This is a genomic window from Campylobacter concisus (assembly GCF_003048605.1).
Taxonomy (GTDB): Bacteria; Campylobacterota; Campylobacteria; order Campylobacterales; family Campylobacteraceae; genus Campylobacter_A; species Campylobacter_A concisus_BM.
The window spans coordinates 1-55,755 of sequence record NZ_PIRX01000002.1 but is presented as its reverse complement, the minus strand read 5'-3'; the positions used below and the strand labels follow the sequence as shown (position 1 = coordinate 55,755).

The 55,755-nt window shown below is 39.1% G+C and carries 65 protein-coding genes, 1 tRNA gene and 1 pseudogene (1 of these 67 only partly in view); 51 read left to right on the top strand and 16 right to left on the bottom strand.

Annotation, left to right across the window (positions count from 1 at the left end; genetic code table 11):
* From CVS86_RS01500 to CVS86_RS01455, 10 genes are all read left to right on the top strand, one after another.
* A protein-coding gene (locus CVS86_RS01500; RefSeq protein ID WP_107790757.1) for an ABC transporter substrate-binding protein crosses the window boundary here: on the top strand, window positions 1-798 show its 3' portion. It extends 123 nt beyond the left edge of the window; only the last 798 of its 921 coding nucleotides appear in the window; the start codon falls outside the window, past its left edge; its stop codon occupies window positions 796-798.
* A gap of 136 nt (window positions 799-934) precedes the next feature.
* Entirely contained in the window at window positions 935-1,210 is a 276-nt protein-coding gene (locus tag CVS86_RS01495) for a NifU family protein (RefSeq protein WP_002941565.1), read from the top strand.
* A complete protein-coding gene (locus CVS86_RS01490; RefSeq protein WP_103557797.1) occupies window positions 1,197-1,751 on the top strand; it encodes a histidine kinase in 555 nt (184 codons plus the stop codon). Before CVS86_RS01495 ends, CVS86_RS01490 begins: the two co-directional genes overlap by 14 nt.
* A complete protein-coding gene (locus CVS86_RS01485; protein ID WP_107790756.1) occupies window positions 1,729-3,012 on the top strand; it encodes a UDP-N-acetylmuramoyl-L-alanyl-D-glutamate--2,6-diaminopimelate ligase in 1,284 nt (427 codons plus the stop codon). Before CVS86_RS01490 ends, CVS86_RS01485 begins: the two co-directional genes overlap by 23 nt.
* Before the next feature lie 2 nt (window positions 3,013-3,014).
* On the top strand, window positions 3,015-3,362 hold the full coding sequence (panD, locus tag CVS86_RS01480) for an aspartate 1-decarboxylase (protein WP_107790755.1): 348 nt from the start codon (window positions 3,015-3,017) through the stop codon (window positions 3,360-3,362).
* Window positions 3,363-3,365: 3 nt separating this feature from the next.
* Window positions 3,366-3,680 (top strand): YbaB/EbfC family nucleoid-associated protein, encoded by a 315-nt coding sequence (locus tag CVS86_RS01475; protein WP_002941513.1) that lies wholly within the window; start codon window positions 3,366-3,368, stop codon window positions 3,678-3,680.
* Window positions 3,677-4,786: a PDZ domain-containing protein gene (locus CVS86_RS01470; protein ID WP_107790754.1), complete on the top strand. Its 1,110-nt coding sequence runs from the start codon at window positions 3,677-3,679 to the stop codon at window positions 4,784-4,786. The genes CVS86_RS01475 and CVS86_RS01470 overlap by 4 nt, the downstream gene beginning before the upstream one ends.
* A complete protein-coding gene (locus CVS86_RS01465) occupies window positions 4,783-5,682 on the top strand; it encodes a polyprenyl synthetase family protein (RefSeq protein WP_107790753.1) in 900 nt (299 codons plus the stop codon). Before CVS86_RS01470 ends, CVS86_RS01465 begins: the two co-directional genes overlap by 4 nt.
* A gap of 107 nt (window positions 5,683-5,789) precedes the next feature.
* Entirely contained in the window at window positions 5,790-7,700 is a 1,911-nt protein-coding gene (gene tkt / locus CVS86_RS01460) for a transketolase (protein WP_107790752.1), read from the top strand.
* A gap of 58 nt (window positions 7,701-7,758) precedes the next feature.
* A complete protein-coding gene (locus CVS86_RS01455; RefSeq protein WP_002941660.1) occupies window positions 7,759-8,553 on the top strand; it encodes an undecaprenyl-diphosphate phosphatase in 795 nt (264 codons plus the stop codon).
* A gap of 68 nt (window positions 8,554-8,621) precedes the next feature.
* Here the strand turns inward: CVS86_RS01455 and CVS86_RS01450 are convergent, their stop codons facing one another.
* Genes CVS86_RS01450 through moaC form a run of 3 tightly spaced genes read right to left on the bottom strand, consistent with a single transcriptional unit; the run spans window position 8,622 to window position 10,587 of the window.
* Window positions 8,622-9,860, bottom strand: a complete 1,239-nt coding sequence (locus CVS86_RS01450; RefSeq protein ID WP_107790751.1) for a hypothetical protein — start codon at window positions 9,858-9,860, stop codon at window positions 8,622-8,624.
* A 9-nt stretch (window positions 9,861-9,869) separates the two neighbouring features.
* The gene (locus tag CVS86_RS01445) at window positions 9,870-10,136 is read right to left on the bottom strand and encodes a DUF493 domain-containing protein (protein WP_103607085.1); all 267 of its coding nucleotides are present in this window, start codon (window positions 10,134-10,136) and stop codon (window positions 9,870-9,872) included.
* Window positions 10,111-10,587, bottom strand: a complete 477-nt coding sequence (gene moaC / locus CVS86_RS01440; protein WP_199906504.1) for a cyclic pyranopterin monophosphate synthase MoaC — start codon at window positions 10,585-10,587, stop codon at window positions 10,111-10,113. The genes CVS86_RS01445 and moaC overlap by 26 nt, the downstream gene beginning before the upstream one ends.
* Window positions 10,588-11,004: 417 nt before the next feature.
* Here moaC and CVS86_RS01435 point away from each other — a divergent pair, with 417 nt between their 5' ends.
* From CVS86_RS01435 to CVS86_RS01275, 32 genes and pseudogenes are all read left to right on the top strand, one after another.
* Entirely contained in the window at window positions 11,005-11,823 is an 819-nt protein-coding gene (locus CVS86_RS01435; protein WP_107790749.1) for an ATP-dependent protease, read from the top strand.
* Window positions 11,824-11,835: 12 nt separating this feature from the next.
* Complete coding sequence (nosZ, locus tag CVS86_RS01430; protein WP_107790748.1) at window positions 11,836-14,424, top strand: Sec-dependent nitrous-oxide reductase; 2,589 nt, start codon at window positions 11,836-11,838, stop codon at window positions 14,422-14,424.
* 81 nt (window positions 14,425-14,505) lie between these two features.
* On the top strand, window positions 14,506-15,261 hold the full coding sequence (locus tag CVS86_RS01425; RefSeq protein ID WP_021086571.1) for a hypothetical protein: 756 nt from the start codon (window positions 14,506-14,508) through the stop codon (window positions 15,259-15,261).
* Complete coding sequence (locus CVS86_RS01420) at window positions 15,254-16,510, top strand: nitrous oxide reductase family maturation protein NosD (RefSeq protein ID WP_107790747.1); 1,257 nt, start codon at window positions 15,254-15,256, stop codon at window positions 16,508-16,510. Before CVS86_RS01425 ends, CVS86_RS01420 begins: the two co-directional genes overlap by 8 nt.
* Window positions 16,503-17,180, top strand: a complete 678-nt coding sequence (locus tag CVS86_RS01415) for a 4Fe-4S dicluster domain-containing protein (RefSeq protein WP_107790746.1) — start codon at window positions 16,503-16,505, stop codon at window positions 17,178-17,180. The genes CVS86_RS01420 and CVS86_RS01415 overlap by 8 nt, the downstream gene beginning before the upstream one ends.
* Window positions 17,177-17,728 carry a c-type cytochrome gene (locus CVS86_RS01410; RefSeq protein WP_107790745.1) on the top strand — a complete coding sequence of 184 codons (552 nt, stop codon included), beginning with the start codon at window positions 17,177-17,179 and terminating at the stop codon, window positions 17,726-17,728. The genes CVS86_RS01415 and CVS86_RS01410 overlap by 4 nt, the downstream gene beginning before the upstream one ends.
* Window positions 17,725-18,186: a c-type cytochrome gene (locus CVS86_RS01405; RefSeq protein ID WP_107790744.1), complete on the top strand. Its 462-nt coding sequence runs from the start codon at window positions 17,725-17,727 to the stop codon at window positions 18,184-18,186. The genes CVS86_RS01410 and CVS86_RS01405 overlap by 4 nt, the downstream gene beginning before the upstream one ends.
* A 2-nt stretch (window positions 18,187-18,188) precedes the next feature.
* Window positions 18,189-19,088, top strand: a complete 900-nt coding sequence (locus CVS86_RS01400) for a NapH/MauN family ferredoxin-type protein (protein WP_107790743.1) — start codon at window positions 18,189-18,191, stop codon at window positions 19,086-19,088.
* Between the two features lie 9 nt (window positions 19,089-19,097).
* Window positions 19,098-19,751, top strand: coding sequence for an ABC transporter ATP-binding protein (locus CVS86_RS01395; protein ID WP_021083997.1), 654 nt, complete (start codon window positions 19,098-19,100; stop codon window positions 19,749-19,751).
* The gene (locus CVS86_RS01390; RefSeq protein WP_002941509.1) at window positions 19,744-20,571 is read left to right on the top strand and encodes an ABC transporter permease; all 828 of its coding nucleotides are present in this window, start codon (window positions 19,744-19,746) and stop codon (window positions 20,569-20,571) included. The genes CVS86_RS01395 and CVS86_RS01390 overlap by 8 nt, the downstream gene beginning before the upstream one ends.
* A gap of 127 nt (window positions 20,572-20,698) precedes the next feature.
* Window positions 20,699-21,007, top strand: a complete 309-nt coding sequence (locus tag CVS86_RS01385; protein ID WP_234399209.1) for a sel1 repeat family protein — start codon at window positions 20,699-20,701, stop codon at window positions 21,005-21,007.
* The gene (locus CVS86_RS09950; RefSeq protein WP_234399208.1) at window positions 20,965-21,105 is read left to right on the top strand and encodes a hypothetical protein; all 141 of its coding nucleotides are present in this window, start codon (window positions 20,965-20,967) and stop codon (window positions 21,103-21,105) included. Before CVS86_RS01385 ends, CVS86_RS09950 begins: the two co-directional genes overlap by 43 nt.
* Window positions 21,106-21,711: 606 nt before the next feature.
* Window positions 21,712-22,668: a transposase gene (locus CVS86_RS01380; RefSeq protein WP_107790742.1), complete on the top strand. Its 957-nt coding sequence runs from the start codon at window positions 21,712-21,714 to the stop codon at window positions 22,666-22,668.
* A gap of 174 nt (window positions 22,669-22,842) precedes the next feature.
* Entirely contained in the window at window positions 22,843-23,295 is a 453-nt protein-coding gene (locus tag CVS86_RS01370) for a hypothetical protein (protein WP_107790741.1), read from the top strand.
* Between the two features lie 86 nt (window positions 23,296-23,381).
* Complete coding sequence (locus CVS86_RS01365) at window positions 23,382-24,803, top strand: hypothetical protein (RefSeq protein WP_107790740.1); 1,422 nt, start codon at window positions 23,382-23,384, stop codon at window positions 24,801-24,803.
* Window positions 24,800-25,099 carry a hypothetical protein gene (locus CVS86_RS01360; protein ID WP_012140353.1) on the top strand — a complete coding sequence of 100 codons (300 nt, stop codon included), beginning with the start codon at window positions 24,800-24,802 and terminating at the stop codon, window positions 25,097-25,099. The genes CVS86_RS01365 and CVS86_RS01360 overlap by 4 nt, the downstream gene beginning before the upstream one ends.
* Window positions 25,100-25,109: 10 nt before the next feature.
* Complete coding sequence (locus tag CVS86_RS01355; protein ID WP_107790739.1) at window positions 25,110-25,898, top strand: hypothetical protein; 789 nt, start codon at window positions 25,110-25,112, stop codon at window positions 25,896-25,898.
* The gene (locus CVS86_RS01350; protein WP_107790738.1) at window positions 25,898-27,118 is read left to right on the top strand and encodes a hypothetical protein; all 1,221 of its coding nucleotides are present in this window, start codon (window positions 25,898-25,900) and stop codon (window positions 27,116-27,118) included. The genes CVS86_RS01355 and CVS86_RS01350 overlap by 1 nt, the downstream gene beginning before the upstream one ends.
* Window positions 27,118-27,882, top strand: coding sequence for a hypothetical protein (locus CVS86_RS01345; protein ID WP_048809875.1), 765 nt, complete (start codon window positions 27,118-27,120; stop codon window positions 27,880-27,882). Before CVS86_RS01350 ends, CVS86_RS01345 begins: the two co-directional genes overlap by 1 nt.
* A complete protein-coding gene (locus CVS86_RS01340; RefSeq protein ID WP_107790737.1) occupies window positions 27,872-28,069 on the top strand; it encodes a hypothetical protein in 198 nt (65 codons plus the stop codon). The genes CVS86_RS01345 and CVS86_RS01340 overlap by 11 nt, the downstream gene beginning before the upstream one ends.
* Window positions 28,069-28,767 carry a hypothetical protein gene (locus CVS86_RS01335; RefSeq protein WP_107790736.1) on the top strand — a complete coding sequence of 233 codons (699 nt, stop codon included), beginning with the start codon at window positions 28,069-28,071 and terminating at the stop codon, window positions 28,765-28,767. The genes CVS86_RS01340 and CVS86_RS01335 overlap by 1 nt, the downstream gene beginning before the upstream one ends.
* Window positions 28,754-29,113: a hypothetical protein gene (locus tag CVS86_RS01330; RefSeq protein ID WP_048809877.1), complete on the top strand. Its 360-nt coding sequence runs from the start codon at window positions 28,754-28,756 to the stop codon at window positions 29,111-29,113. The genes CVS86_RS01335 and CVS86_RS01330 overlap by 14 nt, the downstream gene beginning before the upstream one ends.
* 60 nt (window positions 29,114-29,173) lie before the next feature.
* Entirely contained in the window at window positions 29,174-29,575 is a 402-nt protein-coding gene (locus CVS86_RS01325) for a hypothetical protein (RefSeq protein ID WP_103607843.1), read from the top strand.
* Window positions 29,576-29,978: 403 nt separating this feature from the next.
* Window positions 29,979-30,326, top strand: a complete 348-nt coding sequence (locus CVS86_RS01320) for a hypothetical protein (protein WP_012140358.1) — start codon at window positions 29,979-29,981, stop codon at window positions 30,324-30,326.
* Window positions 30,327-30,336: 10 nt separating this feature from the next.
* Window positions 30,337-30,675 (top strand): hypothetical protein, encoded by a 339-nt coding sequence (locus tag CVS86_RS01315; RefSeq protein WP_103576213.1) that lies wholly within the window; start codon window positions 30,337-30,339, stop codon window positions 30,673-30,675.
* On the top strand, window positions 30,675-31,061 hold the full coding sequence (locus tag CVS86_RS01310) for a hypothetical protein (RefSeq protein WP_107790735.1): 387 nt from the start codon (window positions 30,675-30,677) through the stop codon (window positions 31,059-31,061). Before CVS86_RS01315 ends, CVS86_RS01310 begins: the two co-directional genes overlap by 1 nt.
* Window positions 31,042-31,281 (top strand): hypothetical protein, encoded by a 240-nt coding sequence (locus CVS86_RS01305; protein WP_107790734.1) that lies wholly within the window; start codon window positions 31,042-31,044, stop codon window positions 31,279-31,281. Before CVS86_RS01310 ends, CVS86_RS01305 begins: the two co-directional genes overlap by 20 nt.
* Entirely contained in the window at window positions 31,274-31,573 is a 300-nt protein-coding gene (locus CVS86_RS01300; RefSeq protein WP_107790733.1) for a hypothetical protein, read from the top strand. The genes CVS86_RS01305 and CVS86_RS01300 overlap by 8 nt, the downstream gene beginning before the upstream one ends.
* A gap of 4 nt (window positions 31,574-31,577) precedes the next feature.
* Complete coding sequence (locus tag CVS86_RS01295; RefSeq protein ID WP_107790732.1) at window positions 31,578-31,916, top strand: M15 family metallopeptidase; 339 nt, start codon at window positions 31,578-31,580, stop codon at window positions 31,914-31,916.
* Window positions 31,917-32,501: 585 nt separating this feature from the next.
* Entirely contained in the window at window positions 32,502-33,584 is a 1,083-nt protein-coding gene (locus CVS86_RS01285) for a PepSY-associated TM helix domain-containing protein (protein ID WP_107790730.1), read from the top strand.
* Window positions 33,581-35,695: pseudogene (locus CVS86_RS01280) on the top strand (TonB-dependent siderophore receptor). The gene CVS86_RS01285 and the pseudogene CVS86_RS01280 overlap by 4 nt, the downstream one beginning before the upstream one ends.
* A 95-nt stretch (window positions 35,696-35,790) precedes the next feature.
* A complete protein-coding gene (locus tag CVS86_RS01275) occupies window positions 35,791-36,303 on the top strand; it encodes a chemotaxis protein (protein WP_107790729.1) in 513 nt (170 codons plus the stop codon).
* Here CVS86_RS01275 and CVS86_RS01270 read toward each other — a convergent pair.
* Window positions 36,300-36,947 carry a cation:proton antiporter gene (locus CVS86_RS01270; protein ID WP_234399207.1) on the bottom strand — a complete coding sequence of 216 codons (648 nt, stop codon included), beginning with the start codon at window positions 36,945-36,947 and terminating at the stop codon, window positions 36,300-36,302. The genes CVS86_RS01275 and CVS86_RS01270 overlap by 4 nt on opposite strands.
* A 121-nt stretch (window positions 36,948-37,068) precedes the next feature.
* On the opposite strand from CVS86_RS01270, the gene CVS86_RS01265 reads away from it, so the two are divergent.
* Window positions 37,069-37,338 carry a hypothetical protein gene (locus tag CVS86_RS01265; RefSeq protein ID WP_103639628.1) on the top strand — a complete coding sequence of 90 codons (270 nt, stop codon included), beginning with the start codon at window positions 37,069-37,071 and terminating at the stop codon, window positions 37,336-37,338.
* Here the strand turns inward: CVS86_RS01265 and CVS86_RS01260 are convergent, their stop codons facing one another.
* The 7 genes from CVS86_RS01260 to CVS86_RS01235 form a co-directional block, all read right to left on the bottom strand.
* Window positions 37,339-37,830 carry a PD-(D/E)XK nuclease superfamily protein gene (locus tag CVS86_RS01260; protein ID WP_103639627.1) on the bottom strand — a complete coding sequence of 164 codons (492 nt, stop codon included), beginning with the start codon at window positions 37,828-37,830 and terminating at the stop codon, window positions 37,339-37,341.
* On the bottom strand, window positions 37,820-38,626 hold the full coding sequence (locus tag CVS86_RS01255) for a DNA adenine methylase (RefSeq protein ID WP_107790728.1): 807 nt from the start codon (window positions 38,624-38,626) through the stop codon (window positions 37,820-37,822). The genes CVS86_RS01260 and CVS86_RS01255 overlap by 11 nt, the downstream gene beginning before the upstream one ends.
* A gap of 248 nt (window positions 38,627-38,874) precedes the next feature.
* Window positions 38,875-38,962 (bottom strand) — tRNA-Ser (locus tag CVS86_RS01250).
* Between the two features lie 43 nt (window positions 38,963-39,005).
* Window positions 39,006-39,488: a GNAT family N-acetyltransferase gene (locus CVS86_RS01245; RefSeq protein ID WP_107790727.1), complete on the bottom strand. Its 483-nt coding sequence runs from the start codon at window positions 39,486-39,488 to the stop codon at window positions 39,006-39,008.
* Between the two features lie 2 nt (window positions 39,489-39,490).
* Entirely contained in the window at window positions 39,491-40,294 is an 804-nt protein-coding gene (locus CVS86_RS01240; RefSeq protein ID WP_107790726.1) for a M48 family metallopeptidase, read from the bottom strand.
* 417 nt (window positions 40,295-40,711) lie between these two features.
* Window positions 40,712-40,834, bottom strand: coding sequence for a hypothetical protein (locus tag CVS86_RS10110; RefSeq protein WP_258030984.1), 123 nt, complete (start codon window positions 40,832-40,834; stop codon window positions 40,712-40,714).
* 71 nt (window positions 40,835-40,905) lie between these two features.
* Window positions 40,906-41,874 (bottom strand): putative transporter, encoded by a 969-nt coding sequence (locus CVS86_RS01235; RefSeq protein ID WP_021087270.1) that lies wholly within the window; start codon window positions 41,872-41,874, stop codon window positions 40,906-40,908.
* 109 nt (window positions 41,875-41,983) lie between these two features.
* On the opposite strand from CVS86_RS01235, the gene CVS86_RS01230 reads away from it, so the two are divergent.
* Window positions 41,984-42,430, top strand: coding sequence for a DUF411 domain-containing protein (locus CVS86_RS01230; protein ID WP_107790725.1), 447 nt, complete (start codon window positions 41,984-41,986; stop codon window positions 42,428-42,430).
* A gap of 39 nt (window positions 42,431-42,469) precedes the next feature.
* Here CVS86_RS01230 and CVS86_RS01225 read toward each other — a convergent pair whose 3' ends face one another.
* Window positions 42,470-43,783, bottom strand: coding sequence for a sodium-dependent transporter (locus CVS86_RS01225; protein WP_107790724.1), 1,314 nt, complete (start codon window positions 43,781-43,783; stop codon window positions 42,470-42,472).
* Between the two features lie 170 nt (window positions 43,784-43,953).
* Here CVS86_RS01225 and CVS86_RS01220 point away from each other — a divergent pair, with 170 nt between their 5' ends.
* Window positions 43,954-45,294: a hemolysin family protein gene (locus tag CVS86_RS01220; protein ID WP_012140520.1), complete on the top strand. Its 1,341-nt coding sequence runs from the start codon at window positions 43,954-43,956 to the stop codon at window positions 45,292-45,294.
* Window positions 45,295-45,717: 423 nt separating this feature from the next.
* On the opposite strand, the gene CVS86_RS01215 is transcribed toward CVS86_RS01220, so the two are convergent.
* Genes CVS86_RS01215 through CVS86_RS01205 form a run of 3 tightly spaced genes read right to left on the bottom strand, consistent with a single transcriptional unit; the run spans window position 45,718 to window position 47,878 of the window.
* The gene (locus CVS86_RS01215; RefSeq protein WP_107790723.1) at window positions 45,718-46,404 is read right to left on the bottom strand and encodes a sugar transporter; all 687 of its coding nucleotides are present in this window, start codon (window positions 46,402-46,404) and stop codon (window positions 45,718-45,720) included.
* 9 nt (window positions 46,405-46,413) lie between these two features.
* On the bottom strand, window positions 46,414-47,304 hold the full coding sequence (locus tag CVS86_RS01210; protein ID WP_107790722.1) for a DUF3137 domain-containing protein: 891 nt from the start codon (window positions 47,302-47,304) through the stop codon (window positions 46,414-46,416).
* A 10-nt stretch (window positions 47,305-47,314) separates the two neighbouring features.
* The gene (locus tag CVS86_RS01205; protein WP_103596690.1) at window positions 47,315-47,878 is read right to left on the bottom strand and encodes a LemA family protein; all 564 of its coding nucleotides are present in this window, start codon (window positions 47,876-47,878) and stop codon (window positions 47,315-47,317) included.
* A 158-nt stretch (window positions 47,879-48,036) separates the two neighbouring features.
* Between CVS86_RS01205 and CVS86_RS01200 the strand changes: the two genes are divergently transcribed.
* The 3 genes from CVS86_RS01200 to CVS86_RS01190 are packed head-to-tail and all read left to right on the top strand — an operon-like array spanning window position 48,037 to window position 50,035.
* Window positions 48,037-48,882, top strand: a complete 846-nt coding sequence (locus CVS86_RS01200) for a fumarate hydratase (protein ID WP_009295312.1) — start codon at window positions 48,037-48,039, stop codon at window positions 48,880-48,882.
* 9 nt (window positions 48,883-48,891) lie between these two features.
* Window positions 48,892-49,452, top strand: a complete 561-nt coding sequence (locus CVS86_RS01195; protein WP_021092611.1) for a Fe-S-containing hydro-lyase — start codon at window positions 48,892-48,894, stop codon at window positions 49,450-49,452.
* A 43-nt stretch (window positions 49,453-49,495) separates the two neighbouring features.
* Window positions 49,496-50,035: an L-cystine-binding protein TcyA gene (locus CVS86_RS01190; RefSeq protein WP_107790721.1), complete on the top strand. Its 540-nt coding sequence runs from the start codon at window positions 49,496-49,498 to the stop codon at window positions 50,033-50,035.
* On the opposite strand, the gene CVS86_RS01185 is transcribed toward CVS86_RS01190, so the two are convergent.
* Window positions 50,013-50,486 (bottom strand): hypothetical protein, encoded by a 474-nt coding sequence (locus tag CVS86_RS01185; protein WP_021090170.1) that lies wholly within the window; start codon window positions 50,484-50,486, stop codon window positions 50,013-50,015. The genes CVS86_RS01190 and CVS86_RS01185 overlap by 23 nt on opposite strands.
* A 94-nt stretch (window positions 50,487-50,580) precedes the next feature.
* Between CVS86_RS01185 and CVS86_RS01180 the strand changes: the two genes are divergently transcribed.
* From CVS86_RS01180 to CVS86_RS01170, 3 genes are all read left to right on the top strand, one after another.
* On the top strand, window positions 50,581-50,955 hold the full coding sequence (locus CVS86_RS01180) for a RidA family protein (protein WP_021090165.1): 375 nt from the start codon (window positions 50,581-50,583) through the stop codon (window positions 50,953-50,955).
* Window positions 50,956-51,082: 127 nt separating this feature from the next.
* Window positions 51,083-51,268: a hypothetical protein gene (locus CVS86_RS01175; RefSeq protein WP_021090166.1), complete on the top strand. Its 186-nt coding sequence runs from the start codon at window positions 51,083-51,085 to the stop codon at window positions 51,266-51,268.
* 30 nt (window positions 51,269-51,298) lie between these two features.
* Window positions 51,299-55,414, top strand: a complete 4,116-nt coding sequence (locus CVS86_RS01170) for an Ig-like domain-containing protein (RefSeq protein WP_107790720.1) — start codon at window positions 51,299-51,301, stop codon at window positions 55,412-55,414.
* Window positions 55,415-55,755: the final 341 nt, after the last annotated feature.

Genomic DNA, 55,755 nt, shown 5'->3' with positions numbered 1-55,755 from the left:
GTCGATAAATTTAAAGGCTTTTACGCGAAGTCTTTTGGCGTGCCAGTCGAGTACTCCGAGATCACCTCAGGTGCTAAGCAAACGCAAGCGCTCGCTTCAAATTCGCTCCAGTTTCTAAACTGCGTGGGCGGCACTTCGGTCATACTTGCAGCTGCAAATAAGGCTGATATAAAGATCATAAGTGCCTACTCAAGGGCACCTGAAGCCTTTGTGATATTTTCTAAGGACCAAAAGATCAAGTCGCCAAAAGATCTAAAAGGCAAAAAAGTAGCAGGCCCCAAAGGCACTATCTTAAATGAGCTTTTGGTGAGATACCTAGCTCTTGGAGGGCTTAGCATAAACGACGTAGAGTTCATCTCTATGGGTATCCCAGCTGCGCAAGCGGCACTTGAAAACGGCAGCGTCGATGCAGCGCTTCTTGCAGGACCAGCAGCCTACAACGCTCAAAAATCAGGCCTAAATGTAGTGACAACCGGCAAAGGCGTCATCACTCCAGTCATCGTCACGGCAACAAGCGGAGAGTTTTATAAAAAGCACAAAGATGTAGTTGAGAAATTTAAAAAGGCTCAGGACGAAATTTTAGACTACATAAAGGCAAACGAGGACGAGGCGCTTAAATTTACAGCTGAAGAGACTGGGCTAAGCATAGAGGCGGTAAAGAGCATGTATCCTCAGTACGACTTTAGCTCAAAGATTACGGCTGATGATATAAAAGCGCTTGAGGCTACGCAAGAATTTATGCTTGAAAGCAAGATGATAGAGCATAAAATCGATATAAAATCACTTCTACTAAATTAAATTTAAAGGGCAAATTTGCCCTTTTTTCTTACAAAAAACCACCAAAATTTAAAGCCAAAACGCCACCAGTAAAAGCCTAGAAAACGTTTGTTTGCACTTTATCTGCTATAATAGCTAAAAAATTTAAGGAAAAAATATGATCCCATTTAGTGATGAAGAGCTTTTAAAGCCAGTGACTGCGAGTTTGCAAAAGGTGCTGCCTATGCTTGAAAATGACGGCGGCGGCATGGAGCTACTTGGCATAAAAAACGGCAAAATTTACGTAAGGCTTACAGGGCATTGTCACGGATGTGCAGCCAGCACGACCACGCTAAAATACGGCATCGAAAGGCAGCTTCGCATAGACATTCATCCAGAGCTTGAGGTCATAAACGTCCCAATAGGCGAGGAATTTAACATTGATGGATTATAAAAAAGTAGGCATAAAGCACTTTAAACGCTCTAAATTTAAAGATGCGATCTTTTACTTTTCGCTAGCCTACGAAAAGACACGCGAGAAGGATCTGCTATTTTTGATACAAATTTGCTCTCTTGGCGAGGAAAATGCCGAGGAGGCAAAGCTCTTGTTTGACTACTACATGGCTAAGGTAAGAGCCGGCGAGGACGACGAGGGCGTGGAGGAAATTTTAAAAATTTTAGAGTCCAGAGACGAGGAGAGCGAGTATTTTGAAGAGCAAGATGCGATCAGCTACGAGGACTTTAAAAGGGCTGTTTATAAGGACGGCAGCTTTAAAAAGGTCTTTGAAAACATCATGTTCTCAACCAAAGTGATGATCTCAAACAAAGACGACTTTTTGGAATTTTTAGGAAATTTGATAAAAAATGACTTCATCGATATGAGTATGAACTACCTTGAGAGTGCGGCGGTGATGTTTGGCGGCGACGAGCGTATAGATCAGCTTTTTAAAGAGATACAAAAAAGACAAAACGATGAAAATATCAGTAGAAAATAGCTTCATAACAGATGACTCAAACGAGTGCGAGCAGGGTGCATACTTTGTGCAAACCACTGCAAATGCGAAATTTGCAGAGGCAGCTGTAAAAAATGGCGCTAAGATAATCACTCTTGAAGAGTGCAAAAAGCTTTTAAAGATCGATGAAAGCTTAAAGATAGTTGGCATCACAGGGACAAATGGCAAGACCACGACAGCTGCGGCTATATACGAGACCCTGCGAAATTTAGGTAAAAAATGCGGCCTAAGTGGCACCAGAGGGGCATTTATAGAGGGCGAGCAGATAGATGACAAGGCACTTACGACAAGTGCCATTTTAAAGACGCTCTCATACCTCAAAGTAGCCAGCGAGCAGGGCTGTGAGTACTTCGTGATGGAGGTTAGCTCGCATGCGATCGCTCAAAAACGCATAGAGAGCTTAAAATTTGCTCTTAAAATTTTTACAAACCTAACGCAAGATCACCTAGACTACCACAAGAGCATGGAGGAGTATGCTAGGGTAAAGTCAAGCTTTTTTGACGATGAGAGCGTAAAGCTCATAAACATTGATGATGGCGGCGTTAAATTTAACCCAAAAAACGCCTATACATACGCGATCAAAAAGCCAGCTAGCTTTGCGCCGATAGTTTATGGGCTAAAGGACGGCATAGACGCAGTTATCAAGACGCCAAATGGCGATGTGGAGATAGACTCAAGCCTTCAAGGCGAGTTTAATCTCTACAACCTAATCGCAGCCCTTGGCGCTGTTTGCCTGCTAGAGCGTCCAGAGGCAGCCGCACTTTCAAAGGCGATAAGTAAATTTAAAGGCGTGAGCGGCAGGATGGAGGTCGTTAGCAGTGATCCGCTAGTCATCGTGGACTTTGCCCATACGCCAGATGGCATCGAAAAGGTGCTAAACTCGCTTAGACATCTAAATTTGATCGCAGTCTTTGGCGCAGGCGGCGACAGAGATAGGACAAAGCGCCCTAAAATGGGAGCGATAGCCCAAAAATACGCAAGAATTTGCATAGTCACAAGCGACAATCCAAGAAGCGAAGAGCCAGAGAGCATAATCGATGAAATTTGCGCTGGCATGAGCCAAAATGAAAATTTGATACGAAACGCCAACCGCAAAGAGGCGATCGCACTAGCCATTAGCAAGCTAGAGCCTGGCTGGGCGCTAGTCATACTTGGCAAAGGCGACGAACCATATCAGGAGATAAAGGGCGTCAAGCACCCATTTAGCGACAAAGAAGTAGTAAAAGAGCTTTTAAAGAGGTAAAAATGAATATAGAAATTTTAGCTAGTAAGATCCATAGGGCCGTCGTAACAGACGCAAATTTAAACTATGTTGGCTCGGTAAGCATCGGCGAGGAGCTTATAAAGGCTGCAAATTTGATAGAAAATCAAAAGGTTGAAATTTTAGATGTAAATAATGGCGAGAGATTTGCCACATACGTGATAAAGGGCAAAAAAGGCGAAATTTGCCTAAACGGCGCAGCTGCTAGAAAGGTCTGCATTGGCGACGTGGTCATCATCGTGGCGTATGCTAGTATGAAATTTAAAAAGGCTAAGAAATTTAAGCCAACCATCGTGCACGTAAATAACAAAAACGAGATCATAAAGGAGTAGGCGATGTTTGAGGGATTTGACTTTTCAAAGATGGGGCAGATGCTTGAAGATGTGCAAAAGCAAGCCAAGCAGATGGAAGAAGAGAGCAAAAATAAAGAATTTGGCGCAAAAAGCGGCGGCGGACTAGTAAGCGTGAGAGCAAACGGCAGCGGCGAGATACTTGATATCAGCATAGATGATAGCTTGCTTGAAGATAAAGAGAGCATGCAAATTTTGCTAATAAGCGCCGTAAATGACGTGCTAAAATCAGTTGAGGCCGATAAGAAAAACACCGCTTCAAGGATGCTTGGCGGCCTTGCTTCGATGGGGATAAAATGAGACTAAATTATAAATTTGCCCTTGCTTTTTTGCTATCAGCACTTTGCTTAAACGCCGATCCTAGGCCTACACAAGAGGACTTTAACGCCTGCTTTGAAAAGAACAAAAACTCAATCGTCTCAGTTAATAAACACTTTGGCGTGGCTATCACTAAAAATTTGATCGCAGTGCCAAAAAGTGATGGTGCTCCACTTGGTGAATATGTCAAATTTGACCCATATTTGCAGCTCTTTTTGGTACGCTCTAGCAAGGAGCTAAGCCCTGTCGTGATGGCTGATGAGACTAATGAAGAGCGTATCAAAAAGAGCACTTGGGTTGGAATTTTAAACGACTCAAACAACACCGTCATGGGTCACATCAAGTCTTTAGGGCAAAATTTAGGCGACTTTGACACGCTAAGCTTCGAGTATAACGCGACTGGCGAGATAAACACGCCTTGTTGCAAGATGATAGGCATAGCTGTTGGAGCTGATAAATTTATACCAAATCGCTATTTAAAGCACTTTGTATCTTACGATGACGTCTATTACGGCGATATCGGCGTGAAATTCTTGCAAAAAGAGGATAAATTCTTTGTGGGTCTTGTTGATCCTTTGGGCCGCGGCAAGATGATGATGGTTGATGATGAGCTTGTTGCGATAAATGGCATCAAGCCAAAGAGCCTAAGAGAGCTAAACGAGATGGTGCTTTTTGCTCCAAAGGGCGCGAAGCTTGACATCATCGTGAAGCGTGATAGGCAGGAGCTACTCTTTCAAGTGCCAGTAAGCGGCGAGGTGAAATTTAACCAAAGCCTTGAGATAAATGCCCCTTCAAGCCTTGATCTGCCAAATTTAAACGTCATGCCAAAGTCGCCTGAGAGCTTGCTTGATGATAAAATTTTGGTTGATTATGGTATCACGGTCGATAAAAATTTAGTAGTTACCAAGGTCGAGCCAAAGTCAAATGCGGAAATTTTTGGCATAAAGATCGGCGATAAAATTTTGGGCTACAACAAAGAGAGCGTGAGCGACCGCGAGGAGCTTTTAGAAAAGATAAGCGACCTGCAAAATTTCGTGCTTTTATTTAGTAGAAATGACTTTCAGTTCTTTGCAAGAGTGCCAAAATGAGCCTACTTGAGGAGTTTGTAAAATTTCTAAACGCAAATTTGCCAAAGGCGTCTGGCTTTCACCCTTACTACGAGGAGGCGCTTGGCGTTATGCTAAAGGCTGGAGGCAAGCATTTTAGGGCGCTTTTGCTTCTTGGCGTGGTCGAAAATGTGGATAAAAGCCTCACGCAAAAGGCGATGAGAGTGGCTTTGGGGCTTGAGATGATGCACACCTACTCGCTCATACACGACGATCTGCCTTCGATGGATAACGCAAGCCTAAGACGTGGCACACCAACGCTTCATGTCACATACGACGAGACTACCGCGATACTTGCAGGAGATGCGCTAAATACGCACGCTTTTTATGAAATTTCACGTGCTGATCTGAGTGCTCAAACACGCATAAAATGCGTGGAAATTTTAAGCGAAAATGCTGGCGTTAGCGGCATGGTGCTAGGTCAGGCGCTTGATTGTTTTTTTGAAAATACAAACAAAGAGGACATCAAAAGAGCAAAGGCTAAATTTGGTCTCTCTGGCAAGATGCTAAGCCTTGATGAGCTAGTCTTTTTACACATCCACAAAACCGCAAAGCTCATCGCTTCTAGCCTAAAAATGGGCGCTGTGATAGTAAATTTAGACGAAACAGAGTGCGAGAAAATTTATGATATCGGTTTAAAGCTTGGGCTTGCTTTTCAGATACAAGACGATATCATCGATCTTACAAGCGACGAAGCGGCCGCTGGAAAGCCCGTGCATAACGACCTAGCGAAAAACTCATTTACAAATTTGCTTGGTCTATCTGGCGCAAAAAAGAAAAAAGATGAGCTTATTTGCGAGATAGAAGAGGCACTAAAACAGATAGATGCAAATATCGCAAAAATGATCTTAGAGCTTACAGACAAGCACCTAAGATAGCGCGTAAATTTCGTAAATTTATATCACTTTTTAGACATTTTGGGTAAAAACGCAAGGCAAGTTTTAATCACTTTTTTGTATAATCTGACGCAATAAAAGGAGATCATATGCTAAAAAAACAAGCCGATACTATAAGATTTTTGTGCGCTGATATGGTGCAAAACGCTAACAGCGGACACCCAGGTGCTCCTATGGGCCTAGCCGATATCATGGTGGTTTTAAGCAACTTTTTAAAACACAACCCTAAAAATCCAAAATGGCTAAACAGAGATAGGCTCGTTTTTAGCGGTGGTCACGCATCAAGCTTGGTCTATAGCTTCTTGCACCTAAGCGGCTACGATCTAAGCCTAGATGAGCTTAAAAATTTCCGCCAACTTGGCTCAAACACTCCAGGACACCCAGAAATTCACACTCCAGGCGTTGAGATGGCTACTGGCCCGCTTGGTCAAGGCGTAGCAAATGCAGTTGGCCTTGCCATGGCAGAAAAATACGCTGCAAACGTGCTAAATGAGCCAGATAATAAAATAATCGATCATAAAATTTACTGTCTTTGCGGCGACGGCGATCTTGAAGAGGGCATAAGCTACGAGGCATGTTCGATAGCCGGAAATTTAAGACTAGATAACCTTGTGCTCATTTATGATTCAAACAACATCACGATCGAGGGCGACACAGCGATCGCATTTAGCGAGGATGTCAAGGCAAGGTTTGAGGCGCAGGGCTGGGAGGTTGCACGCATCGACGGACACGACTACAACCAGATCGAATTTGCACTTGAACAAGCAAGCGAGAAAGAGTCACCATATCTCATTATCGCAAACACACACATAGCGCGCGGCGCAATGGAGCTTGAGGGCAGCCACCACAGCCACGGCGCACCGCTTGGCGAAGAGATCATCAAAAAGGCAAAGGCCGCAGCTGGCTTTGACCCTGAGAAGAAATTTGCTATCGACGAGGACGTGCTTTTAAGATTTAGAGGTGCAGTTGAAAAGGGCGATCTTGAAGAGGCGATGTGGAACAAAAAGGTTGATGCGTTAAGTATTGAGGGCAAAAATTTATTAAACTCACTTCTTAATCCAGACTTTAGCAAGATCGAATTCCCAGACTTTAGCGACAAAAAGCTAGCCACAAGAGATACAAACCACGTCATTTTAAATGAGATAGCTAAAAAACTCCCTGGCTTTATCGGCGGTAGCGCTGATCTTGCTCCGTCAAACAAGACTGAGCTAAAGGGCATGGGCGACTTCCCAAATGGCAAAAATATCCACTACGGCATCAGAGAACACGCCATGGCAGCTATCAACAATGGCATCGCCAGATACGGTCTTTTCTTGTCATTTTCAGCGACATTTTTCATCTTCAGCGACTATCTAAAGCCAAGTGCGAGGATAGCAGCGCTAATGGGCATCAAGCACTTTTTTGTCTTCACACACGATAGCATCGGCGTTGGCGAAGATGGTCCGACACACCAGCCAATAGAACAGCTTAGCACATTTAGAGCTATGCCAAATTTCTACACTTTCCGCCCAGCTGATGGCAACGAAAACGCAGCTAGCTGGCATGCGGCGCTAAATTTAAACGCTCCAAGTGCATTTGTGCTTAGCCGCCAAGGGCTTGAGCCACTTGCAAAAGGCGAATTTGGCGAGGTTAGCAACGGCGCATATCTTTTAAGCTCGGCAAAAGATGCGAAGATAACATTTATAGCAAGTGGCAGCGAGGTCTCACTCTGCGTAAAAGCAGCTGCAATTCTAGCTGAGCAAGGTATCGGCGCAAATATCGTATCAGCGCCTTGTTTTGACCTGCTTTGCGAGCAGCCAGCTGAGTATGTGGCTAGAATTTTAGATAAAAATACAACGATCATCGCAGTTGAGGCCGCAACTGGCTATGAGTGGTATAAATTTGCCGACGCAGTTTATGGCATGAACAGCTTTGGCGCCAGTGGCAAGGCAAATGAGCTATTTGATCACTTCGGATTTACTCCGCAAAAGCTTGCAAATTTTGCTAGCGAACTTATATAAAATTTAACTTTGGGGAGTAAAATCCCCAACTGCAATCTACAATCAAAAAAGGCATTTTATGGAAATTTCTCACGTTATCGTTTTGGCCTTGGTGCAAGGCATAAGCGAATTTCTGCCTATTTCAAGCTCAGCTCATCTCATCTTGGTACCAAAACTACTTGGCTGGCCAGATCAAGGGCTTGCTTTTGACGTGGCAGTGCATGTTGGTACGCTAAGCGCGATACTTTTTTATTTTAAAGATACGATTTTCAAGCTACTTCGCGACTTTTTTGCCTCGATCGCGCAACGAAAGATGGTGGGCGATAGCCTGCTTGTCTGGTGCGTTGGATTTGCCACTATCCCAGTTGGCATCTTTGGGCTTTTGTTTAACAACGTGATCGAAGAGTACGCAAGAAGCGGCGTTGTGATCGCAGTTACAACGATCATCTTTGGTATCGCACTTTACTTTGCTGATCTTCGCTCAACAAACAAAAGCGAATACGAAATGACCATAAAATTTGCTCTCATCATAGGCTTAGCGCAGGCTGTGGCGCTCATCCCTGGCGTCTCAAGATCAGGCATAACGATGACAGCGGCACTTTTTTTAGGATTTAGCCACAAAGGCAGTGCAAATTTCTCATTTTTACTTTCGATACCTGTCATCATCCTAGCTGGCGGACTTGAGAGTATCAAGCTTATAAAAGATCCAAACGCGCTTCCTTGGAGCGACATCGCCCTTGGCGTCATCATAAGTGCAGTTAGTGCTTATATCTGCGTGAAGCTATTTATGGGGATCATCTCAAGGATCAGGATGCTTCCTTTTGTCATCTACCGCTTGATCTTGGGTGCGTTTTTGCTCTATCTGTTTTTATAAATTTAAGTTGTAAAAGGCTAGGCTAAGACCTAGCCAAAATGATAAATTTGCCAAAAAGCTTGGCAAATTTACTCCTCTTTTTTATCTTTTTTTATGACGTTTATGAAGTCTTTTGCGGCTTGATATGCTCTGTCACCAAATTTCTTAGCTTCTGATTTTATATCCATTTGTTTGATGTCTTCAAGCTTATCATTTGCTTTTTTCTCAAACTCTGCGATATCTTGTTTGAGGCCTTCAAGCTTATCGTTTGCGTCAAAATTTAGCTTTAGCTTTTTGCTCTTGTCGTTTAGCTCTTGCTTTAGAGCTTCAAATTTATTGTTTGCCTCGCTCACAAGCTTTGCAACGCCGTTTGATTTTAGCTCTTCAAGCCTTGAGCTGATCTGCTCCATCGCTTGATCGCTTATGCGTTTAAATTTTGCTAGATTTGTGTCAAGCTCGCTATTTATCACGCTTTCGATCTCACTTTTAGCCACGCCGTCAAATTCATTTTCAAGCTCTTTAAGAAGCGCTATAAACTCTTCATCCACGTTTTTTAAATTTAAAAGCTGTGAGTTCAGCCTTAGCTCGTCTGGAGCAAATTTAGCCTCATCTTTTAGCTTTTCAATAGCTCTTAAAATGCCATCTCTTGTGCCATTTATCGCGCCTTTTATGAGCTCTTTTGCAAAGATGTGCCCCTCATTTGCTAAATTCCCCGCTGCACTGATGATATTTTTTGAAATTTCAAACATTCGCTCTTTGCTAAACTCCCCACCTCTTATCGCAGAATAGGTCATATTTTTAGCTATCGCGCCAGCGGTCTCTTCTACGTCCTTTGCGCCCTCAAGCGTCGTTAGAAAGGCGATTTGAGCGCCCTCTTTTAAGATGCCAAGCATTCTCGTTTCTCTAATGATCGCATTGTTTAAGAGCTCTAAAATTTCCTCTTTTTCGCCAAAATTTCTATCTTTTACGACCTCTTCAGCCGCTTCAAATGAAATTTTTAGCCTATTTTTTATCTCTTCACGCTTTGCCTCGATGGCTCTATTTATCTCATCTCTTTTATCAAATAGCTCATAAAGCTCCTTCTCTTCGCCGCTAACTAGAGCTTGATTTATCCCCTCCATCGCGCTTTTTAGATTTTTGGCATTTATGAGGCTCTCTTTGTCCATCTTGTTGTAAAGCTCGTTCATCTTTTGCTTCAAAAGATCAGGCAGTGCGTTTTCATCTTTGTCTGAGACGTCCTTAAAAAAGTCGTTGCAAAGAGCTTTTATGCTAGTTAGTAGCCCCTCGCTATCTTTATAATCACGTAAATTTTGCTCAAGTTTATCCATATTTTTACCTTATAAAACGTATTTTGCTTCGTGTTTTAGGGCTGAAAATATCTCCAGTCTCTCTTCTTCGCTCAAAACTAGCACGGTTAGATCATAGCTCGCGTACTTTTTATCCTTGCTAAATTTAGAAAAAACTAGCTTAAATTCCCTATCTTTTACTATATCTTTCACCTTTGCCTCTGCCTCATCACTCGCATCAAAGATCACTTTGTACTCCCAGTGTGTTGGGTAGTCGATCTTTGGTTTTTTATTATTTAGATCGCATATACTCGCCACTTTTGCCTCCTGTTTTGCTCTCTAGTACGATGTTATCTATCTCCATACCTTTATCTAAGGCTTTTACCATATCATAAATAGTAAGAAGTCCCACGCTTACGCCTGTTAGCGCCTCCATCTCGACGCCTGTTTTGCCCTCTATCTTGACACTCACAAAAAGCTTAAAAGCGCAAATTTCAGGCAGCTCCTCGATGTCACAATCCACGCCCAAAATGGCCAGTGGATGGCACATAGGTATTAGCTCGCTTGTCTTTTTAGCGCCCATTATCGCAGCGACAACGGCTGTTTGTATGACTGGGCCTTTTTTGCCTGTGTTTTCTTTGATCGCCGTAAAGGCTTCTTTGCTCATTTTGATGATCCCACTAGCAGTTGCTACTCTTTTAGTTGGATCTTTTGGGCTTACATCGACCATCTTTGGACGGTCTTTTTCATCTAAATGTGTTAGCATTATCTCTCCTTTTTTTGGTGGATTATAGCCTATTTAAACAAATTTAAGTTATCAGCAAATTTAAGCAAAAAATATCAAAAATCTAAAATTTAGCCCTCGCTCAAAACGCAAGAGAAATTTTTCATTTCTTAATATAATTATATAATTTAAATAATTTTTTTAAAGAAATATTTATAATTTAAATTTTTAATGCAAAGAAAGCCTAAAATACGAATTTTTATAGATAATAAATTTTATCAAAAATATATTTCTATCCATTAAATTCCAAAGTCTATTTATTGTAAATAGCAAAATTTAAAAAAAATTATTGATATTTTTCTTTAAAAGCTTAAGAAAACAAATTAACTTCTAATTTGCTTTTAAGATATGAATATGTATATTTTTGTTAATTTTAAATTTACGATGAAAGCAACCTAGATAATGAAATTTCTGCTATGTCTTAGCTTATCTTTGATGGCGCTTTTTGCTGAGAGTAAGGGCTGCTTCGTCGATGAAAATAGTCAAAATATCATCTATGTAAAAGATGGCGAGACAAAAAGCCTAGTACTAAAGGAGAAAATTTACAAAGATCAAAGATGTGCTTTTGATGAGAGCTCTTTTTACGTTGCAAATTTAAACAACGAGATCGTAAAGGTAGCTAGCGAGAAGGAATTTTTATTTGCTCTGCCAAATGTTGGCTGTAATGTTTCAAATATCTTGCTAGATAAAGAGAAAATTTACGTCGCTTGCGATATGGCAAATGTCGTAACGATCGCTATTTTTGACAAGGGCCCAAAGAAATTTATATCAAAAAATTTTAACAATGTTTATAAAATTTCTAGCTTTTTACCGCTTGGTGAGGGAGTGTTTTTTACAAGCTTTAATGGCAAGGCATTTTTGCTTGATAGCAAGCTTAACGCAAAAGAGCAAAAAAGCGTTGGCTTTGCGCCAGTGAGCGCTTGTAAATTTAGCGATGATGAAATTTTCATAGGCTTTAGAAACGGAGAAATTTTAGATCTTAAAAGTGGAGCTAAAAAGCAAGTTTTAAGATCTAAAATTTCAGCTCTTGCTTGCGCGGGAGATGAGGTTTTGGTAGCTAGTGAGGACGGAGTGATCTATAAATTTGACAAAAGCTTTAAGCTAAAGGGTAAAAAAGAGCTTTTTAGCGGCGAGATAAAAGAAATTTTTATAGATAAAAACGTGCTTATTGGCGTGGATCTAGGTAATAAGACAAAGAGTTTAGAGATAAATTCATTTTAAAAAGGAGAGTAAATGCAAAAGTTATTTTGTGTCGCAAGTGCTGCACTGCTTGGGCTATCTTTAACTGCTGCTTGTGCTGCTAGTAGTGACCTTGAAAAAGTCATGAAAGAGCGCGGGCTAAGCGAAAAAGATGTCCTTGCAGCTGCTAAGACTTACCAGCCAAGCGGTAAAAAAGATGATTTCATCGTCTTTTCATCTGGCGGGCAGAGTGGTCAAGTGCTAGTTTATGGCGTTCCGTCGATGAGAATTTACAAATACATCGGCGTTTTCACCCCAGAGCCTTGGCAAGGATATGGCTATGACGATGAGTCAAAAGCTGTTTTAAAACAAGGCAACATCAGGGGCAAAGAGATAACTTGGGGTGATACGCATCACCCAAATTTCACTGAGAAAAATGGTGAGTATGTTGGTGATTATCTATTTATCAACGACAAGGCAAACCCAAGGATCGCTGTTATAAATTTAAAAGACTTTGAGACAACTCAAATGGTCGTAAACCCTATCATGAAGAGTGAGCACGGCGGTAGCTTCATCACTCCAAACAGCGAGTACGTCATCGAAGCTAGCCAGTACGCAGCTCCACTTGATGATAACTATCACTCAATGGACGACTACGAAGCTGTCTATAGAGGCGCTGTGACATTTTGGAAATTTGACTATCCAAAAGGCAAGATCGACGAGAAAGCATCTTTCTCACTTGAGCTTCCTCCATACTGGCAAGACCTAAGCGACGCTGGTAAGGGCGAGAGCTACGGCTGGGGCTTTACAAACTCAATAAATAGTGAGATGTATACAGGTGGTATCGAAAAAGGTCTTCCCCCATTTGAGGCAGGTGCTAGTAGAAATGATACTGACTTCTTACACGTTTATAACTGGCAAATTTTAGAAAAACTTGCACAGGATAAGAAAAACTACAAAGTTGTAAATGGTCACAGAGTGATCACGATAGAGGCTGCTGTTAAAGCTGGAGCACTATTTTTGATCCCAGAGTCAAAGAGCCCACACGGTTGTGACGTAACACCAGATGGCAGATACATCATCGTTGGTGGCAAGCTTGATACTCACGCATCAGTTTATGACTTTAAAAAGATCAAAGAGCTAATCGACAAAAAAGAGTACGCTGGCACTGACCCATACGGCATACCTATCTTAGATAGAGAAAAGTCAATGCACGGACAAGTCGAACTAGGCCTTGGACCACTACATACATCATTTGACTCACAAGATGGCGTACTTTATACTTCACTTTACGTTGATAGTCAAATCGTAAAATGGGACTATAAAAATTTAAAAGTGCTTGATAAGATAAATGTTCACTACAATATCGGCCACCTTGATACAATGGAGGGCAAATCAGCAAAACCAGTTGGCAAATATGCAATCGCACTTGATAAACTTTCAATCGATCGCTTCAACCCAGTTGGTCCTTTGCACCCACAAAACCACCAGCTAATCGACATCAATGGTCCAAAAATGGAGCTAATCTATGATATGCCTATCCCACTTGGTGAGCCACACGATGTTGTTTCAATAGCTGCTAGCAAACTAACTCCAGCGCTTACTTACAACATGGGTACAAACTCAAGAACAGGCGAGGCTAGCCCATACGCAACTCTAGCTGGTCAAGAAAGAGTTGAGAGAAACGGCAAAAACGTAACTGTCTATGCAACAATGATCAGAAGCCACATCAACCCAGAGCACATCGAGGTAAATAAAGGCGATAATGTAACAATTCACCTAACAAACCTAGAGCGCGCACAAGATGAGACTCACGGCTTTGGCATCGACCTTTACAACATCCACGCTTCACTAGAGCCTGGTAAAACTGCTTCAGTAAATTTCGTAGCTGATATGGAAGGCGTCTTCCCATACTACTGCACCGAGTTTTGCTCAGCACTTCACCTAGAGATGATGGGTTATTTGCTTGTTAAAGATCCAAATAAAAAATATGAATCTGCAAAAAATAGCAAGCTAAAAACTCTAAGCCCAGAAGCTCTAAAAGCCGAGTACGACAAAGTAATCGCAACTAACAAAGCAACTGATGATGTTATCCAAGAGGTTGTTAAATACCTAAAAGAGAAACATTATGAGAAATATCCAAAAGTAAAAGCTTTGGTTGATGACGCACTTGATCAATACGGCCACATCAAAGAGGTAAAAACTAAAGCTGACGAAGCTTACAAAAAAGGCGACGTAAATGGCGCTATCCTTTGGGAGTATCAAGTATGGCAATACATGGTAAAAACTGCCGACGTTGGTCTAAGAGCTAAAAACAACCTAGCTAAAGAGATCGCAACTCCGATGAGCCCAGCTGCTTCAAAAGGCGAAGAGGCTTATCTAAAAGGCGGATGTAATGGTTGCCACGTTATCGGTCAAGTAAGCTCAGGTCCAGATCTAACTGGCGTCTTACTAAGACATGAAAATGGCGAAAAATGGGTAGCAGACTTCATAAAAGATCCTGCTAAATTCTATAACGATGACTACGTTAAAGCGATGATTGACTTCTTTAAACTTAGAATGCCAAATCAGCATATGAATGACGAAGAGATCAAAAATATCATCGAGTATCTAAAATGGATAGATGAAAACGCAGGTATGTAGTTTTAAGGGGCATTTTTGCCCCTTTTAAATTTTAAAATTTAACTTTTGCTAGGCTAAATTTTAAAATTTAAAGGAGAGATTATGAGTAAATATAAAATTTATACCATTGTTGCACTTATCATCATGAGCGTTTGTTTTACTCTGCCAGTTCTTGGTTGGCACGGAGCAAAAGAGCGTATAGCTAATGGCGACGAGCTACCATCTTATGCTTACACTATCTACGATCTTTATAGCTCATTTCAGTATAAAAACCACCTTTTACCAAAAGAGGTGGCAAGTGATCTTCACAAGATGATCGAGCAAAAAGCAGAGATCGGCACACCATCTTTCCCTATCTGGTACGTATCTCTTGAAGCGCCAAACTATCCAAAGGCAGCCTTTCCAGATGGCATCCCAGTATATTTTCACGTAGATGGATATAGTGGCGACGTACACGAGATGAATACGATAAACCACTATATCGGCATGTATCCTATGGAGCATGGCGGAAATTTAGAGCGAGCGATCGCACCTTATTATCTACTTATCGCCACACTTTGCATGCTTGCGTTTTTATACTATGACGGTAAATTTAACTCACTTCTCATGGTGCCAACCATCATCGCACCAGTGCTATTTATGAGTGCATTTGTGGGCTGGCTATACTGGTACGGACACAATATGCAAGAGTGGGGCGCCTTTAAGATCAAGCCATTTATGCCAACCGTTTTAGGAGATGGTAGCGTGGCGCACTTTACTACGCACTCATACCCAACTATCGGCTTTTGGGTGATGATGGTGATGAGCGTGCTTTGCATACTTGCGGTATTTTCAAAGAAAAAAGAGCTAAATGCGTAAATTTTCTAAATTTGCCCTTGCTTTTTTGCCACTTTTTGGCTTTGCAAATGTCCTTCAAGATGCGATAAATAACGCTAGTCCTGGCGATGTGATAAAGCTGGGGGATGCCGTTTATGAAGGGGGCATAACGATAAATAAGCCTCTTACTATCATCGGCGAGGGCAAAAATGCCCACATAAAAGGTGACGGCAAGGGCAGCGTTATAAAGATCATCGCTTCAAACGTGACACTTAAAAATTTAAAGATAAGTGGCAGTGGCAACGACCTTGGCGAGCTTGACGCTGGCATAGGCTGTGACAAGGCAAATAATGTTGAAATTTCTAAAAACGACATAAGCGATGTGCTTTTTGGGATTGACTTTAAAGAGTGCAGCAGCTCAAAGATCACTGAAAACAACATCACCTCAAAAAAGGGCGCTAGTCTTGGCTTTAGAGGTGACGCGGTGAGACTTTGGTATAGCCATGAAAATTTGATCGAGCGCAACAACATCCGTGACAGCCGTGATATGGTCGCATGGTACGCAAGTCACAATAAATTTCTAAGCAACAAAGCAGTTGGCAGCAGATACTCGCTGCATTTTATGTATGCTAATCAAAATTTAGTCGAAAATAACGAATTTATCGGCAATGCTGTTGGTATGTTTTTTATGTATTCGGCTGGCTCAAATATAAAAAATAACCTCGTTATGGATAGTGATGGCGCTTTTGGTATCGGCATCGGACTAAAGGACGTTTCTGACTTTACGATAGAAAATAACACCCTTGTCTATAACGCGCGTGGTATCTTGCTTGATAACTCGCCGTTTCAGCCGGGATCAACTATAAATTTTATAGGCAATAAAATTTTACACAACGTAGTTGGCGTCTATTTTCACGCTACGCAAGGCACAAGCATCTTTGAAAACAACGACTTTATCGGCAATATGGACATCGTCGTAAACGACACCCCAGGCGAAAAGATGCTACTAAATAGATGGAGCAAGAACTATTATGATGAGTATGAGAGCTTTGATAGGGATAAAGATGGTTACGGCGACACGCCATTTTTGCACCTCTCATACATCGATCAGCTCTGGCAGTACTATCCAAATTTGCAGTTTTTCTATGGCTCTAGTGTCTTTAGCGTCTTAAATTTCTTAGCTAAACTAGCTCCATTTTCTGAACCGATAAAGCTACTTGAAGATAGTTCGCCTAGGATAAAACCGCTTGATGTTTCAAATTTCAACGCTTTAAAGGCGAAACGTGGATAGAAGAAATTTTATGATAATAGGCTCAGCCGCAGCGGTGGCTGGATACGCCATAGGCAAGTTTTTGCCAAAAAGTAGTGGCGACAAACTCTATCTTAGACCACCAGGTGCTGTTGATGACTTTGATGATCTTTGCGTCAAATGCGGTCAGTGCGTGCAAGTCTGCCCATATCACAGCATAAATTTACTTGATATAGAAGATGGCTACTCAAGTGGCTCAGCTCACATCGACGCCAAAGAGCGAGGATGCTACTTGTGCGACCTTTTCCCATGTGTGCTAGCCTGTCCTAGCGGTGCGCTCGATCACGCCACAAAGGTCGTGGGCGATGTCAAAATGGGCGTTGCAGTTTTAAGTGACACGGCGGCTTGTTTGAGCTTGAAAAGAGAAAATTTAAGCGAAACTGACGTTAAGCATCTGCTTGATCGCAAAGCCTATAACGACAGAGAAGAGGCGCTAAAAGATAAGATAAAAGGCAAGATCGGTCAAATTTGCGATCTTTGCGTCACGCTTTGCCCAGTTGGCGATAGCGCGATAGCAATGAGCGAGGCAAATTTACCACTTATAAAAAATGGCTGCGTGGGTTGTGGGGTTTGTGCTGAGGTCTGTCCAGCAAAGATCATAAATATCGCCCCAAAGATGAGCTATGATGAAATTTACAAGGAGAAAAAATGAGAGTAATAATACCTTTAGTAGCTGCTGCGTTGCTATTTGTCGGCTGTGAAAAGAGTGAGGACAAAGCGCAAGAGGCTGCTAGCGAGCAAGGTGCAAAAGTAGCGACGAGTGCTAGCATAAAGGTCGAAAAAAATGAAAACAACGAGAGTGCAAATAAGCAAAATGAATTTATAAAATACGATATGCACGGCGAAAAAAGCGTTAAATTTGGACTTGAAGATAACAACGTAAGCCGCCAGATCGGAGCGCTAGCCATGGTAAAAAGCCCGCTTCAAACTATAAATTTAAGGCTTATAAAGGGCAGGCTTAGCAAGGACTTCATCACAAAGTGCTCAGCCTGCCACGACGACTACGCAAATGGCATCATCGGACCATCTCTTCTAACAAAGAGCGAGGATGAAATTTATAAGATGATAAACGCTTACAAAGACAAAGAGAAGGTAAATGTGCTGATGCGTGATCTTGTTAAAAAGATGGATGAGAGTGAGATTAGAAAATTAGCCAAAGAGATAAGCGATTTTAACGCGCAGTTTAGGAGCAAACAATGAAAATCGGAAAAATCATAACGATCATTTTAGCGGTGCTAATATGTGGCATCATGGTGTTTATGCTAAGCCAAACTCCGCCTAAAAAGGAGAAATCAGAAGCTAGCGTTCAGCCAAAAGTGGAGCAAAATATCTCAAAAGAGCAGTCAAAGTCTAGCGAGGAATTTGCCAGCGAAGATGAGCTAAAAAAGGTAAAAGAGCTAAGCCTAAGCGTGGCTAAGACGCAAAATGAAGGCGTTAGCAAGCAATACCTAACCTCTTGCGCTCCGTGCCACGGCGCAAATGGCAAAGGCGTCGTAGCGCCTGATATCACTCATCTAAGCAAAGAGGATCTGCTAAAAAAACTAGCTGATTATAAGGCTGGCAAGGTGCAAAACACGCTTATGAAGGGCTTGCTGACAAATGTTAGCGACAGCGATCTAAACAGCCTTGCTGATGAAATTTCTAAATTTAAAAAGTAAAAATGGATAAATATAACGTTCGTGCGACCATTAGAAACGTAAGCTTTCTAAGCACGCTAATAACGACTACAAAAGATGGCAAAAAGCGTCCAAGCATACGTTTTTGGCGTATTTTTACCATCGTTTTAGTGCATCTTTTATTTGTGCTCTCTTACAGGGTCGATGTGCAAATTTTAGAGGGCGATATCAGCGCCTCAAGGATACTTGGCTTTCACCTAGCAGATGCATTTATGAGCTTGCAAGTCTTTTTGGCAACGCATGAAATTCATGTAAATTTGCTGATTGGCTCACTTAGTATCCTAGCTTTTTACATCATTTTTGGTGGCAGGGGCTTTTGTTCGTGGGTTTGCCCATACTCACTCATAAGCGAGATAGCTGAGAAAATTCACGAAAATTTACGCGCCAAAAAGATAGTAAAACCACGAGTTTTTGACGCAAAGTGGCGATATGCTTTTACCATTTTGTTTTTGGCTCTTAGCTTTGCTAGCTCAAGCCTAGTCTTTGAAATTTTTAACGTCGTTGGGATATTTTCAAGATTTATCATCTATGGCTACTTTCACGCTATCTGGCTAGTTGTGGCTATGCTTGTGGTTGAGATTTTCTTCTCACGCAGGGCGTGGTGCAGGTATGTTTGCCCTGTTGGAGCGACTTATTCGCTACTAGCTAAACCAAATGCGATAAAGGTCAGCTGGGATAAAGAAAAGTGCGATCACTGTTTAGTTTGCACTGATGTTTGCCTAGTGCCACACGTGCTTTTTATGACAAAAAAAGGCGCAAAAACTGATGATAGTAAAAAGCTCTTTAGGATAGCTGGGGCTGACTGCACACTTTGTGGCAGGTGTATCGACGTTTGCCACCAAGATGCACTTAAATTTGACAACGGCTTTAAGAAACTCATATAAGGAAATTTTTTGATAGATATAAAAGAAGTAACGAAAATTTTTGGCTCGCAAAAGATACTTGATAGCGTCAGTCTAAATGTAAAAGCTGGCGAAAAGATAGCGATACTTGGGCAAAATGGAGCTGGCAAAAGCTCGCTCATGCGTATCATCTTGGGCGAGTTTGTGCCAAATAGCGGAAGCGTCGCGATAAATGGTGTAAATACCCTAAAAGATAGAAAAGAGGCGCTAAAGTTTATCTCATTTGTACCGCAAACCCCGCCACCACTTAAATTTAGCCTGCGTGAGCTTTGCGAGTTTGTCTGCAAAAGCTCAAATGTAAAATTTGAAGATATTGAGAAATTTAGCAAGCTTTTAGAGCTTGACCTACATGCAAATTTAAATAAGTCCTTTTACAAACTCTCTGGCGGCATGAAGCAAAAGATGTTAATAGCCATCGCATTTGCCAAAGATAGTGAAATCTTGATGTTTGACGAACCAACGGCAAATTTAGATGTAAAAGCAAGGGAGTCTTTTAAAAATTTGCTCGATAATTTCACGCAAAATAAGACGCTAGTTTTCATCTCGCACCGCATAGACGAGATCGCTCATTTGCTTGATAGATGCGTCTATATGGACCTTGGCAAGATCATCAAAGAAGAAAATTTAAGGAGCAAGAGTGAATAACCTTTTTTTAATAGCAAAACTAGACGTCAAAGAGTCGTTTCGCTCGAGGTGGTTTGCGATCTATGCGCTTCTTTTTTCTGCTTTGATGATAGGATTTTTATTTAGCGGAGTGACCGACTCGCGCGTGCTAGGCTTTTCTGGGCTAACAAGGGCGCTACTTTTATTTATACAAATTTGCGTCATCATCGTGCCGATATTTATCCTAATTTCAACCGTTAGAAGCATAAATCAAGACAGGGACACAAACCTGCTTGAATACGTGCTAAGCTTCCCGCTAAGCCTTAAAGAGTACTACTTTGGCAAGGCGCTTGGGCGGACGTTTGTCGTTTTTGTGCCGCTTTTGTTCTCGCTTTTGCTTTGCGTGGTGGTTGGCTTTATAAAGGGCGTGTCGATACCTTGGGGCGTGCTGGTGCTTTACTTTGGCCTACTTTTTAGCCTAAGTATCGTCTTTTTATCGCTTGGCTTTTTCATATCAAGCCTTATTAAAAATCAAGAAACAGGCCAAGGCGTGGCGTTTTTGCTCTGGCTTATCATGCTAGCTTTTATCGACCTAGCGCTCATTGGACTGCTTATGCGAAGCTCTGTCGATGAGTACGTCATCTACACTATCGCGATGCTAAATCCGATCGAGCTTTTTAGGATAGCAGCGCTTAGCCTTTTTGATCCAAATTTAGCAGTCATCGGCACTGCGTCTTACTTTATCTTAGGCACATTTTCAAAAGCGACCTTCGTAGCTTACGCGATCATCTATCCCTTGGTGCTTGGCGCGATCTTGCTAGTTTGCGGCTATTTGGGCTTTAGCAAGAGAGATCTTGTTTGATTGTTTTTTGTTAAATAAGAGTTGGCTTTAAATTTAGACGAGGCTTGTATTATTCCACTTGTCCAACAAGAAACCTCCTTTTTGTAATGACCCCCTTTCCCCCAAAGGGGGTTTGTCTCTGAAATTTATGAAAAAATCAATTTTATTTTTAGCCTTTGCTGTTTTATCTCTAAGCGCAAACTGGGATGAAAATATGCAAAACTGCATCAACAAAAGTGACGCAAAAGCTTGCGAGAGCTTTACTAAAAAGCTTTCAAGCGAGTGTGAGAACAAAGACAAAACCTCTTGCTTTTTATATGCTGACATGCTAGGCCGAGGTCTTGGCGTGGAGAAAGATATGGTTAGATCTTATGAGATATTTAAGTCGCTTTGCGAAAATGGCAGCAGCGAAGCTTGCTACGAGCTAGCTACAAATATCTGCAAGGAAACGGCGTAGAGCAGAGCTTTGATCTATCTGCAAATGCCCTTGATAAAGCTTGCAAAATGGGCAGCAAACGAGCCTGCAACGTCTTAGAGCTTGTGCCTAAGAATTAGAATTTATAAATTTAATTGAGCTTTTTTGCAAATTTTAAAATTTACAAAGCAATCTAATCAAATTTAAATGTTTGCTTCTTTGTTAAGGGGGAAGAGGCTTGAATTACGAAGTCGCTCTCTTCCCCCTTAACGATCCCCTAACTCCGACAACGTTAGAAGTGGCATGCAAATGTGCTAACGCACTGCATGCGTTTTGTTTAGAAAATTCTGACAAATTTTAAAATCTTACTCACCCGCCTTAGCTCGCCACTAAATTTAGAGCCCGTGATATGCTCGCTCATAAATTTTTAAAATTTAAATCACATATTTTAAAAATAAATTTACTATTTTTGCAAATTTTAAAATTCCATTCACTCGCAAGAATTGACTACTGATTTTTGTATGATGCTTCCCATAAAATCAAATAGAATTTTTACACATCTCGTTTCGTATTTTTCTCTTTTGATTTTATAAAATTTTCCATAAGTTCCTGCTACTGATTTAAGCGGTTTTTACGCTGTGACCTAGATTTAGGGCTTATGGTTGATGTTTCGGTTAAAAATCTTAGTGTTTAACACTGAATACAAGAAAGAAACATAACCTAAATTTTATTTCGGAGTATCAAAAATGAAAAAAGCGTTTTTTTGTGGCGTTGATGTTTCTAAAGATAAAATCGATGTTTGTTTTTTAACTTCTGTTGCGAGTGAAAAAGCTAAGTTTGAAACACTGCCTAACAATTATGATCTTATTAAAGTTTATTTCAATAGTTTTAAAAATGATGAAATTTTAGTTGTTTTTGAAGCAACTTCAAATTATCATTTAGCACTTCAAAAGGCTTTATCTGATCTAAATATTCGATATAATGTTACAAATCCATATAAGGCTTCTTTATTTTTAAAGCATCTCAGCACTATTAAAACTGATGTAAATGATAGCTATGGCTTGGCTGTTTATGCTAGGACTTTTAAAAGTGAAATATTGCCTGATAAATATAACGCCGAATATTTACAAATCAAAAGCTACAACTCAACTTTAAATTTACTTCAAAAGCTTAACACTCAACTTAAAAATTTTAAACAATCTCAAAAACTTGTAAAAAATAGCGTTGTTGATGAAGTTATCGAAAATCTTATTAAAGAGATTGCAAAGCTTCAATCTATGCTTCAAAAGTTAGCTTTTGATCTTGTTAAAAAAACTATTCCTGAGACCGAAGAAATTATTAAAAGCAATAAAGGCTTTGGCATCGATCTAGCTTTAAATTTATTCCCACAACTACATTTTAATCGTGATAAGTCTGAAAAGCAGTTTGTCAGCTTCCTCGGTCTTAGTCCTAGAATTTTTCAAAGTGGCTCAAGCGTGCATAGAAATCAAAAGATAAATAAAATGGGTAGTTCTAACATAAGACGTATTTTATTTATGTCTGCTTTATGCGCTATTCGTTTTAACGAGAAATTTAAAGCACGTTATGATCGTTTAATCGCTAATGGTAAAAAGAAAATGGTTGCTATCGTTGCGGTTATGTGTGCGATAGTTCGCTATTTAAAAAGCTTATTCCCGTTTAATGCTGAAATAAAGGCTATTTAATGCGAAAGATACATTATAAGCTTATTCTTTCAGTCCTTGAAATTTTATCAACTAAAACAACTTTAACACGGGCTGATCTTTGCGATCATTTAAAGATTAGCAAGGCTTATCTTTCGCAAATTATCGGTAATAGATATTTAATAAAAAATCAAATTTTTTCAAAAAGGATAAACAATGGCAAAAAGCACAGCTCCATTAATGGATAGCACAAACGAAACACTTTACCGCGAAATTTACCAGTCGCTTAACCAGAATGCTGATTATTTCGAGCAAAAGATAAAGGTTTTGAAGGTTAAAAAGATTGAAGGCAAACAAAAATTTGATAAGGATAATAAACCTGTTGTAAATGAGTTTGGCGAGTTTGAAAGGTGGGACGATAGCTATGTTGTTACTTTTGTCGCACTTAACAGCGGTGGCGAGCATACAACAAGAATTACACAAGAGCAATACTTAGACTTAAAAGAAGATGAAGTATATATTGCTAGTGGCAAGATTGAATATAGACTTTACAAGGACGCATATAATTCAACTCCAGTTGTAGTCTTTAACAAATTTGTCCCTGCTATTGATAGCTTTGTCACGGCAATGTTAAAAATGGAGAGTATTAAAAACGGCTCGAATGCTTGAAAAATAGGGGCTAAAACTTAGCCCCACGCCTAGACTATCAGCAAGGTTAGGCGGGACAAGCTAAACTTTACTTAAGGTTAAAGAAAATGATTTATAAAGACGATAGATTTAAAATACTTCATCAAGGTATCGATACTTTAGTAATTGGGGTTAATTGCACCGATGAAAAATATTTTGATACTAAATTTTCAGCTTTTATCCACAAGATAGCTATGCTTAAACAGCAGGCGCAAAATTTACGCACGTTTGGCGAAAAATATGTGCTTGATGATTTGGGCTTTGAATATGGCAATTTCAAAGTATCAAGTAAGGGCTTGGGGCAATATTTTGGTTATTTTGCAAATGATGATATATTTTGCACTATATCGGACACAAAATTTAAGCCAAAGGGGCTATATCATTTAAAAATTCAGTTTAGAAGTGTATTTTTGCTTAAATATGGGCATATTAGGGCTTATGAGTTTGTAAATAAATTTTTAAATGATATATTTGGGGTTAATTTTCGTGTAAGCGTGCTAAGGCTTGATCTAGCTACTGATGTAACTGGGATAAAATATACTCCACAAGACTTTTTAAAATTTAGAAGTTTAAAGAGAATTTCTAATTACTCCGATCAATATAAAAAAGATGATGACGATTTAATAATTGATGAAAATTCGGCGACTTTTAGCGATATTACCGAAATAAATGTAAATAATTTTATGCGTTTTACTCGTTTTGAAGGTGTAAGCTTTGGTAAAAATCCGCATATGTTTAGGGTTTATGACAAGATAAAACAAGTTCAAAGCAAAAATATATCTACTTTAATTTTTACGAAGTGGGAGATTAACGGATTTAATCCAAAAATTGATCTTTTTGTTTTTAGACACGAAGCAGAATTTGGACGTTTAGCGATTAAAAGGCTAATCCCTATTAATGAAGAAAACGAGATAAGCTACATTTTTCGCCATTTAGGGGCGTTTTGGTCGCAAGGGCTTAGCATCTGTAAATGGTATGATCTAACTGATGATGAAGTCAATCGTTTAACTGCTGGGGCTATTCAGTCTGAAAGTGTGCGTAAAATTTACCAAAGATGTGATCTTGATACTAATCGGCTTAAATTTTGGGATTTTATATCTACTTGGGGCGATGATAAATTTAAAGCTCTTACTATGCATGATCTTATTCAGTCAAGAGATATCAAAAAAGCAAAAATGGCTTTAAAGGCTTTTGTTAGTGCGGTTTATACAAATTTAGGTGTTAGCGGTGAAAATTTTATTTATGTTTTCACCGAAACCTTAAAAGACCTTGAAAAGGACGGCTTAAGTCTTCACGAATATGGTTTATCAAAGCTTGCAGGTAATTTTTTAAAAAATGAAAAGACTATAAAAAATCAAAATTTAGATGTTGATAACCCGCTTTTTGATGTTTTTACTGCTTCTTTAAGTGATTTTTTTGTTGCAATTTCTCAAATAAGAAATAATGATTACAAGCGTCCTATTGAAACGGCTTTAAAGGCTATTAAATGAAGAAGTTAAATGCTTATGGTAGCTTAATAAGTGATCTTTTGCGTGGTGGTGATGAAATTTATTGTATTGATATTAAAAGCCCTTTTATTAAAAGGCTTTATGCTGAAAAGTTGGGCTTTGTTTGGGCTGATATTGTTGTTGGTAGCCGTCGATCTTTGTATTCTGCTTTTGATGAATTAAATGAGCTTTTTAAGCAAACAAATTTAAAAAAGCTTTTAGAAGATCACGGCTATTCGTTGCGAAATGGTCGTAAGTATATATTTGCCATTAAGCAATTTAAATTAGATTTATTTTAAGGAGTTTTTTATGTCACTTCAGTTTTCTGATGTTGTTCGTGGTGCTGAATTGCCTCATTATTATGCTTCTACTGCTAAGGGGCGGATTAATTTTGTTTTTCATCATGTATCTGATCGACCTTATTTTTATGAAACTTCTAGCATTCAATTTTATAAAAATACTGATACTAATACTTTGATGATTAAAGATTTTTCTTTTCCGCTTTATAATGGTAATAATGAATTTTTTAGTTGTGATCGTATGCTTTTTCGTGGTTTTGGTTTTAAGCCTTCTTTTGATTATTATGTTAGTGGGCTTTATCCTGAAGTTGATTATGGCATTGCATCTTCTACTTTGAAAGCTGAGCTCGACTCTTTAAAAGAAACTTTTGTTGATGGCGATAGACCTTCTTTTAAAGATTTATCTTTAAATTTAAATAATAATTGTAATCCCTTCGCTTCTTTAGCTCCTGGTTCTCTTGTTGCTGTAAGTGGTTTTACTAATTTGTTTCTTGTTAATAAGGCTTATTCTTTACATTTAAGTTCTTTTAAAATTATCGTTTTTTATGAGCTTTGGAGTATCAATTTTGCTTCTTCGAAATTAAATGAAGTATTTTTACAACGTCTTTTTTGTCCTGCTTCTTTGCTTGATCGTGCAAATTTAGATGATGCAAAACAATATAAAGAAGCTGTTTTACTTCGTTATGTTTTTGGTGGTAATAATTTTGAAGAAGTAACTGGTTATCAAGAAGAAGACGGCGTTGATTTTAAAATTGGTATTGCTAATGTTCTTGATACTCCACACATGGATACTTTATAATGCCAGCTCGTATTAATTCTAATTTTTGGTCTGCTCCAAAGAATTCAAGTGATTTTAAGCCTTTTACAATTAATTCAGCTGATGTTACTGCTGGGGCTGGTGGTATTCTTGCAGGTGCTGCTTTGTTTGGTGTCAGTAAATATGTTGAAAAGCAGTTGCAAAACAGTAGTTCTTCGGATGAAGTTTTAGGTAATATTGTTACTAAGAATAGTGAAGTTGTTTCATCTACTAAAACTGAAAGTGAAAAGCCTGCTCCTGCTGATGCTTCTAAGTTAGGTAATTTTTTACCTAATACAAATTTACTTAATATTCTCGCTAATCAAAATCAAATTTTGCAAATTCTTTGTTCTGGGTTACTTTCTTCTTCTTTATCTGCTTCTCAATCCGTAGAAGAAAACAAAAATGTAAATCTAAATGATAAGAGCAAGGCTGAAGCAAATCAAGAAGCTATCGTTAGGCGTGAAAATTTATATAGTCAGCCTTTTACCATTAAAGGACGTGTTATAAAAGACAGTAATGGTTTTTGGCTTGATCCTATCACTCAAAAGTTTTATAACCCTATAAATGGTGATCGTATTTTTGAAAATGATTTAACTTCTTTTAAAACTGAAACTCATACAAATACAAATGTTGGTAGTGGTTCGGCTGTTTCGGCTGATGTAAATTTTAAAGAAGTTCTAAAATCTCAAGCAAATATTAATAGCGAAATTTCTAAGTATATATCAACTATTGGCGAAAATCAAAAGGTTTATAATCAAAATTTAGAAAAGCTTGTTACTAATTCAAAAGGGTATTCGCAGGCTATAAAAGAAGGCTTAGCAGGTGTAAAACTTGATGCAAAAGTTGATGTTAAAAATCGTGTTGATGCTTCTTTGAGCCTTGATCGTCCTGTTGAAATTTCTTTGCCAGCTTCTTATGCTGAAAATCAAAAAATACTTAGTGAAAACTCTACTAAAACACTTGAAATTTATAAAGAAAAGGCGGAGTATGACAAAACTTCAGTTGCTATTAAAGACCTTGACGGCAACACTATCGCAAAGGCTTCACCGCGTGAGATAGCTCTATCTCGTCAAGCTGTTCAAGCTCGCACTTATACCGATGAAAACAATTTTGAGCTAGATAATGAAGCTCTTGATCTTTTTGATTTGCCTATGCCAAATTTTAAAGACCTTTTTGATACTGAATTGCCTAGTAAAACTTTACTTAAGGATGTTGAATAATGGCTGAAAAACAATCTGAAGCAGGTAGAATTTTAAAACTTGGTATTGATGAAATGTTTGAAGACCTTACTTATAATGTCGCTTACGATCAAGTTTTAAAACGTTTAAAAAATAGCGGTATGGATGACGGCATTTTAAAAGATGCTATCAATAGTGGTATTACGATTATGTTTAGTGCCGCTTTGATGAAATATATCCAAATTCAAGAAAATGTAGTTAGTAAAATAATGTCTATCGTCTATGCTGGCGTTATTGCTTTACTTTCTCCGCTTGGTCGATATGCCAAAAACAAGCTTGGAAAGATTAAAGGAGCAAAACTTAATCGTATGATTGGCTTTTTAACTGGTAATTTTTCTGATCGTGTTGGTGTTGCTCAAGTTCTTGTTAATTGTGGTAACCAAATCATTAATACTAATAATTCTAATAGTTCTGCTCTACAAAATGCAAATGTTATTGTTGGGCAACGTCAGCACATTTTAGAAACTAAAAATCAAGAATTTAACTATGCAAAGGCTAAGGTTGATAATATAAATCAAACTTTACTTTTTAAGCTTTTTAGCTCTCGTTTTACTCCGCAAGATAAAGAAGTTTTAAGGCGTATAACTGGAAGTGATAAGATCGACATTGATGCTTTAAACCATGTTGCTGATTTTATGTTTGTCACTGATGATAGCGGTAATGTTTTAGGTCTTAGTGAAATGTTTATAACTATGATGAATGGCTTGGGTTATTTTAACGGAAAGGATAAAAATCGTGGCTCTTGATTGTGAAAGTGCATTTGCTAAAGAAATGGAAAAATTTGATACTCTTGGGGCTATTCTTGCTCGTATTGAGAAAATTTTAAATGATCATATCGTCAATAAGCCTGAAGAGAAAAAAGATATTGGCTCTCTTGAAGAAACAAATCGACTTCTAAAAATTCTTTGTCAAGATCTTGTAGGTAAAGAATAATGGTATCTCTTTTGTGTGGGTGTTGTCCTTCTTTCGAGCCTTTTGTCCCCCAAATTTTTCGTGCTGGTTATTTTGATTTTTCTGTTCGTGATTTGACTAATGATGATGAGAGTGAATTAATGTTTCATAGTAATGTTGCAAATTATCAAATGGGGACTTTTCGAATTAGTTTTTCTCTTTTTAATTGTCGTTTTTATACTTATTATGGTCGTTTTTGCAATGACCCTTCTTATCCTTTGAAACCTGCTACTTTTGCTGACTATCCTTTTAATTATGATTATCCAGATTTAGCGCCTGATCCTAAGGATATAAAATTTGAAGATTATATTAAAGGTGCTTTTTTTACTTTTAATGATCATAAAGAATTTAGATTGGATTTTCCTACTGTGGCTGAATTTTTAAATGTTTTTAATAGCTTTAACCCCAATATTTTGGTTGATGATTACGTCTTTTTTCTTGGTCCTAGAGAACCTTATTTAAACGCTCGTAACCCTGATACTTTCGTTAAATTTTGCAAAGAATTTACTCCTTTATCATTTGATGTTGCTTATTCTCGTTTTAAAAATAGTGCAATAAATTCTTATAGTGCTCTATTAAATTGTGTTCCTAATTTTTCTGATTTTTCAAATAATCTTTACATGGATTATATGAATAAGCATGACTATTATTTTAATAAGGATTATTATGCCAATCTATAAAATTACTCAACAGCAGGGTAATAGAGTTATTACTTCTACGCTTGAAGCTAAAAGCGTTCCTGATTTGATAGCTTTTTTAACTGCCGTTTCCACTGCTGAAATCAAGTATATTTATAAGGTTGAGTTTGAAACTCAAAAAACAAATTTTCCACCTGATGACTTCAATTACAATAAGCAATTTAAAGCTTTTGTTTCTAATAAAAATCGTATGTGTAAGCAAATTTTACTTCATAATGTTAAAAAGACTAAAAACGAAAATGAATTATCCACGCTTATCAAAACACATCTTGAAGTTGGTGGCTTAGCTGTTAAAGGGGTTTCTTGTTCTTTATTTATGGATAAGTAAAAATTAATCTTGCTTATCTATAATTACATTAATTCTATTTTTTAGAAAGAAAGGACTATTATGCTTAATAAATTTTTTTTATTATGTTTGTTTTTTAGTCTTTCTTTTTCTAGTTCAAGATTTGATAATTTTAAAAAGGCTTTTATGGATATAAGTTCTTCTGAAGCCGCTTTTGTTCTTTGTCGCAATTATTCTTATCTTGAAACAGTTTCTTGCAATGGTTATCCACCTTTGGTCGATAATGATAATTGTGTTGTCGAATATGTGTTGTTTAATGATGCTAATGCTTTGCATGAAGCCGAAACTTATCTTGATAAGCAGTTTTGCTCGGTAGATTTTTTAAGAGCTTTTCTTTTTTCTAAAGCTACTCTTATAGCTAAATTTTATAATTCTAATGGTTCTTTACAAAAGACTAAACGTTATAACCAGTATAACCGTCCAGCTTGCACCTTGCTAAGATAATCTTATCCTCGTTTCTGTCTTCTCTTCAAACACGGCATCACCACCGCTCTGCGGTGTGTGCCGTGTTTTCTCTTTCTTCCCCCTAAGCCTGCTTTTTTTCCTTTTAGTCTTTACCCATTACCGATCCTTTTCCCTGCTTAATTGATTTCGTTTGCGTTGTGGCGTTAGTTTTCTGCTAATGGCTTGAAAGAACTTCAAATTTATAGTATTTTTTAGCTGGCTAACGCCACGCAAACACATCGCGGACGAAAACCGCTAGCGGTTTGAGCGTCGCTGAAGCGTCCGCTTAATATATTCTTAATTATTTAACTTTTTCTTTTTTGCTTAATATTCTCTTGTTTAAAACGTTTTAACAAAAAAAACAAATCAAAAAAGTCTAAATGACGAGAAAGGATATAAAAAAATGTTAAGACAACAAATTGACGGACTTTATTCGAAAAGTCTTGTTTTTTCAACTGGTAGCGACGAAAGCGCTTTGATCCCACTTCTTGCTGGCAAGATCGAAACTTATTCCTCTTTTCAAGAAGGTGGCACAGCCGTTACAGCTACGCCAGACCCACTAAATCGTAAAAGTGTTATTGTCGGTGCTAAAACTCCGACAGGTAGGGTTTCAACTATGATAACCATTCCACACGTTAAGCAAAGCTATATGTATCAAAATTTTGTAGCAGATTTTAAAAATAATCTTAATGCTAGTTTTGATGATACGACTAAATGCGATTACGTTACTTTGAAATTTGATAGGCTATAAGGAGTAAAAAATGGCTGAAAAAGTTTTAATTAAAAATACGATAAATGGTAGAACTTATAGTTTTTCTCTTCCTTGCTCTGGTGCAGAAGCGCAAACGTTTTGCGCTAATGCTCTTGAAGGCACTTATCACATTCTTTATAGGGACGCTGAGCAAGGCAATTCAAACGAGCCTAGCGTTATTGAATACACTATTACTGGCAAAAGTCAAGCAGGTCATAAGGCTACATTTAGCTTTTACTCAAAACCTAGTATTGACGAAGCTCAGGTCAAAACGGCTCTCGCTGGCAAAACATTTAACGGCGTTAAATTTGATGATATTTATATCATTGGCGCAAGAACTGTTAAATAATGTTTTCTTTTTTAAAATTTAGCTCTCTACTTAGTAGGGGGCTAGTTATTCATATCCTTGCTTATTCAACTCTAGTTTTATATATATTTTTTCTTAGAAATAGCATTAACGATCTTGAAGCTGAAGCAACTAAATTAAAAGCTGATCTAGCTGTTGAAAAGCTAGCTACTCAAAACGCTTTTTTAATCATTGATAATCAAAATTCTAAAATCGAGCAATTAAAAATTGATAGTGAAAAACTTTCTTTAAATAATAGCTCGCTAAGTCAAGAATTAAATAAACGCTTTGGTGAGATTAAAATACCTAATAATAGTGATTATTGCGAAAAACTAAAGTTTTATGATAATTTGCTTTTGGAGTTCAACAATGACTACTATAAGAAATAAAATTTACTTTTTTATCTTTCTTTCTTATATTGTGTTATTTGTTGGCTGTTCTGCTAAAGCTCCGCAAACTACTATCCAAAAGGTCTATATCCCCATAAAGTGTGATGTAAAACTTCCTAAAAAGCCTTTGTTTAATCCAGCTGATCCAGATAGTTTAAAGGGGCTTATAATCTATTATATTCAGATAGAAAATTTATTAAAAGGATGTATAAATGGATAATTTTAATAAAGATGATGATTATTTAATCGTTGTTTTTATTATAGGCTTTATCGCTTCTATCTTAAATTTTGATCACGTTGATTATAAAAGGGCAAAGTATAAAATTCTTTCCTTTCTTTTGAGTTCTCTTAGTTCTATGTTTCTTTGTTGGATAAGCTATGAGATATTTTTTTACTTCTTAAATAATCTTAAAGTTTCTCTTGCTCTTAGTGGCTTCGTTTCTTGGCGTGGCACCGAGTGGATAAATTCGATCATTGATAGAGCTATTAATAAAAAACTTGAAAAGGAGTGATAATATGACACTTGGCGAAAATCAAGAAGCGTTCATGTGTGACGTTGAAAAGCTTTTGATCTATCTTCATATAAACGGCTATTCTGTAAGGGGTGGCGAGCTTGAAAGGACGCAAGCCCAGCAAGAAATTTACTATAATACTGGCAAAAGCAGGACGTTGCAGTCAAATCACTTAAAACGTTGTGCTATTGATCTTCATATTTTTAAAAATGGCGTATGGCTTCAATCTAAGCAAGACTTGCAAGAAATAGGCAATTACTGGGAGAGCTTAAATAGTTTAAATCGTTGGGGTGGCAATTTTAGTTCTTTTCTTGATACGCCACACTTTGAAAGAAATTGTTAAAATTTCTTGACATTTATCTTAAAATCTAGGTCTCGCAAAGCTTGCCACTAAAATCAGAGCCGAAATTACTCGTTCATGAAATTTTAAAATTTGATAGAACTTTTGAAAAAATAAATAAAATAACTTTTTGAATAAACCACGTTTAATATTAATAAAAATGAAATTTCAAATGTGATTTTTGCTTTCACACAAAGCATATATTTTTACCTTTTTAAAAGAGAAATTTCTTTAGAAAATGCCTAAATATCGTAATTGACTTTAGTATTACGCAGAATTTCTTTTTTATTAACTAAAAATTTCATTAAAATTTATATTTAAATAATAACATTTCATCGTCCTAAACGGACCCTCCTTTTTGTAGCGGTTAAGACTTTGCTTCCCCCTTTTCTGGCTTTTCCGCTTACACAAAGAGGAGTTGTCTCTCTTTTTTTAATCAAATTTTTTACCTTTGCAAACTCAAATTTCATAAATGTCACTTTCTTTTTAAAATTATATTTTGATAATGGTTTTAAAAATTATAAGAGCAAAAATCTTATAAAATTGCAAGCTGTTATCAAGACTAACTTTTAAAAGGTGGCAAAAGGGGTGAAATTTTTAAATTTAAAGCTTTTTTACAAGGTGCATACGTATTTGTCGCTTCTCTTTTTTATCCCGCTTGTTGTAGTTTGCTTTAGCGGTGCGATCCTAGTTTATAAAGACGAGCTAAACAGCCTTTTTCGTCCAAATATCGTAAATGTAAATTTAAACAAAGAAAATTTGAGCAAAAGGATCAGCTTTGATGAGCTAAGAGATATCGTCGCAAGCGAGCTTAGCGGCTACGAGATGGTTGGCATAAACATAGATGCAAACCCTAAAAAATGCGACAAAATCTGGCTAATCGAGCATAACGATAGCAAAAAAGAGTGGAAATTTATCTATTTTGACGCTTTTAACGGCAAGATAAAGAGCGAGCCACTGGCACATGACGAGGGGTTCTTCGGAGTTTTAGCGCATATCCATGAGGAGCTTTTGCTTGAAAAAAGTGGCAATGTTATCCTTTTTCTAACAGCTATTTTTACATTTTTTATCTGCATTAGCGGCTTTGTGATCTACCGCAAATTTTGGCTAACTCTGCTTAGACTGCGCGTAAATGGCCTAAACGTTTTCATGAACGACATCCACAAGATAATAGGAATTTTTTGCACGCCAGTTTTGCTGCTCATTTGCATAAGTGGCGCTTGGTGGGAATTTCAGATGGCACGCGCGCCAGAGTTTAAAGATGACTTCGTGATAGACGCAAAAATTTATAATAAGAGCTTATCTCTTGATGAGCTGGTTGCTAGATCGAAAAAGGAGATCAAAGGCTTTGAGCCACACTTTATCTCGCTGCCTTTCATGCAAGGGGCAAACATCCGCATCTTTGGCTACGTGATGTGGCAAAGTTTCTTGCATAACGAATACTCAAGCGTGATCACTTATGACAAAGATAGCGGCAAGCTAGTTAGCGTCCTAGACATAAAAAATGCAAATTTAAGCGAGAAAATCCTCTCAGCCTTTAGAAGATCGCACTTTGGAAACTACAACCAAACTACGAAATTTATCTGGTTTATAGTGGGTATCTCGCCGCTAGTTTTGAGTATCTCAGGGCTTTATCTGTGGTTTAGAAAATTTAAAAGGAGAAAAAAATGAAAAAAATTTTACTTAGCTTAGTTGCTTTAAATTTGGCATTGCCTCAAATTTATGCTAGTGAAAACGAGAAGGTTTTAGAAGCGGTCGATGTCGTGGAGAGCGAGCGAAGAGACGATGCAAACTACTTTGCAAAAGAGCTTGTAAAGAGCACGACAAGGCTAAATTTAACCTCTCGCCAAACGCCCCAGTCGCTAACTGTGCTAACAGAAGCAAGGCTAAAAGATCAAGGCATCAAGGACTATCAAGTGCTTCTTAGAAATATCCCAGGCGTCACGCTAAACAAATGGGACGAGCGCGTATATCCGACGGCTCGTGGCTTTAAGATAGATTACTACTTGCTTGATTCGATGCCTAGCTTTGGCGGCTTTAGCCTTGGCGCAAATGATATGAGCTTGCTGCCTTATGAAAGAGTCGAGGTGGTAAAAGGGGCAAATGGCCTACTTGCAGGCGCTGGCAACCCAGCTGCAAGCTTAAATTTCATAAGAAAAAGAGTAGACTCAAAAGAGCTTAAAGGAAATTTTGGACTAAGTGCTGGCTCATACGATAGATACGGCGTAAATGGCGATGTGCAAACGCCAGTAAATGAGAGCGGGAGCGTTAGAGCAAGGCTATCTTTTATGCATGAGAAGTCGCACTCTTATATGGATTATTACAACCGAAAAAATAGCGCGATTTACGGCGTAGTCGATAGTGACATAGGCGATAACTCATGGCTTAGCCTTGGTGCGTTTTATCAAGAGCTAAGACGCCGTGGCGTTAGGTGGGGTGGCATGCCAGCTTTTTACGCAGATGGCTCTAGGACAAATTTTAGTAAAAATGAAATTTTCTCTCAGCCTTGGACTAGGTGGGATATAAAAACACTTGATTTTTATGCTGATTTTAAGCACTACTTTGAAAATGAAGCGAGCTTAAATTTAAGCTACTCATTTTAGACGGGCAAACACTGACTCAAATCTACTCTACTACGGCGGAGCGGTAAATTTAGATGACACCGGCAACATAGGTGATCTTAGCGTTTATGCAAACAAAAGAGAGGAGAATATCCACAACGTCGATGCATACGCAAATATCCCTTACGAGATAGCAAATTTATCCCATGAGTTTGTCTTTGGCGCGATGTATAACAACTATAAAAAAGTAGCGATAAGGTAAGTAGCTACTGGCTGCAAAGGACTACGCCAGCTGGGCTTGCTTATACGGCTAGAAGCAGGATTGATTTTAAAAACTTGCACCTTGATGATCCGAAATTCCCTTATGAAGATCAAAACAACAAAGACAAAACGATACAAAAGGCATTTTACGCGGCAAATAAACTATCAATCACCGATGAGCTTAAATTTTTGCTAGGTGCTAGGGTGAGCTACTACAAATACGAGATCGAGGGTGGTAAAGGCAATAGAAATTTCACAAATGAGATCACACCATATCTTGGCATCACTTACGACATCGGAGCAAACCACACTCTATATGCGAGCTACACGAGCATATTTAAACCTCAAAGCGTAAAGGACGCAAATGACAAGTATCTTGATCCGATCCAAGGCAAAGACTATGAGGTGGGCATCAAAGGCGAGTATCTTGACGGGGCGCTTCAAGCAAGTCTTGGCGTCTTTAAGATCGTGCAAGACAAGCTTGGCATAGATACTGGCAAGATAAATCCAGCGACAAATGCCAAAATATATGAATCTGGCAAAGGTGTCACAAGCAAGGGCGTCGAGCTAGATCTAAACGGCGAGATCACTAAAAACTTAAGCCTAAGCTTTGGTGCAACGCACTTTAACGCAAAAGATGCTAATGGTGAAAAATACGCCACCGACTCATCAAGAAGCACGGCAAATTTATTTGCAAAGTATGAATTTAGGGACTTTAGAGTAGGGGCTGGAGCTATGTATAAGAGCAAAATTTACACTGGCAAAGGCGCAGGTGAGATCACACAAAAGGGCTACACCTTGGCAAATTTGATGTTTGGATATAAATTTGCCAAAAACTTTGACGTGCAGCTAAATATCGACAATCTCTTTAATAAAAAATACTACGAGGGCATCGGCAAAAACATGATGGTTTATGGCGATCCACGCACCTTTAATCTCAGCTTTAACTACAAGTTTTAGCTAAATTTACTCTAACGCGCCAGCTAAATTTCTAGTTGGCGCCCTTCATTTTTTGCTCAGGGGTGTATAATTTCAAGAAAACTAAGGAATTTGCATTGCTTAAAGTAGAAGTGATATATAAATTTTGTCTTGTTTGCGCTCTTGCTTGTGGTATCTGCCTGCTTGCATTTACTGGGCTAAATTTCGCCATGGGTGATTATAGTGAGTGGATGATGAGCGCGCATAAATTTGCAGGAGCTTTGATCGTTTGTGCCGTGATCTTGCACCTTTTTAACCGCAGAAGAAAACTAGTAAAGCTCGTAAATGAGATAATCGACGTCACCACGCACCGCAAAAATCCAACTATGTGCAACATGGACCGCATCATCGCCTCGCTTGAGCCTTACACGATCAGTGAAATTTCACGCATGCTTGGCTTTGACGAGACTGAGTTTTGCAAGAGTTTGCGCGAAAATGATGTTAAATTTAATAATGCCAGCCAGACCCTGCGCCAGATCGCACGGTTAAACGATGAGAAGATATTTTTCGTGCTTGTGCTCATCGTCGAGGCCAAATTTGGCAAGAGATTTTGCGGCGCGGTAAGCTGCAGCGTCGGGAGAAAATTTTAGTGCTCGCTATGTGGCTGCCACCTCTGCTCCTCAAGGTCGATGTGATATAAAAACGTCCTAATCACCTCTTCATCGATCTTTGGATCTTTATTTAGCTCACAAAGTGCCTTTCTTTGCTCCTCTAAAATTTCAAAATATCTCTGTCTAGTCTCGTCGCTGATCTCAAAATTTTCACTCTCAAGCTCGAAATTCCAAACCTCTTCAAGCTTTTGAAATAAGAAATTCTCATCGCCAACAAATTTCTCTTTTTTAAATTTAAGCGAAGCCTGCGCAAGCGCCTTTTTGATCTTGATCCTTGCAAGCTCATTTGGCATGTGGTCGTTAAAGTCTGGAAATTTCACACTTTTGATGAGCAGTGGCAAGCTTAAGCCCTGAACCACAAGCGTTAGCAAGATCACGACAAATGTTATAAACAAGATGAGGTCTCTGTGCGGAAATGGCTCGCTCCCAGCCATGGCAGGGATAGAAAGTGCCGCAGCCAGCGAGACTACGCCTCTCATGCCAGCCCAGCCAACGATAAAAGGTGTCGCTTTGCCTGGGTTGCGATCGTCCGCCACACTGATAAAGCGCTTCATAAACATCGTGATATAAACGGCGCCATAAGATGCCATGAGGCGGATAACGATGAGCACGGCAGTGACCAAAACGCCACTTGTATACCTGTGTACCCCTGTGTACCAATGTAATACTTTTTTAAAGTAAAAAATATATCAGGAATTAAGAAAAAAAATAATAAAGTAGATAATCTTTTAAATAGGAGACTACATGATTTGTCAAAAAGATCATAGGCACAACAACGAATTTGCTTCGTTGCCAAACGATCAGGGGGGAGACGGTCGCCATAAATGCGCGGGGTGCGCATATGAGGCTGGACTTGAAGCCGGAAGAAGACTACAGGCATTTTTAAATATTAATTTTGACAACCTAGATGAAAGCCAAGCAGGAACCGTAAGGCACAAAAGCCCTCATGCGGCTTTTGCTTTGGGCTATTTAAGGGGAGTTTTTGAATATTATGGGGAGGTCTGTACTTTTTAATTAAAAATTTTTATTTGCCCACCTAATAAACTCAACAAGTTTCATAACTTGGATGGTTTTGCCATTGTTTTGGGATTGATACCGCCTCCTATTGACGGCGGTATTTAGCCACTTGATGGCACCTTGCTTGTAGCCACCGCCATCGACCAAAATAATAATATGATTCTCCGGCATTGCCTCAATGCAATTTAAGTAAAGATACGGAAATTTTTCATCAACACTCCCTGCTGCTTGTTGCCATTTACACTCTATTCTTATTTCTAATCCCCGTGCCGCACTTTTTAATAAAAACTCAGTCTTCCCACTATGCCCATATATAGTATCATATGGGACGTTTTTTAAAAGTAGTTCGCCACCGTAGGCACCCGGATGTTTGGCCCACTTGCTATAACTTACCAGTGCAAAATCTTTAGCTGTCATGGTTGATATAACGGCTTGCTCCAAAACATTACCGGAACTATTGGCGGCGTTCCCTTGCGTTCTACCCGGCATGGTATACCGCCAAAACTTCTCCAGCCCTGCTTCTTTTTTCGCCGATACATGAAATATATCTTTGTACCTCAAACTCTTCTATTAGATTGGCGCCACTATAAAGATTTTGTGAAAACTCATTATTGTGGTTTGAGATAATGATCTTTACGCCTTTTTCTCTCAAGCCTTGCGCTATATTCATGAGATCTATTTGATCTTGTTTATTAAAGCCGTCCTGTACATAAGACGTAAAGTTTGACGTTTTAGATAGTGGGATGTATGGTGGGTCACAATACACAACATCGCCTTTTTTTGCACTCGCCATAGTTTTTCTAAAATCTTGGCATAAAAATTTAGCTTTTTTTAGCTTATCCCTAAAATCTAGCATTTCTTTCTCGGGGAAATACGGGGCTTTGTATTTTCCAAAAGGTACGTTAAAGCTGCCTTTGCTATTATATCTACAAAGGCCATTAAACCCATGTCTATTTAAATAAATAAAAAGAGCTGACTTTAATCTTTGGTCTTTTGTAAGGTTAAATATTTCTCTGAGTTCATAAAATTTTTCTTGTGTATTATTCTTTACATCAAAGAAAGATTTTGTGTATCCAATAAAGCTATCGTCCGCTATTACGGTTTTATAAAGTGTTATCAGGTCGTTATTTATATCGGAGATAATATAATTTTTTGCATCAACATTTAAAGATATTGCACAACTGCCCGCAAAAGGCTCTATAAACCTATTTTTGCAATCTATATACTTTTTTACAATATCTTTTATTTGGCTCTTGTTGCCTGCCCATTTTAAAAATGTTTTCATAATATCCTCCAAAATGCAATAAAATTATATCATAAAATACTTTTTGAGAAACTAACAGTTATTATGATTACGTAGTATAAAAGTGATTTAAAACGCTATTTTTTGTATAAAAGTTCAAGTTATAAAGCAAATATTAATAAAGTTAAACTTATAAAGTTTTTAAATGAGCCCTTTGTTTTTGTAGGGCATAGCTATATATTACTAACTAAAATAAAGTTAATATTTTAAGTAAAATTTTGTCAAATTTCTGGCGGGTAGAGAGAGATTCGAACTCTCGGTGAGTTGCCCCACACACGCGTTCCAGGCGTGCTCCTTAAACCGCTCGGACATCTACCCAAGAAGAAGGTGATTATATCTTCATTTGCTTAATGCTTGGCTTTTAGAGCTTTAGCCCCAAGATAACGACATTTTTATACTCGCCATCCATCAGACAAACGCCAGGCAGTTCGCCCCATTTTTCAAAGCCAAATTTCAAAAATAGCCCAAGGCTTGCTTCGTTTTTGCTAAAGATTAGTGCGATGACGTTTTTTAAATTTAGCCCTCTAGCTTCATTTAGGCTGTGGGCTAAAAGCTGCTTGCCGATGCCCCTTTTAAGGGCTTTTTTAGCGACATATATGCTTATCTCTACGCTTATATCGTAAGCAATTTTTGGGTTAAAGTCACTTAGCGAGCAGTAGCCTAAAATTTCATCATTTTCTTTGTAGATAAAAATAGGGCGCGAGCCGCCGTGGGCGTTAAACCAAGGCTCTCGCTCCTTTGTGCTAACTGGCCGCATATCAGCAGTCGCACTTCTTTCTAGTATGTAGTCATTATAAATTTGCGTGATCGCTTCAAGGTCGCTTAAATTTGCTCGCTCGATCAAGCCTAACCTTTTTTGGTTGCTTGATAGATCGGCTCAAGCTTTGCTGCGATCTCTTTTAGATCCTTGATCCTGCTCTCGTTTGATGGGTGAGTGCTTAAAATTTCAGGCACTTTGCCGACATTCATCTTGCTCATTTTAACCCAAACTTCGACCGCCTCTTTTGGATCGTATCCAGCTCTTGCCATTAGCTCAGTGCCGATGTGATCGGCCTCGGTCTCGTGTGAGCGAGAAAATGGCAGTGAGATGGTGTATTGGCTGGCTAAATTTAGAGCGCTTGCGCCAAGGTCGCCAAGTCCTGTGGCGGTTGCGACTGCGAAGATGCCGATGTTTTTGAGCTGGTCGGTGCTCGCTTGCTCCCTGCTGTGCTCTCTAAGCGCGTGGGCGATCTCGTGACCCATGACCGCTGCTAGCTGCGCATCTGTCAAATTTAGCTTTTTAATAATACCGCTATAAACGACGATCCTGCCCCCTGGCATGCACCAAGCATTTAGCGTATCTTCGTTTATGACATTTACTTGCCACTTCCATTTTAGGGCATCCTCTCTGAAAACGCCAGTTTGCGCGATCAGCCTTCTTGCGATATCTTGAACCCTTTTTGTGAGGATCGGATCGACATTTAGCTCGCCCTTGCTTCTAGCAGCTGTGAGCGTCTTGACATAAGCTTGAGCCGAGCTTTGCTCCATCGCTTCAGAAGATACTAGCATGAACTGCTTGCGATCTGCGCCCACGACGCCTGACTTTGTGACGCTCGTGCAGCCAGTGATAAGCATGCTAGCTGTTAATAACGTAAGTAAAATTTTTTTCATTTTCATCCTTTTTGGATTAAAATTTGGCGTATTATAGCTTGTGTTGGATATGCATTGTTAAACGAGGGGTGAAATTTAAATTTTGCGATTTTAAAAATAGAAAATTACTACTTTTGTAAATTTTAAAATTTACCAGAGTTTTAGACTGCATGCAGTGCAAAGCACTGAAGCATGCTACCTCTAACGTCGTCGGGGTTAGGGGATTGTTAAGGGGGAAGGGAGCGACTTCGTAATTCAAGCCTCTTCCCCCTTAACAAAGAAATAAAACTTTAAATTTATAAAAAATCTATTTTGCAAATTTTAAAACTTTCACTCACTTGCAAGAATTGACTACTAAAATTTGGCTTCGCTTGTAGCTTAGCTCAAATTTTAGAGCCGAAATTACTCGTTCATGAAATTTTAAAATTTGCTTGACATTCACTTGATTTGACTAAGTAAATTTACAAATTTTAAAATCTTACTCGCTCGCCTTAGCAGACTACTAAATTTAGGCTGCACTTCGTTTAGCACTAAATTTAGAGCCGTGATATGCTCGTTCATAAATTTTAAAATTTGCCCGAATTTGCATCGCATAAAATCAAAATTTAGACGCTATACCCTAAATTTAACCCCTACGCTTTATAGTCTATATTTCTCTCAAATTCTCTCAAACGCTTATTGACCGATCTTAGCTCCGTTATCGTCGTCCAGTTATCTATAAAGACGCTAAAACTCTCTCTGACCTGCGAGAAAGCGTTGCTAGCTTGGATCAAAACACCAAGTGTGATGACACCGCTAAATAGGCCATTTCCCATGATGATGTAAGGCACGATGACTAAAATTTGCGAAAACGAGATGAGCCAAAGATTAAAGTAGCCGTAGTGCAAAAATAGCTTGTAATAGTTTAGCTTGACCCCTGTAAAAAGCTCTAGCATGACGTTTGGCTGGCAAAATTTGAGCTTATCATCCTCGCCATAAACTAGCTCTTTTCTAAACGCCGCCTCTGCTTTTTGGTTGTTATACTCAAGATGTGGTAGCTTTATGCCTACAAACCACGATACGATGAGGCCTCCGATGCTAATTAGTAGAGCGATATAAACCAGCGAGCCCTCGATGTCTTTGATGTAAGGTAGGCTCACACTCTTGCTTAGCTCCCAAAGCACCGGTATAAAGGCGATGAGCGTCATAAACGCCTTTAAAACCTGCACGCCAAGGCTCTCCATGATCTTAGCAAAGCGGTAGATGTCCTCTTGGATACGCTGCGAGCTACCTTCGATGTCATTTTGGCAGTTTCGCCAAAATTTGAGGTATTTAAAAGTCATCGCCTCCCTCCAGCGAAAGACCCAGTGGCTCGCAAAGAACGATATCACCGTGTAGGTCACGACGTAAGGCATGGCGATCTTTATGAAATTTAATATCTCGCGCCAAAACTCATCTACTTTGTGATCTTTTGAGTTTTGCACGATGTCGTAGAAATTTTTATACCACTCGTTAATGCGGACGTTTAGATGCGTTTGATAGACAAGTAGTAAGATGATAAATATCGCTCCGCCGTAAGCCCAAAGCGCCCATTTTTTGTCTTTGAAAAATGATGAAAACATAAAGTGCCTTTTGTAAATTTTGGCAATTATAGCAGGCAAGGTTTAAGCATTTATATAAAATTTAAATCCAAACTATATCATTTTGCAAATTTTAACGTAAAGGAAAATGATGAAGAAATTTGCATTTTTAGCCCTTAGCCTTTGTGCGACCTTAGCGCTTGGGGCCGATATGAAGGTCTATAAAAGCCCAACTTGTGGTTGTTGTGGCAACTGGGCCAATGCTATGCAAAAAGCTGGCTTTAGCGAAGAGACCATAAAAGTAGATGATATGGTCAAGGTTAAAAAAGAATTTCACGTGCCATTAGAGCTTTCAAGCTGCCACACAGCTATCGTTGATGGCTACGTTATCGAGGGTCACGTGCCAGCTGATGAGGTCAAGCGCCTGCTTGAGCTTAAACCAAAAGATGTCGTTGGTATCGCAGTGCCTGGCATGCCTATGGAGAGTCAAGGTATGGAGCAAGGCGGTAAAGCCGAGCAATACGACGTCATACTCTTTAAAAAAGATGGCTCGCAAGAGGTCTTTGCTACTTACACCGGCTCTAAAAAGCTAAAATAACTTCAAATTTAGACTTAGCTCGTCTTTTGATGGGCTAAGTTAAAAAGAAATTCCCTTGCTAATGGCGATGATGCAGAGCAAAAAGGCTATTGGCACATAGATAAATTTACCTACAAAATACCAAAATGAGCCGTAAGTTTTATTTGCTCCTGAATTTACCTCGTCTAAAATTTCTTCTTTTTTAATGATCCAAAACCAAGATATTGCGCCGATGACTGCGCCGATTGGGATGATGTAGATAGAGACAAAGTCCATCCAAGGTCCCCAGCTGCTAATAGGCTCCATAAATGCTCCAACCCCAAAGCAAACTACGCAAAGCAGAGCAAGCACCCAAAATCTGCTAAGGCGCGGGAATTTATGCATAAGCGACTCAGCCACGACCTCAAACATATTTTGAAGCGAGGTGATGCCACCAAAGATGACCGCGGTAAATAGTATGATCGCAAAAATTTGACCGCCGATCATATTTTGTAAAATTTTAGGAAGCGTTACGAAAAGTAGCTTTGGCCCGCCAGCTGGGTCCATAGCGTAGGCAAAGACCGCTGGGATCATGACAAGTGCTGCCACAAGCGCTGCAAGCGTGTCAAAAAATGCCGTAGTTTTCGCACTTGCAACGACGTCTTCGTTTTTTGAAAGATATGCTCCATAAACTATCATGCCTGATCCCGTGATAGAGAGCGAGAAAAAGGCTTGACCCATCGCAGTGACCCATACCATCGGATCTTCAAGCTTGCTAAAGTCAGGGATAAATAGAAATTTATACCCCTCAAATGCGTTTGGCAGCATCGCAACATTTATAGCCAAAATGGCAAATAAGACGAAAAATAGTGGCATCATGATTTTATTAGTCTTTTCGATGCTTTTTGCTCCAAAAAATAGCGTAAGAAGCGTGCCAACGATGACTATGAAGTGATAGGGCAAGACTGAGTACTCAGCAAGAGCAAAGGAGTCAAACCAGACATTTGTATCAACGCTCATAAACGAGCCAGTAAGTGCCTGCGTGAGAGCTTTTAGCACGTAAGCGATGATGACTGCGTAGCCTATGGCTATGCAAAGTGAGCCAGCAAGTGGAAGCCAGCCGATGATACTGCCTATGACGCCTAAATTTCTACTCTCCCATGCGTATTTGTAAGAGCCAAGTGTGCCAGTCTTTGCGCGCCTGCCGATCGCATACTCAGCGCTTAGGCCAACGTATGAAAAAAGAGCTACAAAAAAAACGTAGATGAGCAAAAACGCTCCGCCACCATTTGTACCAAGTTTGTAAGGAAAGCCCCAGACATTTGCCATGCCAACGGCGGATCCAACGCAAGCTAAGATAAACGCCCAGCGTGATGAAAAATTCTTTTTACTCATTGTAAAATCCATAAATTTAGTGATGAAAATAATGTTACCAAAATATGATTTAAGAACTTTTTATAAATCTTAAATTTAAGAAACGTTGTTACTTTTGGGCACGGCTAATTTGACCGCTAAATATAAATTCGCTATAATCAGCCAAAATTTTTAACTCTTAAGGATCATAATTGTACCCCAGTAGCGATAACTCGCTTTTAATGGTAATACTTGCCATTATATTCATTTTACTAAACGCATTTTTTGTTTTGTCGGAATTTTCCCTTGTCAAGGTTCGAAAGTCTAGACTTGAAGAGCTTATCAAAGAGAAAAAGCCAAACGCCCAGCTTGCTTTTGAGATGTCAAACAAGCTTGATACCTATCTTAGCGCCACTCAGCTTGGCATCACGCTAAGCTCACTTGCTCTTGGTTGGATCGGTGAGCCAGCAGTCGCAAGGCTCATAGAAGCCCCACTTAAAAATGTTTTTAATCTTAGCGATATCTTAGTTCATACAGTCGGCTTTGCGATCGCATTTACGCTTATCACGCTACTTCACGTCGTTATGGGCGAGCTTGTGCCAAAGTCAGTCGCCATAGCCAAATCAGAATCAGCAGTGCTTAAAATCGCTCGTCCGCTTCACTTTTTCTGGATACTTTTTTCGCCTATCATAAAGCTTTTTGATATCCTAGCTACATTTGGACTTAAAATTTTAGGCATCCAGCCAGCAAAAGAGAATGAGCTAGCACACTCTGAAGAGGAGATCAAGATCATCGTTGGCGAGAGCTTAAAGGGCGGCGTGCTTGATAGTTTTGAGACTGAGCTTATCAAAAATGCAGTTGATTTTAGTGACACGGTAGCAAAAGAGGTTATGACGCCAAGACGCGACATGATCTGTATAAATAAACAAAAGAGCTTTGAAGAGAATTTACAAGTCGTTTTTGAGTCAAAATATACTCGCTACCCTTATATAGACGGCTCAAAAGATATCATTTTGGGCATGATACACATTAGAGATATCTTGCAGCTGCATTTTAGCGAGGATAAAGAGAAGAGTTTTGACGCGATCGTGCGTAAATTTGTCATCGTGCCTGAGAGCCTTTCTATATCAAAGGTGCTTGTGATGATGAACAAGGAGCAAATTTCAGCTGCGCTTGTCGTCGATGAGTATGGCGGCACGGCTGGACTTCTTACGATGGAGGATATCATGGAGGAGGTGCTTGGCGACTTTAACGACGAGCACGACGAGGTCGATCAGCACTATAAAAAGATAAATGAAAACATCTATGAATTCCAAGGCAGATACGATCTAGAGAGCGTTGAGGAGCTTCTTGGTATAAGTTTTGATGAAGAGACCGATCAAGTCACGATCGGCGGATATGTCTTTAATCTTATCGGTCGTTTGCCAGTAGTTGGTGACAAGATCGAGGATGAAAACTGCTACTACGAGGTGAGAAAGATGGATGGAGCTAGCATCTCACGCGTAAAAGTTAGAAAAAAGATAAAAGAAGAAGAGGAGCCTGCTCAGGCTTAGTTTATAAATTTAATGGCTTTTTGAGCCATTAAATTTAACCTCGCAAAATCATAAAAAATAGGGCAAATTTAAGTGGCATTGTGCTTTTTAAAGACTCTAAGCCATCAAATTTATCTCACAAAACCACAAAATTTAAAGTAGCACTACCCTTTTTAAATAGCTCTCTAAAACGTTACCGCCGCTTTTTTGTAAATTTGGTTATAAATTTTAAAATGGCTTGCTAGTTTTAAATTTATCATCCACTTGCAAAAGTAGCCGAGTAATCTTGTTTGTGATATTTAAATTTACTAAAGTTAATTAACCTTGACTGGGAGATGCGATGTCACGAAATTTCGTCATAAATTTCTCTATCGCGCTCATCTAGGCTGCAGCGAAAGAGCTAAATTCTTTTGTTAAATTTTAAAACGCCTCTTAATGGCTCTTTTATAGCCAAATTTGCTTATCTATTTTTATGTGTAAATTTATCTTGATAAAAGCGTGCAGATCTTTGCCATGCTTTAATGCTAGCTCGTAGTACGGCATGTCTGGATCCTCGCCTATCATCTCATAGAGCTTTTTACGAAGCTCTGGCAAAAGGCGAAGATCGCTATAGTCTATCCTCTCTTTATACGCTGGCAAGCCTTGTAAAAGCAGGGCATTTGAGTAGTTTATGCCGCCAGTTTTGTTGCCAGTAATGTTAAATTCATTCTCATATTGCGCGCGAGTTAAGCCAGTTGGTATGCTAAGCTCTCCCCGTTGTAGGCAAATTTTATCATTGCTACTTACGATATACTCTGGAAATTCTAGCTCTTGGTAGTTGATATCTTCGTGATCATAATAGACCCACTTTATGCCGTCTTCATTTTTGCGGTTGAAACTGCTTTTGTAGATGAAGCTACCTGGGATTATAAATTCACGGCTTTTTAGCACTGGCGTATCTGCTATATCTTTATAAATAGCAACCAAGTAGCAGTCACTAAAAAAATCAAGCGGCCAAAGAAGGCCCTCATTCGCTCGCTTTACAAGGCGGTTTTTAATATCAACTAAGATTTTGCCAAAGAAATATCTCTTGTAGTAATCATTATAGACGTAAAATATGTCGCCCTCTTTGAGCTTTGTCTTATCTGGCATTTTATAAATTTAGCTCTTCCAGATGTTTTTATTTAGCTCCAGATCACGCACGATCTCCACAAAGTCGCTAACTCCTGCGATGTAGTTTTGCACGCTCTCGTTGCTGTTTATCGGCTTTTTAAGATCAGGCTCAAAGCTATCCTTTCTAAGATCGATCGCGATGAAAATTTCATTTTTTAAAAAGACTGCCGAGAGCGGAGCGTTAAATTTAGTTCTTAGGTTGTTAAAATTTTCCATTAGTCTTGGTGACAAAGCGTATCTAGCAGCGATCTGATCGGTCGTGTAGGTCTTAAAAAGCTCATTAAATTTAGGATTATCCATCGTCGCTTGCTCGCCATCGCTTCTTAGATCAGAAGTTCGCTTTTTATCGCAGACATAAATCGTGGCGTTTAGCTCTTTTTTAAACTCAGCCTTTAGCAAGATGCCTTGAAATTTCACCGTTGTGGTGGTGCGTTTCTCGCCTTGCGTCTCTTTTGCTGCATAAAAATCACAAAGCTTAAACTGCGTGTTATCGATCTGTCCGTAGATCATATCCTCCGCGTAGTGTCTATTTACGTCAGCGTCATAAATTTTTAAAAAATCATTCAAACTTAGTCCGCCATTTGCGCTGAAATTTAGACCATAGTTTTTTACAATGACGCCAACTACTTTTTGTTTAAATTTTGCTACAAGCTCGTTTTTTAGCCCATTTATAGTCTTGCCAAGATAAAAAACTCCGCCTATTAGCAAAAAGAAAAATAAATTTCCAAGGTGCAGTGATGCCAAAAAACCACTTATAACTATGATGCCAAGAAAGCCATAAACGATCATTTTAAAGGCTTTTTGCCCCATAGCAAGACGCTCTTTTTCAAGCTCGTCAAGGTCGCTTAGATCGATGCCCTTTAGTTCGTCTGCTTGCATTTTTTATGCCTTATTTTTTAAAAAGATCACCGACGTTTGGAGCAACTGCTTCATTTTCAGGGATATCAAAAAACACATCTTTGTGAAAGCCAAACATTGAAGCTACGATGTTTGAAGGAAACATCTGTGTGGCGTTGTTGTAAATTTCAACAGCTGAGTTGTAAGCACGGCGCGCAGCTGAAATTTGCTCTTCAATCTCATTTAGCGTGCTTTGGATGTGAAGTAAATTTTGATTTGCTTTTAGATCAGGATAGTTTTCTACGCTCACTCTAAGGCCATTTAGCAAGCCTGAAATTTTGTTATTTAGCTCAAATTTCTCCTCATTTGTTGATGCACTTCTAGCACTCTCTCTGAGGGCAGTGATGTTTTCTAGCAAGCCCTTTTCATGCACCATGTACTCTTTTGCAGTGGCTACTAAATTTGGTATGAGGTCATATCTTCTTTTTAGCTGCGCGTCGATGCCAGCCTCCACGCTTTTTACCTGGTTTTGCTTTGCAACAAGTGAGTTGTAAAGGCTGATGAAAAAGACAAAAATGACTGCGACAACAAGTATCACGATGACTAACGAATTCATAACTTTTCCTTTGAAATTTAAGTTTGTTGTAGTTTATCCAAAGTTGCTTAAGAGTATTTAAACACCGAGGTTGGGTGATTAAATTTAATATTATAATTTAATCTTAAATTTTACATATAATTTATATAATTAAAAATTGTTTTTTACGAGGAGGATAAATGAGAACGGTAAACGTAAAAGATATAAAAGAGACTGTTGCAAAGCTTTGCAAACAAGCCTGTTACGTTGTTACACCAGATCTAAAGGCTGCTTTTACAAAGGCTCAAACCACCGAGAGCTCATCTCTAGGTAAAGATATCTTGGGCAAAATTTTGCAAAATGCCAAGCTAGCAGAAGAGGGCGTTGCGCCTATTTGCCAAGATACGGGCATGACGGTTGTCTTTGTCGAGATCGGTCAGGATGTGCATATCGAGGGCGGATATATCGAAGATGCGATCAACGAAGGCGTTGCAAAGGGCTACACTGAGGGCTATCTTAGAAAATCAGTCGTTGCTGAGCCACTTTTTGAGAGAAAAAACACCACAAACAACACTCCAGCAGTCATCCACACTAGGATCGTCCCAGGCGATAAGCTAAAGATAAAAGTCGCTCCAAAAGGCTTTGGCAGTGAGAACAAATCAATACTAAAAATGCTTGTGCCAGCTGATGGCATAGAGGGCGTTAAAAAGGTATTTTTAGAGGCTGTAAAATACGCTGGACCAAACGCTTGCCCTCCAATGACAATAGGCGTTGGTATAGGCGGCACTATGGATAAAGCTGCACTTCTAGCCAAGCAAGCTGCAGTTCGTCCAGTAGATAGCAAAAATGCCGATGCTAGATATGCAAAACTAGAAGATGAACTTCTTGAGCTTGCTAGCAAAACAGGCGTCGGTCCTCAAGGGCTTGGTGGCGATACAACTGCCATAAAAGTAAATGTCGAGTGGTATCCAACTCACATCGCAGGCCTACCAGTAGCCATAAATATCAACTGCCACGCTGCACGCCACGCAGACGCCGAGCTTTAAGGAGATAACATGTCAGAAGTAAAAAGAATAACAGCACCATTTGATAAAGAGGTGGTAAAGAGCCTAAAAGCAGGCGACAATGTCCTAATCTCAGGCACTATCATCGCAGCTCGTGACGCCGCTCACAAGGCACTAACAGAGGCTTTAGCACGTGGCGAGAAGTTGCCAGTTGAGCTAAAGGGCGAGACTATCTACTACGTCGGACCAACACCAGCTAAACCAAACCAAGCTATCGGCGCAGCAGGTCCAACAACAAGCGGCAGAATGGACAAATACACACCAACTATGATAAATGAAGTTGGCATAAATGGCATGATCGGCAAGGGATATCGCAACGACGCCGTAGTCGAGGCTATGAAAAAATCATGCTGTGTTTATATGGTCGCTATCGGCGGTATCGGAGCGGTCATTAGCCAAAGCATCAAAAAATATGAAGTACTAGCCTATCCAGAGCTAGGACCAGAGGCAGTCGCAAGGCTCACAGTAGAGGACTTCCCAGCGATAGTCGCTATCGACTGCGAGGGCAATAACTTCTACGAAGTCGGCCAAGCACCTTACAAAAAAATCTAAATTTGATCCGCTAGCAGCCTAAGCTAGCGGAATTTCTCCCAAAATGAAAACTTTTTGCAACGATCAAGCAAAGCCACTACTTAGATTTTTTACCAAAACCAAAAGTGAAATTAGAAATTTAAAGCTAAAGCAAATTTTAAACGAGGGCTTTATCTTAAAACCCCAAGGGATATTTTTAAAAGCTGCCATAAGAAAAAGGCAGAAATTTGAGCAAAACAAGACGCAAAATGAGTGGTCGCTAAATGAGATTGTAGTTTTTGAAAGCGAGTATGAAAGCCCTGAGGAGTATTTTAGCGACGTGGGGTCGTTTGCAGTGAAGTTAGCTGATAAATTTAGAGCAAGTGGCATTAGCGAGGAGATAGTGCTTGCTGTTTCGTTTCAGGCACTGCAGTTTGTCACGCTGGGTAGCGAGGAGTTTAAATTTATATATGAAGACTACGACGAGAGCACAAATGCCGCTCACATTAAAATTTACACCAAAAGAGAAAACGACGAAATTTTGCTATATAAAGATGGGTGTGGTGGCTACAAAACCGAGGCGCTAATCGTTTACGAGGTGGCTAGTAGTAGCCAAGACACATAGTCTCAGTCAGTTTTATGCGCTTTTCAAAGGGCGCTGGCGAGAAAAATTTGCACTTTTCTATATAAATTCTATACGAGTAGTTAAGCTCGAAATCATCATAAAATTTCTTTAAATTTAAAAATTTGATACCGCAAATTTCATGAAATTCAAAAAGATCATAAATTTTAGAGCCATTTTTGGCGACAAGGTGCGAAGGGGCAAGCGAGGTAAATGAACAAAAAACGCCAGTTGGCACAAGACCATTTAAGGGCGTGCACTCTTCTAGCGCGTTTTTAAATTTCTCTGGGACGCTCTTTTTTCTAATAAAAACGATGCGCGAGTTTTCAAATTTAGCGCTGATAGCATTTTTCCAAAAAAGATAGGCGTTTGATGAGATGCTAGCGTTTTTGGCGAGCTGCGCACCAAGCACGTAGCCATCTAAAAATTCGTTTGGTGCAAGGGTTATTTGCATCTTTGTCCTTTTGAAATTTTGTTCATTATAGCCTTTGGTGCCTAAAAATTTAGAAATTTATAGTAGGATTTTGCCAAATTTCAAAGGATAAAATATGAAAAAACAAATTTCAACTAAAAATGCACCGCAAGCGATCGGACCATATTCTCAGGCGATTAGTGCGAATGGATTTTTATTTATCTCAGGTCAGCTTGGCGTCACACCAGCGGGCGAGTTTGCAGGTAGTAGCGTAGAGGCACAAGCCGAGCAGTCACTTACAAATTTACAAAACATTTTGGCTGAGGCTGGACTTAGTTTTGATAATGTCGTAAAGACTACGATCTTTTTAGCAGATATGGCAGATTTTGCCAAGGTAAATGTCACATACGCTAAATTTTTCAAAGAGCCATATCCAGCCAGAAGCACGGTGGCTGTGAAGACTTTGCCAAAAGATGCACTTGTAGAAATTGAGGTTATCGCAGCACAATAATGTCACAACTGTACCAAGTACAATATACAAAGAAGATTAAAATGTCTTAAAATTACGTAAAATTTATTTTACGATAAGGATAGACATACAAACTCAAGTAGGAGTAATCAAACAAATCTCAGGCTTAGTGGTAGCTGTAGATCAAAATGGCGTTAGCCGCGTTTTAAAAGTTGGCGACGCTTTATATCTTGGGGAGGTTGTAAAGACCTCTTCAGCTTCTTCTAAAGCCGTAGTTTCAATGGATAATGGCAAAGATGTCACCATCTTGGGTGATGAGTCGTTAAAGCTTGACGAAAATGTAGCCGCAGGATAAAAACCAAATACTGTAGCAGATGTTAGTGACTTGCAAAAAGCGTTGTTAAACGGCGAAGATCTAACAAAAATAGAGGAGACTGCCGCTGGTGGTGGAGATGGCGTTAGCCTTGGTGCAGCGTCGTTTGATGAGGGTGGTCACTACTCAAATATCAATGAAAATTTCCGCTCTATAGGTGATCTAAACAGTGCAAGAGGTGCTGAGAGGATAGGCGGCGTAAGCGGCGCAGCTGGTAATGCTGGTGGTGACGAAGCAACAATTAATCCAGATCTTACTAGAATTCCGAACAAACCATCTAAGATAGAATTCCCAGAAGATAGCAACCATGATGGTAAAATATCTGATGATGAAAACACCAATAATGACAATGACCATGGTAAGACAACTGTAGATGTTACAGTTCCAACAGATGGCAGTGTAAAACCAGGTGATAAATTAATCATTAAAGATGAGAATGGAAATAAAGTAGGTGAGAAAGAGATCACTAAAGAAGATCTTGATAATGGTGGCAAGGTAAGCATCCCTGATGTTCCAGTTAAACCTGGCAACAACCCAGTAGTTGCTGAGATAATTAATCCAAATAATCCATCTAATCCAAGCGAGCCAGCTATTGGTAATATAGATGAAGATCACGAGGTAAGCATTGACCTAACACCAAAACATGACGGAACGGTTGAAGTAGTATCTCACGACAATGACGCGACAAAGGTTGAAATTTCATACACAGATAATGGCGGCAACACGCAAACAATCACCGTAGTCAAAAACCCAAGTGCTGGCTGGGTCGTAGATAGCACTCCTGGCAAGACGACAGCTCCAACAGGTGCTTTCAAGCTTGATCCACATAGTGGCAAGGTCACTATCAGCGACGATGCGACAAAAGACAACACTCCAGTGACTGCAAAGGCTACTGATGGCGCTGGCAACACAGCCACAGGCGAGACTACTGCTCCAGATAAATTTACTATCAAATTTAATGATGACGCAGATGGCAACGGCACTATCACAAGAGGTGAGAACTATGCTGAGGATGGCGCAAAAGCTACTGCAACTATCAGCATACCAAACCTTGCAAAGGATGGCAGCAAGATCCATGTCGTAGGCACTGGTATAAATGACTACTACACAGTTCATAAAGATGCTAGTGGCAACGTTACAAGCGTTATAGATACAAAAGGCAACAATGTATTTGACGGCGATAATGGCATAAAGGTTAGCTATGACTATAACCACTATCAAACAGTTCGTGGAAATGCAGCTAGTATCACAGCTGAGCTAGAAGGCACAACCCTTAAAGCTACTTCAAGTGTTAAATTTGAAAATGTCAAAATGGCTGACGTTGAATTTGTAGAGCTTGATAAGAATGGTAATGTTTTAAGCGATATGAAAACTGGCAACATAGATACTACTAGGAGGTATGATAGAGCCACGGCTGCACTTGATGGTGACATAAACCATACCACAGCTCGCATATCATTGCCTGATAATATCCAAGATGGCGACGTTATAACCGTAAAATATGGTTTTGGACCTAGTGCTGCATCTTTAGCTGCAACAGGTGGCACAGATACGACTGCTTATAAATATTTCTTAGTTCATAAAGCAGCTGATGGCTCTATGACAGTTGATCAGATCACTTCAGCTGATGATAAGACACCTATAAAAGCTGGTCTTACATCTACAAATGGTGCTGGCGAGAAATTTGGTATAGATATCCACGATATGCCAACAGCCAACTATGATCACACGCATTCACGTGGCATAGAAGTAAAAATAACAGGCGAAGATGATTCGAGTGTGGGTATGAATTCTAGGTATATAAGTAGAGAAAGCATGCAAGCCCCAACTGTTATGTTTGTAGAAGGTAGCAAAGAATTTGATCCAGCCGTAGTAGGCAATGGAGGACCTGGATCTATTGGTATGAAAATGGAATATGCTGGACTAGATGGTGATATACACCACACAACAGCACGTATCAAGCTACCAAGTATCTTCTCAGATGGCGATAAACTAACAGTTGCTATAACTGACTATAACAAAATTTATGCAGATACTGGTGTAGTAAAATATCCAGATGATAATCCAGCTCCAACAGCTGTTAAGACATTTATTATCCACAAAGCGGCTGATGGCTCTGTGACATTTGACGAGGTTGATGCAAGCGGTAATGTCATACGTGCAGGTATCCCATCAGTAAATAACAGTGCTATAGATGTATCTGAAATAACTCTATATAGTAGAGATGAAGCTGGTTTTGTTCACGCAACTCGTGTTGATGCGACCATCACAGATCATCTTAACCTAAATGGCAATGATAGCGCAAGCGACATTGCAAATTATGTCTTCCGTGAGACTGTAAATGTTAAAGATGTTACTATCACAACCATACATGATGATTTTGGTAGCATAACAGGCGACATATCAAAAGGTGGAAAAACAGATGATAAAACTCCAGAGTTGATAGGCAAAGCAGATAAATTTGCTACGATCGAAATTTTTGATGGTACACACTCTTTGGGTACAACTACAGCTGACAAAGATGGTAACTGGAGCTTTACACCTAGCACTCCACTAAATGATGGCGAGCATAAATTTACAGCCAAGGCAACTATTGGTGGCTCTAGCAAGACAAGTGGCGAGTATGCGATAGATATAGATACTCATGTAAGTATCAAGTTAGAAAGTGTTGATCTTGTTGCAGATAGTAGTAGCTTGCCAGGTGCAGGAACTATGCCATTGCCAGTAAGAAATTTAACAGGTGGGAAAATGCCTCTTAGTGACCACAATGATATTCTTAATGTTAGTGGTAATGTTACAGGTGGCGCTGAAGTACTAGCTGGTAAAGGAAATGATAAGATAAGTATAGGAGGATACTTAGGAGGTATTCTGGGCAATAAAGGTACCATTAATCTAGGTGAAGGTGATGCCAAACTAACTAAAACCGTTCGTATCTCAGTTAGCTCAGACGAACACAATAGAGAATTTATCATCAAAGATGCAAATGACCATGAGATAGGTAGAGCCGCCACTGATGCTAATGGAAAATTTGATGGGAAGGTAAATTTAACAAGGACTATTAGCTCTAATGAAAAAATAAGTGTAGAGATAACTGATGCTGTTGGCAACACAGCTTCGGATAGCAAAATGACTAGCCATATAGTTAATAGCGACGGAACTCGCTACTATAACAACGAACTAGGAATAGGCACAGATGTTGATACTGGAACCATTATAGGCGGTAGCGGCAATGACAAGGTAGTAGTCGGAACCTCAGGTCATAGTAGTCGTTATATTACTGATGGATCTGTGGTTGACTTGGGTGATGGAGATAATTATCTAAGCGTTTATTCAAATATATCTAGTTCTAAAGTTCAAATGGGTAGTGGTGATGATATAGTTAAAACCGGCTTTGACGAGGCGAATAATAAATTTACCAAGGGAGATGGTTATATAACTGGTAAGTCAACAGTAGATCTAGGCGATGGCAATAATAAGCTTGATGTTGGAACTAATATCGATAACTCTAAAGTCACAACTGGAAGCGGTGATGACAATGTAGAAGTAAGAGGTTATATATGGAATGCTAGCGGTAAGATCGCAGGAACAACTGAAGAAGAGTACGGTGTATATCTAGGTGACGGCAATAATAAACTAAAAGTTGGCACAAACATAGATAACTCGAAAGTCGTAACTGGAAGTGGCGATGATGTTATAGAAGCTGGAGGCTATGTCGTAAATTCTAAGATAAATTTAGGTGATGGTAATGATACTATAACAGTTGGATGGATCAAAGGCAATAACAACGACATCAACGGTGGTACTGGCTATGACAAACTAGCTATCACTAATCCAGGAACATCTATAAATTTAGATAGTATTGCAAGCCAAGCACACAACTTTGAAGAACTTAATATCTCTAACAAGAGCCAAAATACTACTTTAAGTGTTAAACTAAGTGATGTCATAAGCTTAACAGATGGTGACAATACACTAAAAATAACAGCTGATGCTGGAGACAAAGTAGAATTTAAAGATGCTGGCTGGCAAAAAGGTGCATCAACTGACGGCTATACCGCATATACAAATGATACTAGCGGAACAACTGTTACTGTCGAGATCAAGGACGAAGTAACACAGCCTATGTAATCATAGATGTAAATTTGCTATCAAAGTGGTGGCGTTAAATCAAACGGAGAGCAAGGAAGCTCTCCAATTTTATGTATCAGAAATAAAATTTAAATTTGTAAAATATTTTGCAATTATTTCAACTATCTTTAAGCATCCCTCATATATAATTCCAGCTCACGAAACGAGAAACCACCTTTAACTTCAACGTTAATAAAGCCTTTTTCTTATCGTTGTTCTTTTAACTTACAATTGTTAAACTATTAGTCAATCTTTGAAATCTAAACAAGTGATCGATTGAGCCAGTCTATTATGATTAAATAATAGATTAGACAAACTAATATAAAAATTAAAAGTTTTTT

What these genes read in the sequence shown, in the direction of transcription:
- CVS86_RS01495 (WP_002941565.1), top strand. Translation starts at nt 935, where the DNA reads ATGATCCCATTTAGTGATGAAGAGCTTTTAAAGCCAGTGACTGCGAGT.
- CVS86_RS01485 (WP_107790756.1), top strand. Translation starts at nt 1,729, where the DNA reads ATGAAAATATCAGTAGAAAATAGCTTCATAACAGATGACTCAAACGAG.
- panD (WP_107790755.1), top strand. Translation starts at nt 3,015, where the DNA reads ATGAATATAGAAATTTTAGCTAGTAAGATCCATAGGGCCGTCGTAACA.
- CVS86_RS01475 (WP_002941513.1), top strand. Translation starts at nt 3,366, where the DNA reads ATGTTTGAGGGATTTGACTTTTCAAAGATGGGGCAGATGCTTGAAGAT.
- CVS86_RS01470 (WP_107790754.1), top strand. Translation starts at nt 3,677, where the DNA reads ATGAGACTAAATTATAAATTTGCCCTTGCTTTTTTGCTATCAGCACTT.
- CVS86_RS01465 (WP_107790753.1), top strand. Translation starts at nt 4,783, where the DNA reads ATGAGCCTACTTGAGGAGTTTGTAAAATTTCTAAACGCAAATTTGCCA.
- tkt (WP_107790752.1), top strand. Translation starts at nt 5,790, where the DNA reads ATGCTAAAAAAACAAGCCGATACTATAAGATTTTTGTGCGCTGATATG.
- CVS86_RS01455 (WP_002941660.1), top strand. Translation starts at nt 7,759, where the DNA reads ATGGAAATTTCTCACGTTATCGTTTTGGCCTTGGTGCAAGGCATAAGC.
- CVS86_RS01450 (WP_107790751.1), bottom strand. Translation starts at nt 9,860, where the DNA reads ATGGATAAACTTGAGCAAAATTTACGTGATTATAAAGATAGCGAGGGG.
- CVS86_RS01435 (WP_107790749.1), top strand. Translation starts at nt 11,005, where the DNA reads ATGAAATTTCTGCTATGTCTTAGCTTATCTTTGATGGCGCTTTTTGCT.
- nosZ (WP_107790748.1), top strand. Translation starts at nt 11,836, where the DNA reads ATGCAAAAGTTATTTTGTGTCGCAAGTGCTGCACTGCTTGGGCTATCT.
- CVS86_RS01425 (WP_021086571.1), top strand. Translation starts at nt 14,506, where the DNA reads ATGAGTAAATATAAAATTTATACCATTGTTGCACTTATCATCATGAGC.
- CVS86_RS01420 (WP_107790747.1), top strand. Translation starts at nt 15,254, where the DNA reads ATGCGTAAATTTTCTAAATTTGCCCTTGCTTTTTTGCCACTTTTTGGC.
- CVS86_RS01410 (WP_107790745.1), top strand. Translation starts at nt 17,177, where the DNA reads ATGAGAGTAATAATACCTTTAGTAGCTGCTGCGTTGCTATTTGTCGGC.
- CVS86_RS01405 (WP_107790744.1), top strand. Translation starts at nt 17,725, where the DNA reads ATGAAAATCGGAAAAATCATAACGATCATTTTAGCGGTGCTAATATGT.
- CVS86_RS01400 (WP_107790743.1), top strand. Translation starts at nt 18,189, where the DNA reads ATGGATAAATATAACGTTCGTGCGACCATTAGAAACGTAAGCTTTCTA.
- CVS86_RS01385 (WP_234399209.1), top strand. Translation starts at nt 20,699, where the DNA reads ATGAAAAAATCAATTTTATTTTTAGCCTTTGCTGTTTTATCTCTAAGC.
- CVS86_RS01380 (WP_107790742.1), top strand. Translation starts at nt 21,712, where the DNA reads ATGAAAAAAGCGTTTTTTTGTGGCGTTGATGTTTCTAAAGATAAAATC.
- CVS86_RS01370 (WP_107790741.1), top strand. Translation starts at nt 22,843, where the DNA reads ATGGCAAAAAGCACAGCTCCATTAATGGATAGCACAAACGAAACACTT.
- CVS86_RS01365 (WP_107790740.1), top strand. Translation starts at nt 23,382, where the DNA reads ATGATTTATAAAGACGATAGATTTAAAATACTTCATCAAGGTATCGAT.
- CVS86_RS01360 (WP_012140353.1), top strand. Translation starts at nt 24,800, where the DNA reads ATGAAGAAGTTAAATGCTTATGGTAGCTTAATAAGTGATCTTTTGCGT.
- CVS86_RS01355 (WP_107790739.1), top strand. Translation starts at nt 25,110, where the DNA reads ATGTCACTTCAGTTTTCTGATGTTGTTCGTGGTGCTGAATTGCCTCAT.
- CVS86_RS01350 (WP_107790738.1), top strand. Translation starts at nt 25,898, where the DNA reads ATGCCAGCTCGTATTAATTCTAATTTTTGGTCTGCTCCAAAGAATTCA.
- CVS86_RS01345 (WP_048809875.1), top strand. Translation starts at nt 27,118, where the DNA reads ATGGCTGAAAAACAATCTGAAGCAGGTAGAATTTTAAAACTTGGTATT.
- CVS86_RS01335 (WP_107790736.1), top strand. Translation starts at nt 28,069, where the DNA reads ATGGTATCTCTTTTGTGTGGGTGTTGTCCTTCTTTCGAGCCTTTTGTC.
- CVS86_RS01330 (WP_048809877.1), top strand. Translation starts at nt 28,754, where the DNA reads ATGCCAATCTATAAAATTACTCAACAGCAGGGTAATAGAGTTATTACT.
- CVS86_RS01325 (WP_103607843.1), top strand. Translation starts at nt 29,174, where the DNA reads ATGCTTAATAAATTTTTTTTATTATGTTTGTTTTTTAGTCTTTCTTTT.
- CVS86_RS01320 (WP_012140358.1), top strand. Translation starts at nt 29,979, where the DNA reads ATGTTAAGACAACAAATTGACGGACTTTATTCGAAAAGTCTTGTTTTT.
- CVS86_RS01315 (WP_103576213.1), top strand. Translation starts at nt 30,337, where the DNA reads ATGGCTGAAAAAGTTTTAATTAAAAATACGATAAATGGTAGAACTTAT.
- CVS86_RS01310 (WP_107790735.1), top strand. Translation starts at nt 30,675, where the DNA reads ATGTTTTCTTTTTTAAAATTTAGCTCTCTACTTAGTAGGGGGCTAGTT.
- CVS86_RS01305 (WP_107790734.1), top strand. Translation starts at nt 31,042, where the DNA reads ATGACTACTATAAGAAATAAAATTTACTTTTTTATCTTTCTTTCTTAT.
- CVS86_RS01300 (WP_107790733.1), top strand. Translation starts at nt 31,274, where the DNA reads ATGGATAATTTTAATAAAGATGATGATTATTTAATCGTTGTTTTTATT.
- CVS86_RS01295 (WP_107790732.1), top strand. Translation starts at nt 31,578, where the DNA reads ATGACACTTGGCGAAAATCAAGAAGCGTTCATGTGTGACGTTGAAAAG.
- CVS86_RS01265 (WP_103639628.1), top strand. Translation starts at nt 37,069, where the DNA reads ATGATTTGTCAAAAAGATCATAGGCACAACAACGAATTTGCTTCGTTG.
- CVS86_RS01260 (WP_103639627.1), bottom strand. Translation starts at nt 37,830, where the DNA reads ATGCCGGGTAGAACGCAAGGGAACGCCGCCAATAGTTCCGGTAATGTT.
- CVS86_RS01255 (WP_107790728.1), bottom strand. Translation starts at nt 38,626, where the DNA reads ATGAAAACATTTTTAAAATGGGCAGGCAACAAGAGCCAAATAAAAGAT.
- CVS86_RS01240 (WP_107790726.1), bottom strand. Translation starts at nt 40,294, where the DNA reads ATGAAAAAAATTTTACTTACGTTATTAACAGCTAGCATGCTTATCACT.
- CVS86_RS10110 (WP_258030984.1), bottom strand. Translation starts at nt 40,834, where the DNA reads ATGAACGAGCATATCACGGCTCTAAATTTAGTGCTAAACGAAGTGCAG.
- CVS86_RS01235 (WP_021087270.1), bottom strand. Translation starts at nt 41,874, where the DNA reads ATGTTTTCATCATTTTTCAAAGACAAAAAATGGGCGCTTTGGGCTTAC.
- CVS86_RS01230 (WP_107790725.1), top strand. Translation starts at nt 41,984, where the DNA reads ATGAAGAAATTTGCATTTTTAGCCCTTAGCCTTTGTGCGACCTTAGCG.
- CVS86_RS01225 (WP_107790724.1), bottom strand. Translation starts at nt 43,783, where the DNA reads ATGAGTAAAAAGAATTTTTCATCACGCTGGGCGTTTATCTTAGCTTGC.
- CVS86_RS01215 (WP_107790723.1), bottom strand. Translation starts at nt 46,404, where the DNA reads ATGCCAGATAAGACAAAGCTCAAAGAGGGCGACATATTTTACGTCTAT.
- CVS86_RS01210 (WP_107790722.1), bottom strand. Translation starts at nt 47,304, where the DNA reads ATGCAAGCAGACGAACTAAAGGGCATCGATCTAAGCGACCTTGACGAG.
- CVS86_RS01205 (WP_103596690.1), bottom strand. Translation starts at nt 47,878, where the DNA reads ATGAATTCGTTAGTCATCGTGATACTTGTTGTCGCAGTCATTTTTGTC.
- CVS86_RS01200 (WP_009295312.1), top strand. Translation starts at nt 48,037, where the DNA reads ATGAGAACGGTAAACGTAAAAGATATAAAAGAGACTGTTGCAAAGCTT.
- CVS86_RS01195 (WP_021092611.1), top strand. Translation starts at nt 48,892, where the DNA reads ATGTCAGAAGTAAAAAGAATAACAGCACCATTTGATAAAGAGGTGGTA.
- CVS86_RS01190 (WP_107790721.1), top strand. Translation starts at nt 49,496, where the DNA reads ATGAAAACTTTTTGCAACGATCAAGCAAAGCCACTACTTAGATTTTTT.
- CVS86_RS01185 (WP_021090170.1), bottom strand. Translation starts at nt 50,486, where the DNA reads ATGCAAATAACCCTTGCACCAAACGAATTTTTAGATGGCTACGTGCTT.
- CVS86_RS01180 (WP_021090165.1), top strand. Translation starts at nt 50,581, where the DNA reads ATGAAAAAACAAATTTCAACTAAAAATGCACCGCAAGCGATCGGACCA.